The 57,671-nt window shown below is 40.5% G+C and carries 44 protein-coding genes and 6 tRNA genes (1 of these 50 running past the window's edge); 18 read left to right on the forward strand and 32 right to left on the reverse strand.

From position 1 onward, the window contains the following. Positions 1–146: 146 nt before the first annotated feature. Positions 147–617 carry a hypothetical protein gene (locus ABIB30_RS18965; protein ID WP_354304625.1) on the reverse strand — a complete coding sequence of 157 codons (471 nt, stop codon included), beginning with the start codon at positions 615–617 and terminating at the stop codon, positions 147–149. A 141-nt stretch (positions 618–758) separates the two neighbouring features. On the opposite strand from ABIB30_RS18965, the gene ABIB30_RS18970 reads away from it, so the two are divergent. Next, complete coding sequence (locus ABIB30_RS18970; protein WP_354304626.1) at positions 759–2,756, forward strand: S8 family serine peptidase; 1,998 nt, start codon at positions 759–761, stop codon at positions 2,754–2,756. Between the two features lie 11 nt (positions 2,757–2,767). Here ABIB30_RS18970 and ABIB30_RS18975 read toward each other — a convergent pair whose 3' ends face one another. The 3 genes from ABIB30_RS18975 to ABIB30_RS18985 form a co-directional block, all read right to left on the reverse strand. Further along, positions 2,768–3,271, reverse strand: a complete 504-nt coding sequence (locus tag ABIB30_RS18975) for a GAF domain-containing protein (protein WP_354304627.1) — start codon at positions 3,269–3,271, stop codon at positions 2,768–2,770. 137 nt (positions 3,272–3,408) lie between these two features. Beyond that, on the reverse strand, positions 3,409–4,569 hold the full coding sequence (locus tag ABIB30_RS18980; protein ID WP_354304628.1) for an iron-containing alcohol dehydrogenase: 1,161 nt from the start codon (positions 4,567–4,569) through the stop codon (positions 3,409–3,411). A 65-nt stretch (positions 4,570–4,634) separates the two neighbouring features. Beyond that, the gene (locus tag ABIB30_RS18985) at positions 4,635–4,823 is read right to left on the reverse strand and encodes a hypothetical protein (protein ID WP_354304629.1); all 189 of its coding nucleotides are present in this window, start codon (positions 4,821–4,823) and stop codon (positions 4,635–4,637) included. Positions 4,824–4,908: 85 nt separating this feature from the next. Here ABIB30_RS18985 and ABIB30_RS18990 point away from each other — a divergent pair, with 85 nt between their 5' ends. Further along, positions 4,909–5,277 carry a response regulator gene (locus ABIB30_RS18990; protein WP_354304630.1) on the forward strand — a complete coding sequence of 123 codons (369 nt, stop codon included), beginning with the start codon at positions 4,909–4,911 and terminating at the stop codon, positions 5,275–5,277. Between the two features lie 29 nt (positions 5,278–5,306). Here ABIB30_RS18990 and ABIB30_RS18995 read toward each other — a convergent pair whose 3' ends face one another. From ABIB30_RS18995 to ABIB30_RS19005, 3 genes are read right to left on the reverse strand one after another with little or no spacing between them, the layout of a single operon-like run. After that, on the reverse strand, positions 5,307–7,310 hold the full coding sequence (locus ABIB30_RS18995; protein WP_354304631.1) for an OmpA family protein: 2,004 nt from the start codon (positions 7,308–7,310) through the stop codon (positions 5,307–5,309). A gap of 9 nt (positions 7,311–7,319) precedes the next feature. Then, positions 7,320–8,315: a PorP/SprF family type IX secretion system membrane protein gene (locus ABIB30_RS19000; RefSeq protein WP_354304632.1), complete on the reverse strand. Its 996-nt coding sequence runs from the start codon at positions 8,313–8,315 to the stop codon at positions 7,320–7,322. A 29-nt stretch (positions 8,316–8,344) separates the two neighbouring features. Next, positions 8,345–18,271 carry an Ig-like domain-containing protein gene (locus ABIB30_RS19005; RefSeq protein ID WP_354304633.1) on the reverse strand — a complete coding sequence of 3,309 codons (9,927 nt, stop codon included), beginning with the start codon at positions 18,269–18,271 and terminating at the stop codon, positions 8,345–8,347. Between the two features lie 335 nt (positions 18,272–18,606). Here ABIB30_RS19005 and ABIB30_RS19010 point away from each other — a divergent pair, with 335 nt between their 5' ends. Continuing rightward, positions 18,607–21,117: an NACHT domain-containing protein gene (locus tag ABIB30_RS19010; RefSeq protein WP_354304635.1), complete on the forward strand. Its 2,511-nt coding sequence runs from the start codon at positions 18,607–18,609 to the stop codon at positions 21,115–21,117. A gap of 68 nt (positions 21,118–21,185) precedes the next feature. On the opposite strand, the gene ABIB30_RS19015 is transcribed toward ABIB30_RS19010, so the two are convergent. The 5 genes from ABIB30_RS19015 to ABIB30_RS19035 form a co-directional block, all read right to left on the reverse strand. After that, positions 21,186–22,793, reverse strand: coding sequence for a S8 family peptidase (locus tag ABIB30_RS19015; protein WP_354304636.1), 1,608 nt, complete (start codon positions 22,791–22,793; stop codon positions 21,186–21,188). Between the two features lie 189 nt (positions 22,794–22,982). Continuing rightward, positions 22,983–23,774 carry a uroporphyrinogen-III C-methyltransferase gene (gene cobA / locus ABIB30_RS19020; protein ID WP_354304637.1) on the reverse strand — a complete coding sequence of 264 codons (792 nt, stop codon included), beginning with the start codon at positions 23,772–23,774 and terminating at the stop codon, positions 22,983–22,985. An 87-nt stretch (positions 23,775–23,861) separates the two neighbouring features. Next, a complete protein-coding gene (locus ABIB30_RS19025) occupies positions 23,862–24,299 on the reverse strand; it encodes an RrF2 family transcriptional regulator (protein ID WP_111632967.1) in 438 nt (145 codons plus the stop codon). Positions 24,300–24,349: 50 nt separating this feature from the next. Beyond that, positions 24,350–25,576: a sterol desaturase family protein gene (locus tag ABIB30_RS19030; RefSeq protein ID WP_354304638.1), complete on the reverse strand. Its 1,227-nt coding sequence runs from the start codon at positions 25,574–25,576 to the stop codon at positions 24,350–24,352. Between the two features lie 66 nt (positions 25,577–25,642). Further along, the gene (locus ABIB30_RS19035; RefSeq protein ID WP_354304639.1) at positions 25,643–25,888 is read right to left on the reverse strand and encodes a hypothetical protein; all 246 of its coding nucleotides are present in this window, start codon (positions 25,886–25,888) and stop codon (positions 25,643–25,645) included. 235 nt (positions 25,889–26,123) lie between these two features. Between ABIB30_RS19035 and ABIB30_RS19040 the strand changes: the two genes are divergently transcribed. Both ABIB30_RS19040 and ABIB30_RS19045 read left to right on the forward strand, forming a co-directional pair. Beyond that, the gene (locus tag ABIB30_RS19040) at positions 26,124–26,582 is read left to right on the forward strand and encodes a hypothetical protein (RefSeq protein WP_354304640.1); all 459 of its coding nucleotides are present in this window, start codon (positions 26,124–26,126) and stop codon (positions 26,580–26,582) included. Between the two features lie 95 nt (positions 26,583–26,677). Beyond that, a complete protein-coding gene (locus tag ABIB30_RS19045; RefSeq protein WP_354304641.1) occupies positions 26,678–28,006 on the forward strand; it encodes a sigma-54-dependent transcriptional regulator in 1,329 nt (442 codons plus the stop codon). A gap of 2 nt (positions 28,007–28,008) precedes the next feature. Here the strand turns inward: ABIB30_RS19045 and ABIB30_RS19050 are convergent, their stop codons facing one another. From ABIB30_RS19050 to ABIB30_RS19075, 6 genes are all read right to left on the reverse strand, one after another. Further along, positions 28,009–30,555, reverse strand: coding sequence for a hybrid sensor histidine kinase/response regulator (locus ABIB30_RS19050; RefSeq protein WP_354304642.1), 2,547 nt, complete (start codon positions 30,553–30,555; stop codon positions 28,009–28,011). A 51-nt stretch (positions 30,556–30,606) separates the two neighbouring features. Continuing rightward, on the reverse strand, positions 30,607–31,206 hold the full coding sequence (locus ABIB30_RS19055) for an alpha-ketoglutarate-dependent dioxygenase AlkB family protein (protein WP_354304643.1): 600 nt from the start codon (positions 31,204–31,206) through the stop codon (positions 30,607–30,609). Further along, a complete protein-coding gene (locus ABIB30_RS19060) occupies positions 31,179–31,445 on the reverse strand; it encodes an Ada metal-binding domain-containing protein (RefSeq protein ID WP_354304644.1) in 267 nt (88 codons plus the stop codon). The genes ABIB30_RS19055 and ABIB30_RS19060 overlap by 28 nt, the downstream gene beginning before the upstream one ends. 5 nt (positions 31,446–31,450) lie before the next feature. Next, positions 31,451–32,164: a 2OG-Fe(II) oxygenase gene (locus ABIB30_RS19065; RefSeq protein ID WP_354304645.1), complete on the reverse strand. Its 714-nt coding sequence runs from the start codon at positions 32,162–32,164 to the stop codon at positions 31,451–31,453. 1 nt (position 32,165) lies between these two features. Continuing rightward, complete coding sequence (locus ABIB30_RS19070) at positions 32,166–33,014, reverse strand: bifunctional helix-turn-helix domain-containing protein/methylated-DNA--[protein]-cysteine S-methyltransferase (RefSeq protein WP_354304646.1); 849 nt, start codon at positions 33,012–33,014, stop codon at positions 32,166–32,168. Between the two features lie 83 nt (positions 33,015–33,097). Continuing rightward, the gene (locus ABIB30_RS19075) at positions 33,098–33,652 is read right to left on the reverse strand and encodes a hypothetical protein (RefSeq protein WP_354304647.1); all 555 of its coding nucleotides are present in this window, start codon (positions 33,650–33,652) and stop codon (positions 33,098–33,100) included. A gap of 334 nt (positions 33,653–33,986) precedes the next feature. On the opposite strand from ABIB30_RS19075, the gene ABIB30_RS19080 reads away from it, so the two are divergent. The 5 genes from ABIB30_RS19080 to ABIB30_RS19100 all read left to right on the forward strand — a co-directional run bounded on the left by ABIB30_RS19080 (position 33,987) and on the right by ABIB30_RS19100 (position 38,421). Then, positions 33,987–34,181, forward strand: a complete 195-nt coding sequence (locus ABIB30_RS19080; RefSeq protein WP_354304648.1) for a hypothetical protein — start codon at positions 33,987–33,989, stop codon at positions 34,179–34,181. Between the two features lie 77 nt (positions 34,182–34,258). Beyond that, positions 34,259–35,431 carry an HlyD family secretion protein gene (locus tag ABIB30_RS19085; protein WP_354304649.1) on the forward strand — a complete coding sequence of 391 codons (1,173 nt, stop codon included), beginning with the start codon at positions 34,259–34,261 and terminating at the stop codon, positions 35,429–35,431. After that, positions 35,428–37,581, forward strand: coding sequence for a peptidase domain-containing ABC transporter (locus tag ABIB30_RS19090; RefSeq protein WP_354304650.1), 2,154 nt, complete (start codon positions 35,428–35,430; stop codon positions 37,579–37,581). The genes ABIB30_RS19085 and ABIB30_RS19090 overlap by 4 nt, the downstream gene beginning before the upstream one ends. 402 nt (positions 37,582–37,983) lie before the next feature. Continuing rightward, on the forward strand, positions 37,984–38,199 hold the full coding sequence (locus ABIB30_RS19095; RefSeq protein WP_354304651.1) for a bacteriocin: 216 nt from the start codon (positions 37,984–37,986) through the stop codon (positions 38,197–38,199). Positions 38,200–38,223: 24 nt separating this feature from the next. Continuing rightward, complete coding sequence (locus ABIB30_RS19100) at positions 38,224–38,421, forward strand: hypothetical protein (RefSeq protein WP_354304652.1); 198 nt, start codon at positions 38,224–38,226, stop codon at positions 38,419–38,421. 53 nt (positions 38,422–38,474) lie between these two features. Here ABIB30_RS19100 and ABIB30_RS19105 read toward each other — a convergent pair whose 3' ends face one another. Next, complete coding sequence (locus tag ABIB30_RS19105) at positions 38,475–39,311, reverse strand: AraC family transcriptional regulator (protein WP_354304653.1); 837 nt, start codon at positions 39,309–39,311, stop codon at positions 38,475–38,477. Positions 39,312–39,401: 90 nt separating this feature from the next. Between ABIB30_RS19105 and ABIB30_RS19110 the strand changes: the two genes are divergently transcribed. The 3 genes from ABIB30_RS19110 to ABIB30_RS19120 all read left to right on the forward strand — a co-directional run bounded on the left by ABIB30_RS19110 (position 39,402) and on the right by ABIB30_RS19120 (position 43,174). Beyond that, on the forward strand, positions 39,402–40,337 hold the full coding sequence (locus tag ABIB30_RS19110) for an NADP-dependent oxidoreductase (protein ID WP_354304654.1): 936 nt from the start codon (positions 39,402–39,404) through the stop codon (positions 40,335–40,337). Positions 40,338–40,427: 90 nt separating this feature from the next. Then, complete coding sequence (locus ABIB30_RS19115) at positions 40,428–40,859, forward strand: DUF417 family protein (protein ID WP_354304655.1); 432 nt, start codon at positions 40,428–40,430, stop codon at positions 40,857–40,859. 110 nt (positions 40,860–40,969) lie between these two features. Continuing rightward, positions 40,970–43,174: an alpha-galactosidase gene (locus tag ABIB30_RS19120; protein WP_354304656.1), complete on the forward strand. Its 2,205-nt coding sequence runs from the start codon at positions 40,970–40,972 to the stop codon at positions 43,172–43,174. A 7-nt stretch (positions 43,175–43,181) separates the two neighbouring features. On the opposite strand, the gene ABIB30_RS19125 is transcribed toward ABIB30_RS19120, so the two are convergent. Next, the gene (locus ABIB30_RS19125; RefSeq protein ID WP_354304657.1) at positions 43,182–44,462 is read right to left on the reverse strand and encodes an acetyl-CoA C-acetyltransferase; all 1,281 of its coding nucleotides are present in this window, start codon (positions 44,460–44,462) and stop codon (positions 43,182–43,184) included. 344 nt (positions 44,463–44,806) lie between these two features. Here ABIB30_RS19125 and ABIB30_RS19130 point away from each other — a divergent pair, with 344 nt between their 5' ends. After that, positions 44,807–46,309 carry a glycosyl hydrolase family 18 protein gene (locus ABIB30_RS19130; protein WP_354304658.1) on the forward strand — a complete coding sequence of 501 codons (1,503 nt, stop codon included), beginning with the start codon at positions 44,807–44,809 and terminating at the stop codon, positions 46,307–46,309. An 80-nt stretch (positions 46,310–46,389) separates the two neighbouring features. On the opposite strand, the gene ABIB30_RS19135 is transcribed toward ABIB30_RS19130, so the two are convergent. Together ABIB30_RS19135 and ABIB30_RS19140 are read right to left on the reverse strand one after the other, a co-directional pair. Further along, positions 46,390–46,581 (reverse strand): hypothetical protein, encoded by a 192-nt coding sequence (locus ABIB30_RS19135; RefSeq protein ID WP_354304659.1) that lies wholly within the window; start codon positions 46,579–46,581, stop codon positions 46,390–46,392. 40 nt (positions 46,582–46,621) lie between these two features. Continuing rightward, positions 46,622–48,688: an alpha-amylase family glycosyl hydrolase gene (locus tag ABIB30_RS19140; protein ID WP_354304660.1), complete on the reverse strand. Its 2,067-nt coding sequence runs from the start codon at positions 48,686–48,688 to the stop codon at positions 46,622–46,624. 330 nt (positions 48,689–49,018) lie between these two features. Between ABIB30_RS19140 and susR the strand changes: the two genes are divergently transcribed. Beyond that, positions 49,019–50,644 carry a SusR family glycan utilization regulator gene (susR, locus tag ABIB30_RS19145; RefSeq protein WP_354304661.1) on the forward strand — a complete coding sequence of 542 codons (1,626 nt, stop codon included), beginning with the start codon at positions 49,019–49,021 and terminating at the stop codon, positions 50,642–50,644. 100 nt (positions 50,645–50,744) lie between these two features. On the opposite strand, the gene ABIB30_RS19150 is transcribed toward susR, so the two are convergent. Together ABIB30_RS19150 and ABIB30_RS19155 are read right to left on the reverse strand one after the other, a co-directional pair. Then, positions 50,745–51,326, reverse strand: coding sequence for a hypothetical protein (locus tag ABIB30_RS19150; protein WP_354304662.1), 582 nt, complete (start codon positions 51,324–51,326; stop codon positions 50,745–50,747). 286 nt (positions 51,327–51,612) lie between these two features. Beyond that, complete coding sequence (locus ABIB30_RS19155; RefSeq protein WP_354304663.1) at positions 51,613–51,804, reverse strand: hypothetical protein; 192 nt, start codon at positions 51,802–51,804, stop codon at positions 51,613–51,615. 513 nt (positions 51,805–52,317) lie between these two features. Between ABIB30_RS19155 and ABIB30_RS19160 the strand changes: the two genes are divergently transcribed. After that, positions 52,318–52,521 carry a hypothetical protein gene (locus ABIB30_RS19160; protein ID WP_354304664.1) on the forward strand — a complete coding sequence of 68 codons (204 nt, stop codon included), beginning with the start codon at positions 52,318–52,320 and terminating at the stop codon, positions 52,519–52,521. Positions 52,522–52,535: 14 nt separating this feature from the next. Here the strand turns inward: ABIB30_RS19160 and ABIB30_RS19165 are convergent. The 7 genes from ABIB30_RS19165 to ABIB30_RS19195 all read right to left on the reverse strand — a co-directional run bounded on the left by ABIB30_RS19165 (position 52,536) and on the right by ABIB30_RS19195 (position 54,244). After that, a tRNA-Glu gene (locus ABIB30_RS19165) sits at positions 52,536–52,607 on the reverse strand. A gap of 41 nt (positions 52,608–52,648) precedes the next feature. After that, positions 52,649–52,721: transfer RNA gene (locus ABIB30_RS19170), tRNA-Met, on the reverse strand. Positions 52,722–52,918: 197 nt separating this feature from the next. Then, positions 52,919–53,614: a hypothetical protein gene (locus tag ABIB30_RS19175; protein ID WP_354304665.1), complete on the reverse strand. Its 696-nt coding sequence runs from the start codon at positions 53,612–53,614 to the stop codon at positions 52,919–52,921. A gap of 207 nt (positions 53,615–53,821) precedes the next feature. Beyond that, a tRNA-Glu gene (locus ABIB30_RS19180) sits at positions 53,822–53,893 on the reverse strand. A 44-nt stretch (positions 53,894–53,937) separates the two neighbouring features. Beyond that, positions 53,938–54,010, reverse strand: a tRNA-Met gene (locus tag ABIB30_RS19185). A 48-nt stretch (positions 54,011–54,058) separates the two neighbouring features. Further along, positions 54,059–54,130, reverse strand: a tRNA-Glu gene (locus ABIB30_RS19190). Positions 54,131–54,171: 41 nt separating this feature from the next. Then, positions 54,172–54,244 (reverse strand) — tRNA-Met (locus ABIB30_RS19195). A gap of 111 nt (positions 54,245–54,355) precedes the next feature. Between ABIB30_RS19195 and era the strand changes: the two genes are divergently transcribed. Together era and der are read left to right on the forward strand one after the other, a co-directional pair. Then, entirely contained in the window at positions 54,356–55,234 is an 879-nt protein-coding gene (gene era, locus ABIB30_RS19200) for a GTPase Era (protein WP_111633120.1), read from the forward strand. Between the two features lie 46 nt (positions 55,235–55,280). Further along, the gene (gene der / locus ABIB30_RS19205) at positions 55,281–56,582 is read left to right on the forward strand and encodes a ribosome biogenesis GTPase Der (RefSeq protein WP_068405690.1); all 1,302 of its coding nucleotides are present in this window, start codon (positions 55,281–55,283) and stop codon (positions 56,580–56,582) included. An 86-nt stretch (positions 56,583–56,668) separates the two neighbouring features. On the opposite strand, the gene ABIB30_RS19210 is transcribed toward der, so the two are convergent. Further along, positions 56,669–57,671: the 3' portion of a S41 family peptidase gene (locus ABIB30_RS19210; RefSeq protein ID WP_354304666.1), read on the reverse strand. It continues 605 nt past the right edge of the window; the window shows 1,003 of its 1,608 coding nt (coding positions 606–1,608); its start codon lies beyond the right edge, outside the window; the stop codon is at positions 56,669–56,671.

The raw sequence follows: 57,671 nt of genomic DNA on the forward strand, positions 1-57,671 counted from the left end.
AAAAAATGAATATCCTAATGTGAGGACATTCATTTCTAATGTCGTCCGAACATAGGATGTTTATTTTTTTTATAGCTGGAAAAACCCTAGAGAATAGTTTATAGCTAGAGAAACCCCAGAAAACAACTTACAGCCTAAACACCCCCCTAGTAAACCGCCTTATGGTTAACCACTATATCGCAAACCGTAACCTTCTTCGCAAAAACCTCTACAGGATTCAACTCCCCCCTCCCATTAGACAAGCTTGCGAAAAACATCCCACCATCCTCACCAGTAAACAAAGAATAAACCCCCGGTGCAAGCTTACACTCAAAAAACCCCTTTTCATCCGTCTTCACCTTCGCCACTAACGGCTGATGGATCGCCTTATACAACGGCCCCCCACCCTCTGCCTGCGCCCCTGTAGTCACCGCATAAATGTAAACAGTACGACTTGTCACCTTTCCCATATTGCCCCCAGGCTTCTGCCCAGGACCCGGCATAAAATTACCCTCCTTCACTGACACAGTTCCTTTTACCCCCTCCTGAATAACACCCGGCTGACCCGGAATTCTCGAAGCACAAGAAAAATTTACCAGGATTACTGCCGAACAAAAAATAGCTAAATAAAATTTCATCTGTATAGGTATTAAAGTTAAATTTGAAGCACCCCGTAACGCAATTCAAGCAATTTACAGTGCATTATGATTAATTCTCTCAATTTACGAAAGTGTGGACTATTATCCATAATATTCTGCGCAAGCCTTACACTTTCGCCAGTGCACGCACAACAAGTCATTATGCCTGGCGTTACCAATGCCACATTTCTAAGAGCCAATAGTGCCGCCCTTGCAAATACGGCCAATAAACAAAGAGCCAGTGCATTTGCCATTGCTGCCAGAAAAGGCTGGGCCATAACCAGAAGATATCGTGATGGGTCGGTCACGAGGCTGCAACGCCTTGATGATGCCGGTTTACCCGTATATTATACAACGAATAACAATATCATTGCTGCAGCAACCACACGGACCAATAAATTATATGATGGCGGCGGCTTAGGCCTGGCACTGAGCGGGAGTACTATTCCAGCAGGAAAAGTAGCTATATGGGATGGAGATGGAGTCTTAACCACGCATGTCGAATTTGCCGGCGGGAGAATTGAGATCAGAGACAAAACCCAAACCACATCCGAACACTCTACACATGTTGCAGGAACAATGATAGCCACTGGTGTAAACCCAATTGCCAAAGGAATGGCATTCGGGCTTCCTAAACTCTACTCCTTTGACTTTGACAATGATACGCCGGAAATGTCTGAAAATGCTGCCGGACTACTCATCTCCAACCACTCCTATGGAGTTGTTGCAGGCTGGTCTTTAAACACAGATATCAATCCAGAACGCTGGGAGTTTTACGCTTCACCAGGCGCTACAGAAGATTATAAATTTGGCTACTACGATTCTCAATCCTCAGACTGGGATAAAATCTGTTATAACGCTCCGTATTACCTTCCGGTCAAATCTGTAGGAAATAACAGATCATCCAATGGGCCGCCAGCAGGAGGAAATTATTACAGATACAATGCAGATAAAGTGATGGCAGATGCTGGCAAAAGACCAGAAGGTTTGAGCAGTAATGATAAATATGATAATATAGCCACTTACGGAACCGCAAAAAATATTCTGACTGTAGGTGCTATCAATCCGCTGGGAAATGGCCCCTATACATCCGATCGCATTCAGGTAGCCACATTCAGCAGTTGGGGACCAACAGATGACGGCCGGATTAAGCCAGATTTAGTAGCAGACGGTGTTAGAGTAACTTCGACCAGCAATGCAGGTGACGACCGGTATACGACCCTGTCAGGCACCTCTATGTCCACCCCAAATGTTAGTGGCTCACTGATACTTTTGCAAGAACTCTACAGTCGCCAGAATAACTCCGCCTATATGCGTTCTGCAACACTAAAAGCCGTTGCCATTGGTACTGCAGCCGAAGCAGGAAGCACTCCGGGCCCTGACTACAGTTATGGATGGGGATTATTAAATATGGAAGCTGCTGCACAAGCAATCCTGGATAATCATATTAAAAGTAAAATAGCTGAAAACCTCCTTACCCAGGGAGAACAACAGTTTATTGACGTAGTAGCTAAAGGCGGAACTCCCCTTACAGGCACAATTTGCTGGACTGACCCCGAAGTAACTCCAATCAGTACCCTCGATGCCCTCAACAACCCAGCTCCGCGGTTAGCCAATGACCTTGACCTGCGCGCTGTTCAGGAATCTGTGACATTTTTACCATGGATACTTGATCCCGCTAAACCAGCAGCTCCGGCAACAAAAGGAGACAATACCAGGGACAATGTTGAACAAGTTAGAATCGATGAACCTGTTGCAGGAAAAACATACAGATTTAATGTATCCCACAAAGGAACACTTAAACGTGGAGCACAAGCCTATTCAATCCTGTTAACAGGAATAAATGGTGACGCCACTTTTGGTTCAAATAAAGTAACTGAAGGTGAATTAAATATGATAGTTTACCCTGTTCCGGCAAGAAACGAAGTGAATATCAATTTCACTATAGCAGACAAAAAAGATGTGAGCATCGATCTGTTCAATATATCAGGACAAAAACTTTACAGTGAAAAGAAAAATGATTTTTCAGGCGTGTATTATAGTCAGATAGATCTCACGCACTATGCCAGCGGCATGTACTTTATGGTCGTAAAAATAGGACAGAATTCTTATACCAAAAAATTCATCTGCACTAAATAATGGTGAATGGGTTAAGCTCTCTTTTCTATTTCAATCTGGATAAGCTGAGCCACCCACTCCAGCTTTTTCCTGTCTTCAGGAGTGAATTTCCTGACCTTTTTATCTACGATACAAACTGCACCAATATTAAAACCTTCTGAAGTTGTAATCGGTACCGCAGCATAAAACCTAAGACCGAATTCACCTACTACTAAAGGATTTGACATCAGACAAGGTTCTACCAGCGCATCCTCAAAAACCGTCAGCTCGTCTCTCAGGATAGCCAGCGAACAAAGACTCGTACCCCTTTCTACCTCACTGCCCGAATCACCCTGCTGATCAGCCTTTGTCCAAACATGGTCCTTATCAACAAAGTTGATCATCGCCAAAGGAACTTTTAACATGGTTGCTGTAACAGCTGCCAGCTGATCGAAGATCGGTTCTGATTTGGTATACAAAATTTTATACTTTTTTAAGTTCTCTAAACGCGCCTCTTCATTCTGTGGAATTATATTCCTTCCAAAAGTATTCTCCAATGTGTTATTTATTACTTGTATAACTTATACCTGCGAACCTATACAATTACCATACCCTTTTAAAATATTTAGTCAAAAAAATCTTACACCAAACAAGAGTATAATTATATTCCTGTTTGGTGTAAGGACGGTAATTACTAATAACTTAATGCAACAATCTGCCTGACATCACCGGGCTTAATGCTTTTATGTTCTCCTAAACCTAACCATCCCCTGCTGGTAAACCGCTCTTCGATTTTCTCTGCAGTACCCTCGTAATCATCAGTATATTGAGAAAGCCTGGTATCAATACCTAAGGAATGGAAAAACGATTCCGTTCTAATGATAGCCAGCTCTGCTTTTTCATCAACCGTACCCTCCTGAATGCCCCAGATTCGTTCTGCGTACTGTGCAAGTTTTTCCTTCTTCTGCTCAAAATTATACCGGTAATGTCTGGGTACAATAATTGCGAGCGTCCTTGCATGATCAATACCAAACAATGCCGTCAGCTCATGGCCAATTGCATGCACAGACCAGTCAGTAGGTACCCCCTTCTGAATCAATCCATTCAGAGCCATTGTACAGCACCACATAAAGTTTGCTGCAGCCTCATAATCTGATGGATCCTGCTGTATTCTGGGTGCTATTTCTATCAACGTCTGCATAATACCTTCCGCAAACCTGTCTTGCAAAAATGCCTGCGCAGGATAAGTCATATATTGCTCCAATACATGCGTAAACGCATCTGTAATCCCATTAGCCAATTGCCGTTGCGGAACAGATTTTACGACTAAAGGATCCAGTACAGAGAATTCAGGGAACAAACCAGGTCCGCCCATTCCGAATTTCTCCTGCGTGTCCGATCTTGTAATCACCGCACCAGAATTCATTTCCGAGCCCGTAGCGGGTAAAGTCAGCACTGTTCCAAAAGGCATCCCTTTATCGGTTCTGATCTTATTTTTTAAGATATCCCAAGGCTCATCCCCCAGATACAGGGCCGCAGCCGAAAGGAATTTAGTACCATCGATAACTGAACCACCGCCAACGGCAAGCAAATAAGTAATCTGTTTGGCTTTGATTATTTTCAATGCCTGCATCAGCACTTCATATTCAGGGTTTGCCGGGATACCACCGAACTCAGTTACATCAAAGCCTTTAAGCGCTGACATCACCTGGTCATAGATACCATTCGACTTGATACTTCCGCCCCCATAAAGCAATAAAACTTTTGCATTTTCCGGAATCTCCTGACTGATCTTTACAATCTGTCCCTTACCGAATATTATTTTTACCGGATTCTTAAATTCGAAATTCAACATATCTCTAAGGTTAATAAGCCTGAACTTTTTTTAAAATTGTGGATTAAACGCTTTAATCTTATCTCTTAACGCTCCGCTTCTTCATAGCGTATAAACTGCCATTTTGCCTTGGCATCTTTTTCAAAGAAAACTTTATAGCTATGATCAGGAGGTAAAGTAAAATGAAAAGATAACGTCGTTTCCTGATTATCTTTCGGTATGAAACTAGGGAGTAAGGTATTAGCAATTGCTTCTATTTGTTCTTTGGGCTGCATGTGTCTTTTATAAATAATAAAACAAAAGTATCAATTCTTTCTGCTAATCATGGCACTCTGTTTGTTCAGGATGTTTTCTAAAATTATGAATAGAATATTAGTTGTAGAAGACGATCCGGATTTACTGGAAGTCATTCAGATAGTTCTCGAAGAGAATAAATATAAGGTTTTCCCATTGATGAACGGAAGGCCGGTTTTCAGGATTATTGAAGAGTTCAGGCCGGACATTATCCTGATGGATATCAGACTCGACGGAATGGATGGAAGAGCAATTTTCAAAGAAATCCGGACCAGACCAGCTACCGCTCACTTACCGGTTATGCTAATCTCTGGTGGCTTTTCTGAAGACTATATTATGCGGGAAAATTTATTGGCAGATGCTTACCTGGAAAAACCATTTGAGATGGGAGTGCTGCTGGATAAGCTAAAGCAGTTATTAAAAGAGCCTGCCTGAATTCATTATTCAAGGCAGGCTTTGAGTATTTATTGTTTGGTAACCTTAAATTCAGTTCTTCTGTTCAGCTGACGGCCCTGCGGATTATCTTTTCCACTCGGCAGCTGATTTGGCGCAATAGGTTTACTAAAGCCATAGCCCTTGCTCGTTATTCTGCTGGCAGCAATACCCTTGCTCACCAGGTAATCTACACATGACTGTGCTCTTCTTTCTGAAAGTTTAAGATTATAAGCAGCTTTACCTACATTATCAGTATGCGCACTCAGCTCAATTTCCAAGGTCTCATTGTCAACTAGTTTCTGGTAGAGTTTATCCAGTATAGCTTCTGATGCCGGATTAAGCTTAGCGCTATTAAAGTCATATAAGATATTTTCCAGGATAACCGGTTTATTAATAATGAACCCATCCAGACAGATCCGTGGATTAAGAAGCGTATCTAATTTAGCCAGTTCATCATAACTATAATTCAGCACTTTTCTGAAATAAAGGTTCTTCTCTGCCTTTATTCTTAACTGACGATTAGAATTTACCTTAAACCTGTATTTACCATCAGCCTCAGTGATCACCTTTATGATTTGTGTAGAATCACTCAGGGTAACCACCGCACTATCCAGTGGTAAATTGGTTTTACAATCCAGGATTGTTCCCTCTACAGTCAGAAAATCTTTTTTAACATGAAAGATCTCCAGACAACAGACCGACTCTCTGTCAGAGCTGATATATCCTTCACTATCCTCACTATCAGAAGGCGTGAAATAAGCATCATCCTTTGAAGAGTTAAAAGGAAACCCTAAGTTTCTTGGCTCAGACCAGGCACCAAAATCACCCGAACTTTCATAGAAATCCAGCCCACCCATCCCGACTCTTCCATCACTACTGAACAGCAATTTTTTAGTCCGTTCATTGTAATAAGGAGCTTCATCATTCTCTGATGAATTGATCGTATTCCCCATATTAGAGGCCTCACTCAGCGTTCCATCACTGCGTAATTTACAATACCAAAGATCAAATTTACCTAGTCCACCAGGTCTGTCGGACGAGAAAATAAGATATTTTCCGTCTTTACTTACAAAAGGCTGCATCGAATTGAAACCTTCCACATTTACCTCAGTACCTAATACTTTTGGTGCTGCCCAAACCTCACCGGTACCTCTGGAAACATTAACCTGATATATCTTTTTATTGCCTGCTCCACTCCAGACCGTCACATACATGACCCTTCCGTTAGGACTGAATGCCGGAGCAGCAAATTCTTTACCTTTTTCTGGTGTGCCCATTTTTTTCACCGTTGTTGATGTTCTTAATGGACTGCCTGAAGCTGAATAAATTGCATTAATAAAAGGGTTCTCTGATTTGACAACTTTAGTCTTCATCTTACTATCCCTCACAGTCTGTGTTTTGTTACCTACCGCAACAGGTCTGGACGAAGTAAAATAGAAGTTATTGTTTAACAGTAAAGGTGCATAGTTAGAACCCTGATCATTAATTTGATTCAGCAGTTTACTGAATTTATATAAACGCGGATAACGCATTTCATACAATGCAAAATTACAGGAAGCAATCTCTAGTCTCGCTTTCTCTGCATAATTATCATTTGCCTTATATTTAGTTAAGAACTCTTTAAAAGAGATAATTGCATCATTGAATTTTTGATTCGAGCGCTGACTTTCTCCGAAATAGAATAAGCTTAAGGCGTACTTAGGGTCGCTGAAGTTTCTGGCAATGGCATACCAGGCTTCCGCTCCCCTGAAGTCCTTATAAAGGCGGAGTGAAGACGCTAACTGAAAAACACAATATTCATATTCAGGACGCTTTGGGCTCTCTTTTTTCACCTTAGCCTCAAAAGCATAGGGTACAACAAAACCGGTTGTATCATTTGAAATATTTAATGCTTTTTTATAGTATTCGGCAGCCGCATAATAATCCTTATTCTGGAAATATACATCAGCAACTCTTTTGTTATTGGTTACATATTGGGCCTGTGCTCCTGTACTTAATAAACAGATCAAAAGCAATAGTCTGAGAGGTTTCATATTTGTGGATTATAAGCGTGGACAAAAGAAGTTAGGACCTGAAATCCCCCTGCGGCTGGTAAAGGATACTGACAATTCCAATCCACCTTTACTTCCTGTTGCACGGTTAAGTCCTGAAGTATTGAAGTCATAACTTACCCCGAAAGTCATATTCTTCAGGTGCAGCCCGAAGAAGGCTATCGCGGCGTCGTCAAAACGGTAGTTAGATCCAAACATCAGATCAGCATCCGGGTTAACATAAAACTGCCCATAGGCCCCCACCGAAGTTTCATGCGCCTGACCTTGTTTCATATAAAGTCCATTCGGCGTAATATCAAATACATCATTCACTTTAACACGGGCACCACCATGTACAGTATACCGGATAGGTATTCTGACATCATTGCCAAGGAAACGATCAATTGGCCTGGTCAGGTGATTGGCTGCCACTCCACCAAATACATTCACACGTTTGTCTCCACTTCCATCAAAATACATGGCACCCACATTCACATCAGGCACCAGTGTATTACTGGAAGTAAAATTTTCATTAAAGGGTAAACTTGGATCGTATCCAGTTCCAGGATTAAACTGGTTACCCAGCGTAACTTTCGAAGGATCAAAACTCTTATTTAATATCCCTGCCTGTAAACCAAAGTTGATCATGTTTAAGCCTGCACGACCAAAACGGATCCGGTAAGCAGCTGAAGCTAATGCATTCAGGTAATTATAACTTACATCTCCTGCATTCTGATTCAGGATCATCCCTCCAAAAGCAAGGTTTTTAGTAGGCGCCATATCAAATGAAGCGCCTGCTGTGAGGTAAGAATGGGAGACCGACCCCCATTGTTGTTTGGCATTGACTGATACCCGGTAATCTCCATCGATTACACCTGTTAAGCCTGGGTTAAGCCATAATGGATTGGCATAATATTGTGAAAAGTGAGGATCGATTTGCGCACTAACCTTCGAAGCCCCCGTAATGCACAACAAGCCCAAGACGATGATTTTTGATAGTTTCTTCATGTTATTTATATTTCAGGTTAATGGGTCTCTTATCTTAAAATGGTTATTGTTCCTTTTCTCTTATCTGTAGAGCCGTCTGTGAGGGTTATTTCTACATAGTATACATATACACCATTCGGTTGTATCTGCCCTCTGAATGAGCCATCCCATCCTACTTGCTGCTGCAATGACTCGAATATGAATTGTCCCCACTGGTTATAGACACGCATTCTCAATTTAGCGATTGCATTTCCATAGACATAGAAGATATCATTTTTACCATCTCCGTTTGGCGTGAATGTATTCGGAATAAATACATCGTTAGGTACCGTTCCATCCGTTGCTGTACCAGTTACGCTGCCTGCAGCACTGGTTTGACAGGTTGTACTTCCTTTTGCTCTCACCATCAATTTAACGGTCGTGTTTGCAGGAAGTCCTGAGATCAGGTGTGTGGTGCCTGCTGCTCCCGAACTTGGATTAGTCCAGGTAGTTCCTCCATCCATTGATACTTCATAACTGGTTGCTCCGGGAACATCGTTCCAGCCAAAAGTGATACTGCTCAGTGTACTTGATTTCACTACCACTACTGGTGATGAAAGTGCTGCTGCAACAGTCACATTAACTGCAATTCTGCCACTGGTCGCTGTTCCTGAAATCGCTTCAACATAGAAGATAGTCGTTGCAGTGATTGCTGGTGTAAGGAAGGCTGGACCTGTAAATAATACGCTTCCTCCTGTTGGGGTATTGTACCAATTATAAGTTACACCGGTCAGTGCATTAGTGACAGTTAAGGTAACCGGACTTCCTCCACAACTTACTGCATCTCCTACTGCCGATGCTGGTACGGTAACATTAACGGTATAAGTATTGGTTGCTGTCAGTCCGTTTCCATCAGTAACCGTTACCACTACAGAGAAGCTTCCTCCTAGTGTTGGCGTTCCTGAGATTATCCTGGTTGCCGGATCAAAGTTTAACCCTGGAGGCAAGCCTGTAGCTAAATAGCTGTATGGTGCTGTTCCGCCAACTACTGCTGGTAAGGTTTGAGGTATGTATGGGCTGCCTACCTGTCCATCTGGTAAAGTTGCTGGTGGTAAGTTCATTTGTGTACTACTGCCTACACCCAGAACAAATGCAGCTACCGCTGTACATCCTTTACTATCAGTTGCGGTTACAGCAAAAGCATAACTTCCAGCTGTTGTTGGTGTTCCGGTCAGTAAGCCTGCCGATGACAGCGATAAACCTGCTGGAAGTGTACTTCCTGGTTCCAGACTGTAAGTATATCCAGGAGTACCGCCAGTTGCCGAACCAACCTGTGCTGAATAAGTAGTTGAGGTAGACGCACCGGCCAATGTTGCACCGTTGAAGATCAACGCTGGGTTTACAGTTAAGACAACTACTTTAGCAGTGGCCGATGAGCTTTCGCAAGTATTCGGTCCCTGTACAGTGACATAGTAAGTGGTATTGGTGGTAAGTACTGGGGTATTGTATACCGCACCTGTAAATACTGCCGTGGTTAATGCAGCGTCGGTGTACCAGGTAAATACTGGGTTACTTACAGTTGCACTGCTTGCAGTTAAGCTAGCACCGGATCCTCCGCACACTACAGATGGGATATCTGTTATCGTAATATCTGCTGAACTGGCCGGAGATTTCAAGTTCACATTTACAGCAACTCTTGTACTGGTTATTCCAGCCAGACCTTCTACATAGTAAATAGTGTTCACTGTTATAGCAGGGGTCTGGAAGCTTGTTCCAGTAAAAATCGGGATTCTTGCAGTTGCATCTGCAAACCAATTGTAGGTTATTGCAGGTACCGCATTGGTAACTACTAACGTGACGCGGCTTCCTCCACAATTCGATCCATCAGCAACAATTGGTGCCGGTACAGTCACATTCAGCGGATAGTTCGCCGAGGCGTTTCTGTTACTACCATCGGTTACTGTCATGGTCACAGTGAACATACCGCCTATAGTTGGTGTTCCTGTGATGCTCCTGGTTGCAGGATCAAAGTTTAACCCTGGAGGCACGCCGGTAGTTACGTAAGTGTAAGGAGCTGTTCCACCGATTGCAGCTGGCAAGGTTTGTACAGTATATGCAGTACCTACTTGTCCGTCTGGCAAGGTTGCTGCTGGTAGTGACAGTACAGCTGTAGTACCTATGTTCAGTGTAAATACACCTGAAGTACTACAGCCTTTACTGTCCGAGGCATTAATTGTGAATGTATAATTTCCAGCTGTTGTTGGTGTTCCGCTGATTGATCCTGCAGATGACAAGGTCAACCCTGCTGGTAAAGCACTGCCTGATGCCAGCGCATAAGTATAAGGCGCTGTACCACCGGTAGCAGGATCAATTTGTACACTGTATGGGTTGATTGTAGAACCGTCATTCAGTGCCTTACCTGTAAAATTCAATGGAGCGTTCACATTTAAAGTGATTGCCAGTGCCTGGCCAGCCAGGTTCGGACATTTATTCAGTCCCTGTACGGTTACATAATATGTTTTGCTTGCTGTCAGTGCAGGTACATTGAAAACATCACCTGTAAATACTGCATTTACTAAAGTGGCATCTGTGTACCAGGTAAATACTGGATTAACCACAGTCAGACTGCTGGCAGTTAAGGTTGTGCCTGATCCCGAGCAGAGAATTGCCGGAACACCATTTACACTGATATCTGACGCAGTTGCAGGTGGATTAACAACAAGAGTGACAACTTTTGCATCTGCTGCAGCATTTTTACATTTATTAGTTCCCTGAACGGTTACATAATATAATGTAGTCGTAGCGGAAGCTGTAGCAACAAATGTGGCTCCTGTTTGTGCCACCATAGTTAATGCAGCGTCTTTATACCAGATAAATACCGGATTGATCACTGTCGCTGAGCTGGCTGTTAAAGTAACCTGAGAACCTGCACAAGTACTTACTGGTATACCAGTCACAGTAATATCTGCAGCAGTAGCTGGTGGATTTACGGTTAAGGTGACCACTTTGGCCATGCCCGCTGCGTTAGCACATTTGGTATCTGCTTTTACAGTGACATAGTAATTTGTAGTTGCTGTTACTGAAGGCACATTAAAGGTTGCTCCTGTAAATACTGCATTAGTTAATGCAACATCTGTAAACCAGGTAAATACTGGGTTGGTCAAGGTACTTGTTGCTGTTAATATAGCACCCGTGCCCACACACACAGAATTTTCTGCACCCGTAACAGCGATATCGGCAGCTGTAGCAGCTGGGTTTATAGTAATGGCTATTGGAGTTCTTGCCAATGTGTTTCCACATGAGTTACCATTTGAGGCTTCTACATAATAAGTTGTAGTTCCTACTGGCAGACTAGTTGGCGTAATAAAGCTATTTGTGTTTGAGGCAATCAGGTTTCCTGCAGTCAATGCATCGTACCAATTGTAAGTAACACCTGTAACAGGATCTACCCTTAAGGTAACAGGCGTATTCAGACAAGTTGTTGCTGGATTTCCTGCTGCTGGTATCGCAGCCGGAGCTGCACCGGTAATAATAACTGTTACCGTAGTTCTCACTAATCCCGCACAAGTACCACGAGTTGCATTTACTGTATAAGTATAAGTTCCTGCAGTCAGCGTAGTTGGTGTACTGAAAGTCGCATCGTTACTTGCTACTGCACCTGAACTGTCATACCAGGTATAAGTTACTCCGGTAACAGGATTGCTCACTGCAAGTGTTGCAGCGCTGCCTTCGCATGCTGAAACCGCAGTAGCAACAACAGTTGGAGGCGCTATAATCCGCTGTGCGTAGTTCAGATTGATAGAGGTAAGCAGACCTGCTGCTCCAGATTTAAGTTTCAGCTCTATGGCATCGAAAGTAGTACCTGGAGTAAAAGTGATTGTCGCATCTTTATTTCCAGTGACCAGATTCAGATTCAATTGTGGATCGGTAATATTTTTTTCATCGTTATTACTTATTCCATTTTTATAAGTCGTTACGGTAATGCTGTTGGCAATACCCAAAGTAAGTAGTGCACCTGTTTGAGTGAGACTGACTTTAACCTGATCACCAGGAGTTGAAAGTCCTGCAAAACCTACACGCTGACTTACAAAGCTATTTCCTAATCCAACCGGAATAAAGAGTGAAGAACTTGTATTAGCGTCATCGTCTACTGCAAAAGCAGGATTAGCTACACCTGCGAATAAAGCAGGACCGTTAACCTCTGTAGCTTGTGCAACAGTAGCACCTTCACAAGGAACTGAGCCTGGATTTGGTGTAATCGTGTTTACAGTCACTACAACCGAAGCGGCAGCCGAAATACAAGTTCCTGCTGCACCTTCTGCAGTTACATAGAAAGTAGTAGTTGTGGTTAGCGGATCAGTTGCAAACATTCCATTTGCACCATTCGCTAAGGTTGATAATTCTGGTGTACCTGGTGTGATAGCCGGATCAGCACCATACCAATGATAAGTTAAACCAGTGGTTGATGAGTTTGCAATCAACACTGCTTTTTCTCCCGAATTGATCGTTACTGCTGCAGGAGTCAATACTGGTGGAGTTAAGCTGCCGACAGTAACTGCTACTGCTGCTTTTGCAGAAGTGGTACCGCAGGTATTAACAGCTTCTACTTCATACGTTACAGCTGCAGTAACTACATCTGTAAATATTGAGGTTGTCTGACCAGGAACCAATATACCAGCTTTATACCAGTTATAGGTTACTCCTGACTGAGGACTTTGTACTTTGATTTGTATGCTTGATCCTGCACAGGTACTCAATGAAGGCGCAAGTAATAATGGAGTTGAAGGCGCAGGACTAACTGTTACATTCACCTGAGTTCTTGAACTTCCGCAACCTCCTCTGGATGCTTCAACAAAGAATTTAGTAGCTGCCGTAATTGCAGGTGTAGTAAAGGTAGCTCCATCGTTACCTAAATAGGTTCCCGCGGCATCGTACCATTTATAGATGATACCTGGCTGCGGAGCAGGCACAGATAAAGTTGCTGGCGCATTTAAACAAGCGGTTACATCGGCCGAGGCAACTACTGGTGCTTGAGCTGTTCTTTTTGCATAGTTAAAGTTAATAGAGGTTAAAGCGCCCAGCAGACCTGAGTTCAATTTAACTTCTACACCGTCAAACTGAGCGGCCGGAACAAAGGTAAGCAGGGCCTGACTGCCACCACTTAACAATTGAAGATTTATGATCGGATTATTTATAGCAACACCGTCATTGTTGCTGGTGTTACCCTGATAAGTAGTTACAGTTACACTTGGAACAAGTGAAAGTGACAATAACTGACCTGGTGAATTTAACAGTACCCGTACAGTATCACCTACGTTGGACAATCCGGCAAAAACAGCTTTTTGATAAACATTTGAGCCTATACCTATTGGTATCGCCAATGTCGATCCTGTTTGCTGATCTCCGTCAATCGCCAATTCAGGGTTATCTACTCTGGCTAATATAGAAACCAAGCCACCAACATCATTAGTCTGACTGATTGGTCCTTCACAACCTACTGGTATAGGTGTTCCGGTTGGCACTACAGTAATGGTCTGTTGTACTCTGATCGAAGAAGCACAACCGGTCACTGTAGAAATTGCATCCAGGTAAAAAGTTGTAGTGGCAGTAAGCGGTGGCGTTAAATAGGTTGCTCCAGTAAATACAGGAGTTGTTGCGGCAGCATCAGTGTACCAGTTAAAGGTAACATTGTTTTCTGTTGAAGTCCCTGTCAGGCTTACGCGCTGACCTTGGGCAACCGTAGTCATTGCAGTAGAAATCTGTGGAGTAACCGGACGGGCATTCACAGTGACGTTTGCTGCTGTACGAGTTGCTGAAACACAACTTCCATTAGTCGCTTCTACATAATATGTTGTAGCTGTAGTCAATGCAGGAGTGGTGAAAACCGTACCTGTAAATAAGGCCGTTCCGCCTGTAGCATCTGCATACCATTTATAAGTAATTCCAGCTATCGGACTGTCTACTGATAAGGTTGCTGGTAAACCTGCGCAAACCGGAACTACTGTGCCCAGCACCGGAGCGGTAAGGCCTGTAGTAACAGTAACCGTTACAGGAAGACGAGTATCATTGGCACAACCGTTTTTACTTACTTGTACGTAATAGATCGTAGTTGCAGTTAGTGCTGGTGTAGTAAAGATATTTTCGGTCGATAAAATTGTACCACCAGTTGCAGCACTATACCAGGCAATGGTCGTACCTGCTATTGGTGCAACTTGCAGCGTGGCAGTTGAACCTGAACAAATGGTTTGATTGCCTGTAACTATTGTTGGGTTTGGGGCAACCACATCTGCACCATAAATATATACATTGATCAATGCAGAAAGAAGTGCATTGACTTTGACTTCTACTCTGTCATAAACGCCGCCCGCGACAACGCTGGCTTTAAATCTGTTTCCTCCTAATAAACTTAAATGAATCAGGGATGAGTTTAACGGATAGCTGCTCACCACAGTTGTACCATTCATCACGTTAATGGTAGTTCCACCAAGAACTGATAAATCTAACAGACCTGATGGTATTTCCAGATCAAGACGGATACTATCTGTTGCTACGCCAGGATTCTGGAAAATTAAACGTTGGTATCCTGTAGTTCCAATACCTGCAGGCAACGATATTCTGGTATAATTCGTCAGATCGGCATCGGTAGAATTAGCTGGATCAAAGATTGCACAGGCAATACATAGCAAGCCCCCTGTAATTCCACTTTCTTGTTTGGTTGCAGCATAACAGTTTGGATTGACTGTTCCATTAATCACACTCACTACAACTGGAACCCTGGTTGCGCTGGTACAGCCAAAACTATTGGATGTTCCTGCATAATAAGTAGCATTGGCTGTTAGTGCTGGTGTAGTAAATGTCCCGCCCGAAGCTAGTTCAATGCCACCTGTTGCTGCTGCATACCATTTGATAGTTGAACCAGATGTAGCGGTAGCTTGCAGGGTAGCTGTCTGGCCAGAGCTGATTGTTACGCTATTAATTACTACAGTTGGTGCATCGGGCGCAGGGTTCACGGTTACGGTAACCGGAATACGCGCGCTTACTGCTGTTCCTGAAACTGCTTCAGCAAAATATGTAGTAGTAACAGTTAATGCAAGTGTAGTAAAGGTGGTTCCGGTACCCAGTGGAGTATTCCCGGTAGAAGAATAAAAATTATAAGTTACCCCGGCAGTAACATTATCAACTGTTAAAGTTGCTGAGTTACCACTACAAACAGTCGTACCAGCTAAAATGGGTGCATCAACAGTAATATTCAGTGCATAATCCGTACTTGTCGTATTCCCTGCATTGTCAGTAGCTTTCATCGTAATGGTATAATTACCACCAGCAGTTGGAGTTCCTGAAATTACCCGGGTTGCAGCGTTGAAACTTAAACCTGCAGGTAATTGAATTGCTGCGACACTATAAGAATAAGGACTTGTACCACCTGTAACAGCTGGCAAACTTGGAGAGGTATAAACCGCACCTACTTTACCGTTTGCTAAAGTAGCAGCTGGCAGTGTAAGTGCACCGGCAACCTTTAAAGTATAAGGAACAGTGATTGTATTGTTTGCTGCATCGGTTACTTTGATTGAAAGTGTGAAAGTACCAGATTGTGCAGGTGTTCCTGAAACTGTTTTAGTTAAAGGATCAAAAGTCAGTCCCGGAGGCAGATTCAAACCTGCATAAGTATAAGGGCCGGTTCCACCAGTTGCATCAGGAATCGTCTGGGTCGGATAAATCACATTAACCGCTCCGTCAGGAAATATAACATTACCTAATGCCAGCGCATCTCTAACAGTAATAGTATAGTTCAGGGTAGCAGTATTGTTTTCATTATCGGTTACAGTGATTGGAAAAGTGAAAGTACCCGTTTGTGTTGGTGTACCTGTAATTGCCCTGGTTACCGGATCAAAACTTAATCCAGGCGGCACATTGGTCGCACTATAAGTAAAGACACCGCTTCCACCTGTTGCTGACGGTATAATCTGAGGAGTATAAGGTAATCCTTTAGCACCGTCTAATAGAGTTGAAGCTGTGAGTACCAGCGGACTTCTAACTATAATCGTATAAGTAGTAGTCACGACATTTCCATCTGCATCGGTAACAGTTACCGGAATAGCATAGGTACCCGCAGTTGTAGGAGTTCCTGTTAATAATCCGGTAGCCGGATTTAAGGTAACCCCCGGAGGCAGATTGGTTGCAGCATAAGTATAAGGTGTGCTGCCTCCTGTTGGAGTTGGCAATTGTGTATCCGGATAAACCTTATTGACTGTACCATTTGGCAAAGTTGCCGCTGGTAAAGTTAAAGTTCCTGTGATAGTTAAAGTATGAGCTGCTGTAGCGGTACATCCACCGGCATCAGTTGCGATCAAACTAAAAGTTGTTGCTGCCGCTGCCGCAGTAGGTGTTCCGCTGATCAGACCTGCTGAAGTCAGGGTTAAACCTAAAGGCAATGCACTCCCCGGAGCAATTGCATAAGTGTATGGACCTGTTCCGCTGGTTGCAGGGTTAATTTGTTTCGTATATGCTTTGCCGACTGTACCATTGCTCAATGGAGTTGCAGTGAACAACAATGTTGGTTTAACAGTTACCACAACACTGTCCAGATCAGATTCTGCAACGCAACCGGTTTTCTGCGCAGCTACATAATAAGTATAAACGCCAGCTGCCAGACCAGGTTCTGTAAGGACATTGGCCGTTACACCTGTCGCAGCAGTTCTTGGTCCGTTAGGACCAACTTTTTTGTAGAAATTATAAGTATAACCAGCATTGGGACTTTGAGGGGCTAAGATTAATGTACTACCTCCGCATAACGCTTGTGCATTACCAGTTACCCCGTCAAATAATGGCTTAGGTACTGTACGTTGCGCTTCGTGAATATTCAAACCTCCTGCCAGCAGGTTACCTCCTATGGCCAGGCCATTATCCAGTGTAACTTTGATCCTGTCAAATGGAGCGCCTGGTGTAAAGAAAACCGGAACCTGAGTATTATTTGTAAATAAACCGAGCAGATCAAGGTTAATTAAAGTACCAAGTGAATTCAGATTGCCGACCGCCGTGTTTCCATTATAGGCTTGCACGGTAATTGTTTTCAGTACGTTCACACTGAGTACGGAACCACCCTGGGAAAATACGACCTTAGCCACATCTGTTGCAGAGGAAAGTCCGTTTAAATAAATAGTTTGTGAAACTGATGATCCTAAGGTCACTACTCCTGCCTGAAGTTGTGAAAAAGTATTCAAGTTACCATCAATAGCATTTTGAGGATTAGCTACCAGGCTTGTTAAAGAAACATTTAAGCCTGTCGCTGCTACACTCGTAAATATAGAAGAGCTGCAATTATCGGTATCATAATTGAAAGCAGGATATACATTCATATTGATTGAACTTCCAAGACTGATTGAAAGAGCATTACTACGTACTCTTAACCGGATACGGAGTGAATTGTAAGCAACTGATGAAGTAACTGCAAAATAAGTTTTCCCGTTAACATCAGTCACAACTGTAGCCGAAATATTAGCAGCAGGTATTATTGTACCATCGCTACCAGCAGTCGCACCACTATAAGCATCAATTTGTACAATTCTTTTGGAGAAGAGTCCGGTAAGATCTCCTACAATTCCGAGTAAATCGAGGTTTAAGCCATTATTGGTGGGCTGGTCAAAACGAACATAAGTCGTTTTTCCGGCAATTAAAGGACTACCATATTTAAGCTGTATGTACGCTTCCCCTTCATACCCCAATCCGAGTAAGCTGAAATATCTGGCATTCAATGTAGCTGGTGCTCCCGGCGGCTGCAAGATTGCATTTCCAGGATTATCGATCGATGCCACATTACCTGGATTGGAGTTTGGATTATCCGATCCAATATTATAACTGGCAATTCCCGTTGACGGAGTTACCGTGGCGTAATTTTTTGTTTGTGCATACGATCGTGTACCAAATAGCGTTATAGCTAGTATACTAACGAGAAGACAGAGGTATTTTTTTAAAATTCGGGGAGTAGACGTATATTTCATACCGGCAGTTTTAGAGGTTAACTTTAAATACTTTCCGACAATTTTAAGTAAAGGCCGCCTCTAATCAGGTGTTCAAATCATTCATTTGAACTGACCAAAATGAACGCCTTATTCTATTCATTTTGTTCAATTTCTAATTTCTAATTCAGAAAATTTTGATCATGTGCTTTTAAACGCACTCTAAAAGCATTTATCTGCTTAAAGTATAATTTGTTTCTTTTTTTATTTAAATCCTTTCTGTTCATTTATCACGTATATGTGTATATTCGGTTACTATTGGTGTCTAACTAGCTTTTTAACTAAACTCGAATAATACAATAGAAAAAAACGGATCTATGGAATACAGTCACCGGCTGAACGAACTTAAAAGCTTGATTCTCTTAAAATGTGGTATTCGATTTATTACGCCTGCTGACTGTAAGAGAATCTCTATTGAGATTAGTAAGCACCTTAACAAGAACGTAAGTGAAACGACTATTAAAAGGTTATTTGGTTTCGCTGTTGTTAAACATAAGTTTTCTACGTTCACCCTGACCACTCTCGCTGAATACGTTGACATTGCATCGGTCGATGTAATCGATATTTCACAACCAGTCCATCCTACAGATGAATGGAAAAATCTTAAAGATAAAGCTGATAAGATCACCCAGTTCACATTAAAAACAATCAGGAACAGATCTGGCATTCCTTATGACATTACAATCAGCCGAAAATTTGCTGAGTATGATTTTGATGAGTTCTATGCTGGCGATTATATTTTTACTAGTGTAATTTCGCAACCTGGTTATGGAAAGACGATTTTACTCAGCCATTTAGCAGAAGATCTGTTTTATAAACAGGATGCAGCTTATAAAGATTCTACTGTATTATTTGTTCAGGCCTATAATTTTTTTAGTAAGGATCAGGCAGAACTTAATATGGAGGATCAGCTTAAGGCCCAACTGCAAATAGATCCCGCTGAAAATACGCTGGAATATATCAATAACATTCAGGCTGCACATGGTGGTAAGTTTATTATCATGTTAGATGGATTTGCAGAGCTGATTTTAAAGAAAGAAGATAAGAACCGCTTATTCGATAATATCATTAACCTGATCTGTTCATTGGAAGACTTCAAGAACATCAAATTAATGATGAGTCTGCGCTCTACCACCTGGATGAGATTTTATGAACGCATCCGCCATTCTTCTTTTCTAAAGTCCAAATGGTTCCCAGGTAATTACTTCAATCTTCATGAGCTGTCCAATGTTCCTCCCCTTACGGAAAAGGAAGTAGACATTATCATTTCTAAAATCAATTACCTGGACAATAAAGAAATTAATCCGAGACTCAAAGCCCAGCTGAAATTCCCATTGCATATCCAGCTCTATTATCAGCTAAAAGAAGAAGATCCTGATTTTAATTATTATACAAACATTACTTTTTATGAGCTGGTTTCCCGTTTTATTCAGGAAAAGATTTACCGCTCAAACTATTATACAGAAAAGATACTCTTCCTTAAAAAAATCATTCAGCTTACTGAATATGGAAAACAAACCAATGCGGTAGAAAAAGACAGTTTGCTCTCTGAGTTGTCTGCTTTCCGGAACGCTTATATGGAATTGCTTGCTGATGGTATCCTGATGGAAGAGAAGCGGACAGAAAATGCACACCCGAAAGAGTATGTACGCTTTCTGCATCCGCATATGTTCGAATATTTCCTTTTTGTTGAAATTCTGGAAAAATTCCATCTGCAGGTGAACATGGAATTCTTCACCTATATCAATACCGAATATGAAGCTAACCAGGTACGCTTTCAGCTTTTACAGTGGACTACACGTTTCCTGATCAAAACAGGTAATTTCCATGAGCTGAAATCTGTTTTCAAACTGAACCTGAACAGTTTCGAGACTAATTACCTGATCCTGTTTATGGCAGAAGAGATTAAATACAGATCGAAGTTTAATCCTGACATTATCAGAGTACTGGACGAAAATCAGTTCCATGAGATTATCATCTCGAAACTCATTAATTTTGATTTTATTGATTCCTGCTACAAGGAGGCTGTTGCGGCCTTAATTGACATCGCAAGCAATGATGATCATTTACTGGTCTATAATTCGATACTCGGCGTGCTTGAAGTCATTAAGCTGGATAAAGAAGCGATCAAGGCAAGAATAAAAAACATCAGTGCACTGAATGCTGCCGACTGGATGGTCAACCCGGTAGAAGCACTGCAAATTATTTATGCAAAGATTAATGCGGAGCAACCTGCTGAAAGGAATTTGCTGGGCAATATTGAGAGTTTAAGAAATGGCGACAACCCTTTTGGCGTCAGGCCTGAGAATCATATTGATCCCAGGCAAGGTATTTCCTATCTCCTGATCCTATACGTAAACCTGTTTACTGGTGATGCCACTTCCGGCCACGAAGTCATTTCTAATATTGTTAAACTTCATCCAAGAGAATTTGCAAAAAGAACTACTTTCACTATTTATATACTTGCTGTTTATGGAATGTATAGTTCCAGAAGTGCACCAGGAAAGAAAACAGATCAGATTGAGAATATCATAGTTTATCTATCAAACAGGAACTGTACTAATTTTGCCAAGTATCAGGAAGTGATTTTACTGATGTTCCAGGCTCAGCAATATTACAATAGAAAAGAATATGAAATTGCAATTCATCATACTAAGGAATGCTTGTTACTTTTCAGAAGAAATAACGTACTGCTGAACGCCATGTTCATGTTCAATCTGCTGATTAATATCTATACTGATATGAAAGAGTACGATCTGGTCAATGAATACAAATACGAGAAGCTTTGTCTGCTTGATGAACACCAGGTTTCAAGACAATTGTTTTAAGCGCCAATCAAAAACGGGTCTGCCTCTATAGAGACAGACCCGTTTTTGATGCAAAGAAATGCTGATTTCTACTTATAGTCAGCAGCTAACTTCAATGCATTATAAGCATTTACAATTCCACCTGAGATACAAATATCAGCAAAAGGCACCGATTTCGGCGTTTCTCCTTCAGCACCTTCTATATCTACATTGTGATCAACTTTCACAACTGACTTCATAATGATATCCTTAACCTGTACAGCAGTCAGTTTAGGATAATATTCTCTGATTAATGAGGCAACCCCTGCAACTACAGGAGCAGCCATACTTGTACCGTTATAGGCTTCATATTTCGATCCCGGTACTGTAGAATAGATTTTCACACCAGGTGCAAATACATCAACAGTTGTTTTTCCATAGTTTGAAAAATCTGCCTTCAAAGTTTTATCATCCGCAGATCCCGAAGCACCTACAACAATATAAGCTTCTGCTGTTCCACCACCTTCATATCTGCGGTCCGGAAAGCTTTTCTCTACATCAAGATCTTTATTGTCATTACCTGCTGCCTGAATAATCAAAACGTCTTTAGACATCGCGTATTTAACAGCCTCATCTACGGCATTCTTATCCCATGAATAAGCTTTACCAAAACTCATATTCAAAACCCTTGCCCCATTAGAAACTGCGTAACGGATTGCATTGGCAACATCTTTATCGCGTTCATCACCATCTGGTACACTACGGACACCCATAATCTGAACATTATCTGCTACTCCTTTGATACCAATATTATTGGTACGGTTTGCAGCTATAATTCCAGAAACGTGTGTTCCGTGACTTGCATCAGGACCTGTAACGTCATTGTTTCCATAATTTCTTTGTTTGCTGTCGGCATAGTTATCTCCTACAAACTCAGCTCTGGGATCAAAGTCAAGGTTTAAATTATATGCCAGTTGATCCTGATAGTGTTCCAGGCCTTTCACGATCTGTGCTTTGTAGAAATCTTCATAAGTTGAATTCTGTAATTGAGAAACCATAATGTTTTTCAAACGGCCTTCCATATCAGATGAAGCTTTATAATTTTGGAAATCAGCCAAAGTTGGATTTTCTTTACCCATGCTTTTCACCATTGCATCCAGTGCAATTTTTAAACCCCCAATATTTGCAACAGCATTTTTAGCTTCATTGGTCTGTTTGTCGAAATCAGCTTGTTCTTTTTGATATTGTTCGAATGCTGGTTTGTCGGCAGGTTTAACCGTCCCGGCAGTTATACCTTCAAATCTAGCCTTGTCTCTGCGCAATACACGCGTAAGCTCCAGTGCTTCGTGGCTTACAGATCCTTTCGCTGAGCCAATAAAGTTCCAGCCATTTACATCATCTATATATCCGTTTTTATCGTCGTCTTTTCCATTACCAGCAACTTCTTTTTTATTTACCCAGATTACACTTAGTAAATCTTCATGTTTAATATCAACCCCACCATCCAGTACGCCTACAATCACTGGTGTAGATTTTTTACCTTTTAGTAATTCCAGGTATGCTTTTTCAGTGCTTACCCCAAATACAGAATCCTTCTTAAAATCAAGATTATGCCAATTATCTTTTTGAACCTGAGCAAAAGAGCTGAATCCTAACCCAGCTATAAGTGCGGCACTGAATATTCCGCGCAATACAACTTTATTTTTTAATGTGTTCATATGTGTTAATTAAATTATACTCTAAACGCTATTATTGGTATTTAGTTATGCTGCAGCTATCAAATTTGGTTAACTGCGGGCTTTTACCCTTATATTCAAAGGTAATGGTTTGCGCCTGATTATAAATCAAAAAGCCAGGAATTTCTCCTGGCTTTTTATTATAAACTTATAAGATTTTTATTTAACTTTTTATCCTTCAGAAAGGGTATAGTAGAAATCCCTGATTCTGGCAAAGGATGGATGCAGGGAAACTACCTCACCAAAAACCAATAAGGCAGGTGAAGAAATTTTATGATCTTCCACTAACTCAGCTATAGTTTCCACAACGCCTACAATTGTTTTCTCGTCATGCGCAGAGCCGTTTTCAATAACTGCAACAGGTAATCTATCTTTTCCTTCAGCCATAAAAATAGCAGCAATCTCCCTGATTCTTTCGATTCCCATTAAAACAACTACAGTTGCTTTGGATTGTGCTGCTCCTTTCAGATCTGAAGAAATTTCCCCTTTTGAATTGACTCCGGACAATACCCAGAAGCTTTCGCTCATATTCCCATATATCATTGGGATTTTATGCAAACCAGGAACACCAATCGCACTGGAGATACCCGGTACAATTTCAGTTTGAATACTATAAGATTCTGCGAAATTTATTTCTTCGAAACCTTTGGCGAATACAAAAGGATCACCGCTTTTAAGCCTTACCACATGGCCGTAATTCAAAGCGTAATCAATCATTAATTTATTCACAGCATCTTGTGAGAAGGATTCCCCATCAGATTGACTTCCTACAAATATTTTGATAGCGTGTTCCGGGGCATGATTCAGCAAAGCACCATTCACTAAGGCATCATACAAAACAACAGCTGCAGTGTTGAGCGCTTTTACTCCTTTTAAACTTATTAAATCAGGATCTCCGGGGCCGGCTCCTACTAAAGTGATACGGGGTTCCTGAATGCTGTTTTTTATTTTATTTAAAATCATAACCGGCTATTTTAAAGGTTTATATACTTGCTGATAAACAAATATAATAAAGTCTATTTAAATAGTCGTCTTTTTTTTATAATAAATTTAAAACATCATTTCCCCGTTGCTTTCACGCGCAATCACGTCTGCCACTGAGGTTTTTGAAAGCACTTCAAGGGTTGCATCTCTGACATCAATAAATGTCTTTCTGATCCCGCATGTTTTTTCATCGTGGCATTCATCACATTTACGATAAAACTTTAAACTTGCACAAGGAACCATAGCGATGGGCCCATCTGTTATCCTTAGAATATCCACCAGATATATATCCGCAGCATTCTTGTTCAGACTGTAGCCTCCACCTGCACCTTTTTTACTGTACAGATAACCTGCATTACGCAAGTCCAGTAATATCTGTTCCAGGAATTTTCTGGGTATCATCTCCTGTTCTGCTAATCTTACGATCTGCATTGGAGGATTCTCAACGTTCTTGCCTAAAGCCACCAGTGCTTTAATGGCATATTTTGTTTTCTTAGACAACATATTAGAAACAAAGTTAAGAAAAGATTTAGGTATTGATAAATGTCACGGATTTAATATAACGTTTCATCACGCAATACGTAGCGATAGTATAATTTACTGAGCTGGAAATACTGTTCCATCAGCAGCATGGCCACTGCGGGAAGAACTACCCATTCCAATATATCAGCTTTCCATAGCAGATAACTTAACAACAGAATTATCCGGATACATTCCAGTTCATAAATATATTTACGTTGTTCCATCAGGGCTCCACAGTTGATTAGTGTCAGCACGATGATTGTTGCAATGCATAGTTTATCGGCCTTTCCGAGCACAGGAAACCAGGCTGTAAATCCAGTAAGCAGCAAAATGGAGAAGATAACCTGGGCATTGAGGTAGTTTTTGATTTTAAACTGGGGGTTCTTCTTGCGACCCTGCGCTAAGAACCTTTTTTCCAGTGCAGGGCGAATATCCTGATCTAATATTGCAGGACTCCCGAAAATAATCCGGCATTTCTGTTTAAAGCCCTTAACCCGCCGGCACGCTTCTGTAAGCTCCAGGTAATAATGGAAATGCTGCCACAGGAAACTATAGCTTTTTAATGGATGAGTAAGCCCGTAATTTGGTTTTTCTTCTTCCAATTGAAAAGTACCAAAAAGCTTATCCCAAAAGGTAAATACATCTCCATAATTTTTATCCAGATATTTTTCATCGCTGGCATGATGGACACCATGCAGAGATGGGGTAATCAGGATATGCTCCAGCCAGCCTAACTTACCCACCAATTGCGTGTGTGTGAAGAAGGAATACGCACCATGAACCAGCAGAATAGTGAAAACCATGACCGGGTGAAAACCAATCAAGGGAAGAACCGCGTAAAAGATATTACGGATCAAGGCTTGTAGTGTTGTAATCCGCGCGGAGACAGTGAGGTTGAATTCCTCACTTTGATGGTGCACGATATGCGCTGCCCATAAAAAGTTAATCTCATGTCCAAGCCGGTGGTACCAATACCAAAGGAAATCGGTTGCCAGCATTAATATAATCCAGACCCACCAGCTATTGGGAATATGAATAATTGCATAATTGGTATATATCCAATCAAAAACCTGGTAGAAACCAGCAGTGACAAACAGGTTGATCAAGCGTTCTGCTATCCCAATACTTACATTAGCTACCGAGCTTTCATGTTTAAAATAGTGTTCTTTCTTTTTACGCTTTGCCAGTTTGTATTCCAGCAGCAGGAAAATAAAGAATACAGGTATAATGAAAGCAAGGTAGTTTAAAGGTAACTTCATAGGACATTCTTGATTTATAAATTCAAAAATACCTAATATAAATAAAGACTACTAATTTTATAGTCTTTATTTAATGAAGTCTTCGTAGAAATTATCGGGAGCCTGTTCATTGATGGACTCCTCATTTTTAATCGTAGCTATCAGCGCAACGAGTTTCTTTTCCAGTCTTTCATATTCTGCTCTGTGCTGTTCAGCTTTTTCAGCAGAAAGTCCATCACCTTCAATTGCTGTTGAGATTTTAGCCTGTAAGTAAGAATTATAGGTATCAGCGGTCTTTTCTGCCAATGAATTCAGCATTTCTTTATAGGTCATAGCGTTTATAATTAAGTTTCTATAGCTTAATAACGTTTGCCAAAAGGATTTGTTCTAATGAAATTGCTGTGTTATGGGGGCAGACTGTAGAGAATGTCTACACCGTTTTTTCAGGACAAAAACCTTAAATAACTAAACTAAAGCGTATTAACTATTTTCTGGCACGCTGGCACCATTATGATACATAGCTAAACAGAATTAGTTAATTAGAATTTTAAATTTAAATAAACAGAATATGAGAAGTTTCATTTTATCAGCAGCAGTTTTAGCAATCGCAGGAGTATCAACAGTTAAAGCAAATGAAATTAAAAACCCAATTGCAATTCAAGCAGATAGCGCAGCTTATTCAGTTAAATTAGATAGCACAGCTAACACATTCAAAGCAGACAGTGCAGCTTATACAGTTGCAGCAGATAGCGCAATAAATACAATGAAAACAGATAGTGCAGCTTATACAGCTAAACTAGACAGTACAGTTAAACAAGACAGTTCAGCTAAAGTTCCTGTAAAGGTTGAAGCATTACCTGATCCGGTAAAAGCTACTTTAAAAGCTGATGCTTATAAAGAGTGGACACCAACTACAGCTTTTTTAATTACCAATGCGGATAAATCAACTTATTATCAAGTAGATGTTAAAAAAGACGATAAAGTAGCCTTCTTGAAAGTAGGTGCTGACGGTGTGGTTCAACAATAATTGCTACACACAATAAAAATATAAATAATATAAAAGCCGGAAGTTCTCCGGCTTTTGTATTTTTGCCGTATATTCAAAAAGCGAAGCGGATACTTATGGCGAAAATCCTTATTATTGAAGATGATCTGACTTTCTCACAGTTGTTAGAAGGCTTTCTTAAAAAGCATGGTCATGAACCCTATGTTGTTCATGATGTCAAAAGTACTTTCAAGATCATTTCGCAACACAATTTCGAACTTTTCCTAATAGATTACCGCCTTCCTGATGGAACTGGACTTGATGTACTCGCACATTTGCGGGAAAACGGATTAAATTATCCGGTCGTGATCATGACCAGTTTTAATGATGTAAGAACTGCGGTAAAATCTATCCAGCTTGGAGCAATAGATTATATTACCAAACCTGTGAATCCTGATGAACTGCTGATGATTATCAGAGGCTCTCTGGAGAAAAAAGAAGAAAAAGGTCAGCCTGCTTCGGTTGAACATGAGGATTTCATCAAAGGAAAGAGTACAACAGCAGATAAGCTTTATGCACATATAGACCTGGTTGCACCAACAGATATGTCTGTAATTATCCAGGGAGAAAGTGGAACAGGTAAAGAATATGCCGCCCGTACTTTGCATACACAAAGCAAAAGAAACACCAAACCTTTTGTCGCAATTGACTGCGGGGCACTTTCCAAAGACCTGGCTGCAAGTGAGTTGTTCGGTCATGTTAAAGGTGCTTTTACAGGCGCCGTAAATGACAAAAAAGGACAATTTGAGGCTGCCGAAGGTGGTACTTTATTTTTGGATGAAGTAGGGAACCTGAGTTATGAAGTCCAGGTAAAACTATTAAGGGCTTTACAGGAAAGAGTGATCCAGCCATTGGGCAGTACTAAAAAGATCCCGGTTAACGTGCGTATCATCACTGCAACTAATGACGACCTGCTAAACAGCATACAAAACGGAGAATTCCGTGAAGATCTGTATCATCGTTTAAACGAGTTTAAAATTCTTTTACCCGCACTGCGTGACCGTGGGAAGGATCTGGAATTGTTTATTAACCACTTCATCAAACTTTCCAATACTGAACTGGACAGAAATGTACAACATCTATCCGGCCCGGTTAAAGATCTGCTTTTGCAATATGACTGGCCTGGAAACTTAAGAGAGTTGAAAAACGTGATTAAAAGGATGGTTTTATTGACCCCAACTGATACTGCTGGTATTGAATCGCTGCCCGACGAAATGATACTGGCCATCAAGCAGACCCCTAAACCAGGTGGTTCAGACCTGAAAGCGATCAATGAAAGCAATGAAAAAACACTGATTCTGGAAACATTGATTAAGGTTAAGTACAATAAATCAAAAGCAGCAAAACTTCTTAATATAGACAGAAAGACGCTTTACAGTAAAATGGAGCGCTACGAGATTGAATAAGCTCAGCTAATTTTCTGATCTACCAGTTGCATAAGTAAACTCAGTCTTTTAATTAAGCGTTCCAGCTTATCCTGAAGCTGCTGATTGATGTCCTGCACCTCAGAAAGTTCAATTTCCATAGTCCTGAATTCTGCTGCAAGCTGTCCTGATCCCATCTGTGCTGTCCTTCCGGCAATACGGTGAACAATCAATCTCGCTAAAGGCTGATCATTTGTCTGGATACTTTGCTGAAGTTCCACCATATCATGCTGGCAGTCTTCCTTAAACCTGTTCAGAATACTTAATAACAATTCCTGATCACCAAAAGTCATTTTTTCTACGACTGTTGTATCCAGTGCAATCCCGGCAAATTCGTCCATCGCTTGTTTTTGAGCTACCGATTTAACTTTTCGTTTTTGCTGAACTGCATTTTCTGGCAGCGTCGTTGTACTGAAAACATCGAGCAGATCACTTTCCCGGAATGGTTTCATAATCAACCCATCAAATCCCTGTTGTAATACTGATTCCAACTCCTCTGGTAAAACCTGGGCGGTCATTGCGTATATTTTAACGTCTGAGGGGATTCTCGCTCTCATCAAACCACAAAGCTCTGCCCCGGAGATTTCGGGCATACGCATGTCCATCAAGATATATTTAACTTCAGGATCCCAGGCTGCGGCAAGCATAGCTGCCGGTGTGTTAAAGCAGAAATGAGTAATATTCTTTTTAGTAAAAATGATCTGACAAAGGTCCAGGATCAGCTGATCATCATCTACCACCCATACTTTATCCTTCACATAAGTCTTTTCGCTGAGCTGTGGCACCTGGCTCTCTCCAACCGGCACAGCCGCAATTTTGAAAGTCAGATATACGGTAAAAATGCTCCCTTCACCAGGTTTACTTTTGACATAAATACGTCCGTCCTGGTTTTCTACCAGTGATTTAATAATTGTGAGCCCAAGGCCCGCACCTGCTTTATTGATCACTTCTTTATCGGGTGAATCAATTTGCTCAAATTCATTAAAAATGCGGTTGCTTTCTTCTTCAGTTAATCCAATCCCAGTATCCTTTACCATGAAAGTAAAATGCAGATTATCTGATTGCCGCTTATAAAAGACACTCAACAGCACTTCACCTGTTTGCGTAAACTTAATCGCATTACTTAACAGGTTATATAAAATCTGTTTTAGCCTGAAAGCATCTCCAATAACGAAATCAGTATCATGAAGCTCTATTTCTGTCCGCATTTTCAAGCTTTTCTGTTCAGCTTGCGGTTCCATGATCGTAACCACATCTTCTAAAAGCTCCCTGATATTAAAGGCTTTTTGCTGAAAGGTAAATTTCCCTGAGATAATCCGGTTATAATCTAAAATTTCATTTACAATCTGGAGCAAATGCTCAGAAGAATGGTAGATCGCATCAATATCCTTTTTTTTAGGGTGTTCTTGCTCTCTGATGATTTCAGCATAGCCAATAATAGATTGCAAAGGTGTTCTGATTTCGTGGCTCATATTGGAAAGAAAACGTTGTTTTGCCATTCCATGATATTCTGCTTCATCCCTTGCAGCTTCCAATTCTTTCCTGTAAAGATTACTTTTCGTGATATCTGTTAAAATCAGGTACAACAACACGACGGTTAATAAGAAAAACCCGATCATAATGAAGCTTATTCTCGTAATCCCAGTATTCACCACAGCTTTTGCTGCTATGCCATTTTGTTCTATCTGGGCAACCACCTCTGCTTCTACTTTTCTGAGAATATCGAGCATCTGACGGATCAGTGCATCGTTCGCATTGGCAAGAATAGCTTCTCTGTCTAAAAACCGGGCACTTTTCAATTGCTGTTCTTTCGCTATGGTACGCAATGATTTTTCCAGTCCCTTTGCGATTACAGTCTCCCCTGCCAGGGCAATCGTATCTCTTTTTATCTTTTCTTCATTGGTAACCTGGTAAGATTTATCTTCTTCTTCCTTCTTTTTATTAAACAGCCGGTTGAAAAATCCTTTGCGTTGTTTGGATTCATCGATTGGTAATATGGTCACTGTAGAAGTCTTTTTTTCTGTGGTTACGATGGTACTGTCTTGTTGTTGCTGCCCCTTATTTACTAATTCGTTCAACTTCTGGACTTCCTGAGTAAATGATTTATTATTCACCAGCCCCTCTCTGACCTTAAGATAGCTGATAAACTGTTTATCCCTTTGCACCAACAGTTTTTCTATAGATTTAATCCTGCTCAGCTGAACAGAATCGGAGGCATACATGCCTCCTAAAGTATCCAGCATGAGCCTGAGCTGTCCGGATTGTTTAAAGAAATTGCTATAGTTACCCGGTGAATTAAAGGCAAGGTTTTTTTGCTGCTGATCCAGACTGGCTATTTTCCGGGAAACCATATTGACCAGGCGTAATTTAACGTTTGGTGTTGAAATGGTATCCACTGTACCCAGCATCTCATCGAAGGCAATTTTACTAACTCCCCAGGCTAAAAAAAGGGCAAAGAAGGCCAGGGTGAAACCTATTATAATTTTGCCTTTGGCATCGCTTAAAAAACTTTTCCGGGAAACATCTATCATTCGCTGGTTTTGATAATATCCAGTAAAGATAACAATGATCAAAAGAATTTGTTACACGATAGTCCTGAAGGTTAGGTTTATTCTTGGCCTGGTAACTTTGGTGGTCTTTGGTAAACGGTGCAGCCAATGCGTTTGCGTAGTTCCTTTCATGACCAGTAAACTCCCATTTTCCAGCAGCAATGAAACCACTTGTTTCGTGTCTTTATGCTTGAAGGCGAATTTACGCTCCGCACCAAAACTTAAGGAAGCAATCGTCGTATTCCTGCCCAGCGATTTTTCATCATCACTATGCCATGCCATCCCTTCATCGCCATCATGGTATAAATTAAGCAGGCAAGAATTAAACCGGGCGCCTGTTTGCTGTTCTACCAAATTCTTTAAAGCCAGCAGGTCTGCAGTCCATAACAACGCGTGTTTAGTTGTATTGGAATAAGTGTAAGCATATTCAGCATCTCCATACCAGGCAACTTTCCTTTTCGTGATGATCTGTTTGCCAAAAATGACTGCTTCATCATTTTTCCAGATAACTTCGTTCATTAACCGTTCCAGATAATAATTGAGCTTATCAGCAGGTATTAATTGACCATAATAAATCACTTCGCCATCATAAGGCAACAAATTAACTAACGCTCCGGTACTAAATAAATCCATTTCTTGTATAAGTTTCTTTTGCAATTTCCGCATGGGCGGAATCCGTTTGCTATAGCCTGCTGTTCATCTGTAAAAAACACCCTGTTCTCTGCTTTCATTCGCTTTCCGCTTTTACAACTCAACAGCCCATAGATCTTCAGTTTCTTATTTCCACCTAAGGTAATTTCACCTTTTCTGATCAGCATTATTAGCCGGGCAGCACTAATTTCTGTATGATTCAGCAAATTTACAGGATTCATCAGATTTAAGTTAATGCATCGTGAAATATGATCCCAATAGCATAACGTTCTCCACTTTGTACTTCACTGACCCCATGTTTCATCTTTATCTGATAATATCCTCTGCTACCTTTTGCAGGTCTGAAATTGGTGGTGAACAACAACATATCACCCTTGCGGGGCTTTAACACAATAGCTTTGGACTGTGCTCTGGGATTTTGCTGGGTCAGCACAAACTCACCGCCTTCATAATCAGTTCCTGGTTCATTTAAGAACAGCACCAGTTGTATCGGAAAATAAAGATCTCCGTAAAGATCCTGATGCAGCGTGTTATATCCTCCCTGCCCATATTTCAAAATAAGTACAGTCGCTTTGTTTTGCTGCTGCGCCTTACAATTGGTTAAAAATTCTTCATGAAGCATTGGATATTGATTATCCAGGCGAAGAACTTTCATCCAGGTATTCGCAATCGGAGCAAGATGGGGATAAACTGATGTTCTGATAGACTGAATCAAGGCCGGCAGCGGATAATTGAAATATTTATACTCTCCTGCACCAAAACGGTATCGCTCCATAATCACAGTTTTCCGGTAAGCGTCCGGATGATGATAATTACTGATCAATCCGGCACAATCTTCTGCCGATAATATATTTTTAAGCACAGCATAGCCCCGATCGTGCATGTTTTCTGTGAGCTGCTGCCAGTCTGCAGCTTCTATTTTTTCCTGAATTGTATCCATCCTATGCTTCGCTAGCTGTCTTTGCCGCTTCCCATCCAATTATAGCTGTTTTACGCGTACTTCCCCAATGATACTGACCAAGTGAGCCTGTGGCTTGAATAATCCGGTGACAGGGGATTATAAACGCTACAGGATTAGCACCTATTGCTGTACCTACTGCTCTGGAGGCTGAGGGCATTCCTATTTCTTTGGCAATAGCGCCATATGTTGTCAGCTGTCCAGTCGGAATTTTCAATAAAGTTTCCCACACTTTCAATTGAAAATCTGTTCCCTTTAAATGTAACTTGATCTCACTGATGCGATCCCAGTCGTGCGTAAAGATATAAAGTGCATGTTGTTGAGCGGCATCAGCAAACTGCCGGTAAATAGCTTTGGGGAATTTAATTTTCAAGTTTTCCAATGCTTCTTCTGCATGCTCAGTAAAGGCAATATGACAGATCCCTTTAGCCGTAGAGGCTACCAGAATATTACCAAAAGGCGTTTCAGCAAAACTATAATTGATCGCCAGGTTTTCCCCGCCGTTTTTATATTCACCAGGGGTCATCCCTTCGATATTGACAAACAGATCATGCAACCTGCTTGTTCCGGAAAGCCCCGTTTCAAATGCAGTTTCAAAGAGTGTCGCCTGATTTTCTTTCAATAGCTTCTTTGCATGTTCAACGGTTAGATATTGCAGAAATTTCTTCGGACTTACCCCTGCCCACTCTGTAAATAATCTTTGAAAGTGAAAGGGGCTGAGATTGATTTTTCCGGCAACTTCTTCCAGACTGGGCTGAGTTTTAAAGTTGCCATTAAGATAACTGATTGCCTGGGCAATACGGCTATAATTAGTTTCTTCCTGTGCTTTCATTTTTTTCGTATAATTTATCTGACCATACAAAAGTAAAGACAACAACAAGCTTTAACCACCCGAAACTTGCTCTGTTTCAATAATTACTTGCTTCCTGTAACTTCATTAAGTTCTTTCATGTACAGGTAGTAAGCTGAAATATAAGTCAGTTCATGATGGGCAGGTTTAGCAATAAACTGCTTGAAATCATCAATATCATTTTGGGTAAAACCCATTTTCACAAAAAACGGCTGAGCAAGATCCCACTCCTCCAGATTCACTTTTCTATTTTCCAGGCTCTTGTAAAGCTTTAAGGACGCTACAAATTGAAGGTAGTCTTGTGTATCCTTAAACTTATCCATAAATCCGATCATCGTGCGGTAAGTAGCAGGCTGTCCTTCATCCATCGCGGTCCGCAAAAACGCGGAAAGTACCGAACCTTTTAGCAGTAAACTATCCACATTCCCGTAGTTTCCGCAATGTTTCAGGATTTCGAGATCTCTTAAAAAGAGGGAGTCATTTTGCAATGTTTGATGCTTCGCAAAATAAGGCTCCTGATCAAGCACCTGGGTACAATCAATTCCTTTCTGCGCGAATGACACTAAATTTACTCCGAAAAGTAAGCTAACCAATAGGGTATAAAAAATATATTTCTTCATAAAAAAACAGGCCTGCAAAGCACACAAGGTAATAAAATCCTGCTATCAACCTGAATTGTTTTCCTGTATTTAAAACAGCGGGTTCTTCACAACCCTAAATAATGAATGAATTGAATAAGAATTCGAAGACTCCGCTTTTCTTCCGTAAAAAGACCGTTTAGCAGCCTGACAGGTCGCTTTCAACTCATTAAATTAAGGCCGTCTGGCTTTCCATTATTTATCCCCGCAATGTTTTTAACTTCTTATTATTTAATTTCGATTCAGCGTTTGACCAAAGAGGCGTACCCTGAAAAGCCTTCAATGAGTAAGGAACTATTCGTAACAAGCTATTATTATGAAAAAATTAGAGTTAAAAAATCTTGGTGTTCAGGAAATGAACACAACGGAAATGCTGAATACCGAAGGCGGAAGTCTGCTGAGTTTCCTTGACGGCTTAATGGGAGGGGTAAATACCTTGCTAAGTAATGTGGTGAATACTTTAAATAAAATATTATCTCCACTGATCAATATTGGCATCGGTCCTCTTTAAAAGATTAGAATTTAAAATTCTTACTGATAACCGTTATGCCCTATTGAAGCATAACGGTTATTTTATATGCTGCCCATATGTCCCTGTCTAACTACACTATTGAAACCATATCGAGTAATTCTATCGTTTACCGGTCAAAGATTGGTAAGCCAAGCCAATTTATCTATATCGCTACCGTACTGGCCATCTTAGCTGCTTTTGTCGCATTACCCTTTATTAAAACTCCTATCAGTGTAAAAAGCAGTGGTCTTTTACAATCTTCAATGGAAAAAACAGAGCTTACTGTTCCCGTAAATGGCAGAATTATTCAGCTCGGATTAAAAGATAATAAGAAGGTAAAACAAGGCGATATTTTATTAGTCATAGATGCGTCTGCACCAAAAAAACAAGATGCACTTGTACAAACACGCCAGGGACAGATCAGTGAATTTTTACAAGACCTGAACAAATTATTAGTTTACATCCAATGGAATGGATATAGTTATCCGAATCCAAAAACCGGCCAGTATACCGCAGCCTGGCAAGAATTTGCACAGGAATCTGAAAATGCCAGGATTGCTAAAGAACAGACAGAAACCACCTTCAACAGGTATAATAAATTGTACCAAAGTAAGGTGGTGACTGAATCTGAATATGAAAAATACAAGTTTGAAAAAGAACAAGCCGCCTCTGCCTATCTGATGGTGACTACCAAATATAAAACCAGGTGGCAAACAGAAGCCAATCAATTCAAAAATGAACTGCGACAGCTTTCCAGCCAGCAAGTAGACCTGAACGAACAGAAAAAACAGTATACTTTAAGAGCCCCGATCAGTGGCTCTGTCCAGAATCTCTCTGGTATCCAGGAAGGAGCTTATGTATTTGCGAATCAAAAGATCGGCGAAATATCCCCCGACACCAATATTACTGCATTCTGCTATATCAAACCAGCTGATATCGGGCTGATCAGAAAAGGACAGGAAGTCAGGTTTCAGGTAGATGCCTTTAATTATAATCAATGGGGATTAGCAACCGGACAAGTACTCGATATATCAGATGATATTATCATTATCAACAACAATCAACCTGTATTTAAAGTCAGATGTAACCTGACTAAAAATTATTTAGTGTTGAAGAACGGCTATAAAGGATTTTTAAAAAAGGGAATGAACTTCACTGCACGTTTTACTGTAACCGAGCGCAGCTTATATCAGTTACTATACGACAAAGTTGATGACTGGGTAAATCCAAATGTAAGCGACAAAATATGAGTACCAAAGTAAAACAAAGAGATATTACCGACTGCGGTGCAGCATGTTTAGCGTCAATTGCCTCTCATTTTAAGCTGGATCTTTCTGTTGCCCGCATCAGGCAGCTGGCTGGTACAGACAAAAAAGGGACGACAGTTCTGGGACTGGTAGAAGCTGGGCGGAAATTAGGTTTTGAGGCCGCCGGTGTAAAAGGCCCCTTCGAGAGTCTGTTTAAAATTCCTAAACCTGCCGTTGCACATTTAATTGTAGATCAGATTTTACAACACTACGTGGTGATCTATAAGGTGACCAGTAAGTTCATTGAGGTGATGGATCCCGCCGATGGACAAATGCATCGTAAATCCCATGAAGAATTTAAAAAGGAATGGACGGGGGCGCTTGTTTTATTATTACCTGCAGAAGAATTTCAGACTGGGAATGAAAAAATATCCATACAAAGCCGTTTCTGGAGTTTGATTAAACCACATCAAAGTATCCTGGTTCAGGCACTACTAGGTGCTATTGTGTATACGATATTAGGTCTGTCTACTTCCATTTTTGTACAGAAATTAATAGATTTTGTATTGGTAGACGGTAACCGGAACCTGCTCAACCTGATGAGCATAGCGATGGTAATTATTCTGGCTGTTCAGCTTTTCATTGGTACTGCCAAAACGATATTTACCTTAAAAACGGGTCAAATGATCGATAGCCAGTTGATCTTAGGCTACTACAAACACCTATTGAAGTTACCACAAACGTTTTTTGATACGATGCGTGTTGGGGAAATCATCTCAAGGATCAATGATGCTGTAAAAATCAGGACCTTTTTAAACGATGTTAGCATTAACTTTCTGGTGAATATCTTCATCGTTTTCTTCTCATTTATCATGATGTTCACCTATTACTGGAAGCTGGCACTGATCATGCTGACAGTCATCCCTTTATATCTCATTATTTATTTCATTACCGATAAATTAAATAAGAAAGTACAAAGGAAACTCATGGAAGATTCTGCAGAATTGGAATCACAATTGGTAGAAAGCTTAAATTCAGTGGGCACCATCAAACGTTTCGGATTGGAATCCCATGCCAATGAAAAAACAGAAATCCGCTTTATTAACCTTTTGCAGACGGGTTTTAAATCCAACATCAACTCTGTATTTTCAGGAACTTCAACCGAATTGATATCCAGAATTTTAACGATAGTTTTACTTTGGGTAGGCGCTGGATATGTACTGGACGGTAATATCACCCCTGGTGAATTGTTATCCTTTTATACACTTATCGGTTATTTTACCGGTCCGGTTACCTCACTGATCGGCATGAATAAAACGGTACAGGATGCTGTTATTGCAGCAGACAGATTGTTTGAAATTATGGATCTGGAACGTGAAAGTGATGAAAACCAAATTGACCTTACCCCCGATAAGATCGGTGACATCCACTTTGAAAAGGTATCTTTCCGTTATGGAACCAGACTCAACGTTTTTGAAAACCTGAACCTGATGATCCCCAAAGGTAAATTTACTGCCATTGTGGGCGAAAGTGGTTCAGGAAAGTCGACTTTAATGTCCATTCTGCAAAATATTTATCCCATACAGGAAGGGAACGTGCGCATAGGCAGTTATGATTTAAAGTATATCCGCAATTCTTCTTTGCGCCGTGCAGTAGCAGTTGTACCACAGAAAATTGACTTATTTGCTGGCAATGTCATTGACAATATAGCGGTAGGTGATTATGAACCTGACATGCAAAAAATCATTGAAATAGCTACACAGCTTGGGATTATTGATTTCATAGAAACCTTACCCAGGGGATTTCAAACTTACCTTGGAGAAAATGGCACCACGCTCTCTGGTGGACAGCGACAACGCATTGCGATTGCCAGAGCCTTATACCGGAATCCGGAAATTCTTATTCTGGATGAAGCTACTTCTTCACTCGACTCTGCTTCAGAAAAGTATGTTCAGAAAATGATTGAACTCTTAAAAGCAAATCAAAAGACAGTTATTGTGATCGCACATCGCTTAAGCACATTAAATCATGCAGATAAAATCATTGTATTGGATAAAGGAGTCGTTGTTGAACAAGGCACACACCATGAACTGATCTATAGCAAGGAGTCTGCTTATGCTAATTTATGGAAACTTCAATTACCACAGCTATAATTCAATTTTCGACTGAGGTTTTCTTTCCCTTCGAATGAAGACAATCCTTTTCCTCACCAAGAAAAACATGCTTACGTTCAACCAGTTAGAAACAAAATCAAAAATCACACCCCCTCACCCCCCCCTTTAATTAACTATTCTAACTTCAAAACAGGCTATGCACTAAATGAATGAATTGAATAACATCCAAACACAATCACCGCAACAGGTTAAAAAGCGTGTTTTAATACTTAAAAACCACATATTCAGCATACTGCAAAATAAAAATCGCGAGTTAAGGCCTTTTTCACTTTTCCACGTTTAAGTCAAATATCATTACTTTCGTTATAGTGTTTGGCCAACCTAGGCGTATCCTGAAAAGCCTTTAACGAGTAAGGAGTTTATTTATAATAATCCCCCATTATGAAAAATTTAGAATTAAAAAACCTTGGTGTTGAAGAATTGAACACAAAAGAAATGTCAACAATCGAAGGCGGTGGTTTACTAGGTAATATTTTTGGTGTAGTTGGCGCAGTGGCTACTACTGTAGGTGGAGTTGTTAATACTGTAAGTACTGTAGTTGGTAATACCGTTAAATTTGGTCTTACTCAATTATTTACAATTTTAGGTTCATTATAAAACCTAAGTTAACCGACCCCCATTATGAAAAATCTAGCATTAAAAAACTTTGGTGTTCAAGAAATGAACACGGCAGAAATGTCAAAAATTGAAGGCGGTGGTATCATTAACGACCTCGTAACCGGTCTGTTTAATGAAGTTGTATCTATCACAACTAACTTTGTCAAAAGCACTGTTAGCTTCATTGGCAGTACTTTAGGTACCATTTTCGGCTCTCTATAAAAACCCATAATAAATTAACGCTTGCCGTTATGCTGATAGTATCAGCATAACGGTCATTTAAAAGTTTTTCTATACTGCCCAGGGCTTTGCCCCTTCTGCTTCCGGAAGAATTTATTCAGATGGCTCTCATCGGTAAAACCAAGCTCATCAGCTATTTCATTAATTCGCATATCACTGTGCTGCAACCTGTTCATAATGAACTTTGTTCTGTAATTGATTGTATACTGCTGCATCGTCTCATTCATATGCTTTTTAAAATAACGCCCCAGGTAAGTCTCTGAAATTCCAAAATGTTTACTCACTATTTCTGTCCGGATTTTTTCAGGATGATAAATATTGTTCTGGATGTATTCCAGAATACCCAAAGCCTTTTCTTCTGTACATTCATTAACTTCTTCAGGCAGATATTTTGCGATGTTCCGGGCAACGACTACAATCAATGTATTCACCAATTGCTGCACCAATTCTTTATGGTATAAATCCCGGTTCAGACCTTCGCGAATAACCGCCTCTACCATCGGGCGCACCAGGTTTTTATCAGATTGATTCTTTAAAATACAGCCCGGCTGATGATTCGCATTCTGCAGAATAAATTCCAGGCGCTGAAGATCAGCACTGCTGATCCCTTTTGAACGAATATAAATATCATTAAAACGCAGAAAGAAAAATTGTGACGTGGTTTCAATATCAAAAGAATGACAATCATCGGGTGTGATCAGGAACATATGATCAGGATGATAGTTAAACTTATGTTGATTAATGCACTGTTTTCCCGTACCTGACAAGACATAGATTAACTCGAAAAAGCTATTTTTATGTGCCCAGACCGAACTTTCTTCCAGTGTTTCAAAACTCACTGAAAATGGTTCGTAGAGATTTTCTTTCTTCATGTTACAAATATACCGAAATAGAGAAAATATATACCGTAAAACCATCAATTAATAAGTACAATTTTGCGTTACAAATTTAAACAAAGAGAAATGAAAGCAATAGTTCTAACAGAAGCCGGTAATGTAGATAAACTGGTACCGACCACATTACCTGCACCAATACTCATTGAAGATGAAGTTCTGATCCAAGTTAAAGCAATTGGTATTAATCCTGTCGATGCCAAAACAAGAAGCGGAAAAGGATTATACGGAAAACTCAAAGAACAACCTCCGATTATACTGGGATGGGACGTTTCCGGCATTGTTACCGCATCAAAATCCAGGTTATTTAAAGTGGGTGATGAAGTATTCGGGATGGTAAATTTTCCTGGCCATGGTAAAGCTTACGCCGAGTATGTGGCCGCTCCGGCAGTACAACTTGCGCTAAAGCCAGCCAATATATCACATGAGGAAGCTGCCGCCGCAACATTGGCAGCACTTACAGCCTGGCAAGCCCTGGTTAGCCATGCAAAGATCAAAGCAACAGATAAAGTGCTGATCCATGCAGCAGCCGGAGGTGTAGGACATTATGCCGTACAAATTGCCAAACATATCGGAGCCTATGTGGTTGGAACGTCCTCTGCAAAAAACAAAGACTTTGTAATGGAACTGGGTGCAGATGAACATATTGACTATACCAGCCAGCGCTTCGAAGACGTTGTTAAAGACCTTGATTTTGTTTTGGACACCATAGGCGGCGATAATATCGATCGTTCACTGGAGGCCATTAAAACAGGTGGTACGATCATTAGCATTCCTTCAGGTCTGAATGAAGAAGTAACTGCTAAAGCATCAGCCAAAGGAATTAATGGTTACTTCATCCTGGTATCCTCGAATGGGGATGATATGAAACAACTGGCGATTTTACTGGAAAAAGGGATTGTTAAATCTCATGTAAGCCAAACCTATCCGTTTGAGCAATTGCCAGCAGCTCATTCTGCTATAGAGTCTGGAAGAACAGTTGGAAAAATAGTCATTACTATTTAAGTTAAAACCAGATAAGAGCCCAATTTAAAAAGGCTCTTATCTTTTTAAAATTTCCTGTAAGGTTTCTTTATGACGACCGACAAAGGGGGTATGAAAACAAGTAAAACAGGTTACACAGCAGGCGTTATCGCCACCATAGTGGTATTAGTATGGATAGGCATATTAAAATTTACTCCTTCAGAAGCAAAAGCGATTAAACCTCTAGTGGAGAACAGCTGGATAATGAGCTGGCTTTATCAATTGGTTTCTATTCAGACAGGATCGATAATCATAGGAATTTTTGAAATTATTACTGCGCTGTTCCTGGCTGTTTCTTTCTGGAGCAAAAAAGCAGGGATAATTGCCGGAATATTAACACTTATTATTTTCGCCTCCACCTTAAGCTTTTTACTCAGCACGCCCGGTATATGGAAACAATTGGACGGAGTTCCGGTCACTGATTTCTTCATTCTAAAAGATCTGGCATTTTTGGCTATAGGGATACAAGTTTTAGAACGATCTGCAAATGATTCTGTCGATTAAAAAATTAATTATCAAACAGATATAACTAAATCATTTTACTTTATTAAGTCCGAAACTTCCTGTTTATTTCCATATTTATCTCTTTATATTCGTGAAAAAGGAGATTAAAAATGAAAAGAATATTAGCTGCTTTACTCTTATTTCAAGCCAGTCACCTTCTGGCACAAGATAAAATAACTTCACTGCCGATATGGAAAAAAACAGAAGAAACGGCTAAAAGTCACGATTGGCTGATCAATAGTAATGGCAAAACAGCACAAGTATATCGCGACTTCACAAATAAAGACATTATCTTATCTAATGGACTGATTAAAAGATCATTCCGTTTACAGCCGAATCTTGCCTGTACAGATTTCAGTAACTTAAGCAATGGACAGCAGCTTTTAAGAGCAGTTAGTCCGGAAGCAAAATTAACAATCAACGGTAAGTCTTATAACGTAGGCGGGCTATATGGACAAAAGCAAAACGCTTACCTTTTAAATCAATGGCTGGACGGACTAACGGCAAATAGTTCAGATTTCCTTTTTAAATCTTATCAAATCAGTCCCATTGTACCTTATATAAACTGGAAGCCTGCTGCCAATGAGTGGGCCTCCAACAGACAACAACCTACAGGAAAGATGGTGACATTCTCTTTTGAATCCACCTTGCCTGCTTTGAAAGGAATCCGGGTCAATATAAACTATGAATTATATGATGGTATACCATTAATCTGTAAATGGCTTGGCGTTGAAAATAAAGGAAAGCAAACCATTAAGTTAGGTCAGGTGATTAACGAGCTTATTGCAGCACATGAAGAGGAATCTACAGTAGACGGAAATCCAAAAGACATCAAAACTCCGCACGGAATTTATGTGGAAAGCAACTATGCCTTTAATAATTCTATGAATGCCCGTTTATCAGATCAAACTACCCACTGGAATACAGATTCAACCTACACTTCACAGGTTAACTATAGCCGTAAAACACCATGTTTACTGGAAGTTTATCCGCCGATAGGTCCGGGTGTAGAAATTGCTCCCGGGAATACCTTTAAATCTATCAGAACTAATGAATTGCTGCTGGATAGCTATGACAGAGATAGAAATGGATTGGCCCAGCGTATGATGTACCGTAAAATAGCTCCCTGGTCAACAGAAAACCCAATCTTCATGCACCTGATCTCTATTGATCCAAAAGTGGTAAAAACTGCTGTCGATCAATGTGCAGAAACCGGCTATGAGGCTATTATCCTCAGTTTTGGCAGCGGTGTGGATATGGAAGACCAAAGCGAAGGAAATATAGCAAAAATGCGGGAATTAGTAGATTACGCACATAGTAAAGGTATCCTGATGGGCGGCTATTCATTATTTTCCAGCCGCCGGATTAATGACGAGGAAGATGTGATCGATCCAAAAACCGGAAAAGCAGATGTTCATGCTCAGTTTGCCCATGCACCTTGTTTAGGGTCAAACTGGGGCTTAGCCTATATTGATAAAATCAAAGGGTTTATAAAAAAAACAGGGCTGGATATCTTTGAGAATGATGGCCCATATCCGGGAGATGTCTGTGCATCAACAAAACACCCGGGCCATAAAGGGTTGGAAGATTCGCAGTGGGCACAAATCGAACTGCAAAAAGGACTATATCGTTGGTGTAATGAAAATGGTGTTTATGTGAATGCGCCTGATTGGTATTTCCTGGATGGAACCCATAAAATAGCATTAGGATATAAAGAAGCAAACTTCAAACTACCCCGGGAGGAACAAGCAATTTTAAACCGTCAGAATATCTATGACGGAACCTGGGAGAAGAGCCCTTCTATGAGTTGGGGTTTCGTTCCATTAACTGAATATGGAGGTGGCAATGCTGCATCCACATTAGAACCACTGGCAGAACATCGCGACTCCTATGAACTACTGATGATGCAATATTATGGAGCAGGAATACAAGCCTGTTACCGCGGCCCAAGGTTATACGATACACCCGAAACAAAGAAGCTGGTGACTGATGTGATTAGCTGGTACAAGAAATACAGGTCTATTTTAAATTCAGATATTATACACCTGCGCAGGGCAGACGGAAGAGAGTGGGATGGAATTCTACATATAAATCCAAATCAAAAAGAAAAGGGATTGGCCATGCTATACAATCCTTCGGCAGAGAAAATTACCCGCAAAATCAAATTACCTCTTTATTATACAGGCCTTACGGGAAAAGCTAATATCAGAGAGAAAGAAGGCAAAACCGTTTCCTATACTTTAGACCACAACGATACTGTGACTTATGAGGTCACAATACCTGCCAATGGATATACCTGGCTAGTTATTGAATAACATCCCTTTATCTTTCCAGAATTACGGTGGCCCCCATACCACCCGCTGCACAAACAGAAACAAAACCCCTGCCACTGCCCTTTTCATACAGGAGCCTGGCCAGGGTTGCTAAAACACGACCACCGGTAGCAGCAAATGGATGTCCGGTCGCTATGCTGCTTCCGTTCACATTTAACTTACTGGTGTCAATTTTACCAAAAGCCTCTTTAAACCCAAACTCTTTCAACAATTCAGGACTTTCCCATATTTTAAGAATTGCCAGTACCTGCGCCGCAAATGCTTCATGAACCTCATAGAAATCGAAGTCCTGCAAAGTTAATTCTGCCTTTTTAAGCATCTTAGCTGCCGCATAAACAGGTGCGAGTAACAGATTTTGTTGTTCTTTAATATATTCAATACCCGCCACCTCTGCAAAGGTTATATAAGCCAGAACTGGTAAGCCTTGCTGTGCAGCCCATTCTTCGCTCGCCAATAAAATACAGGACGCCCCATCAGTTAAGGGAGAAGAATTACCTGCAGTAAGCGAGCCATTTTCTTTATCAAAAGCGGGTTTCAACCTGGATAATTTTTCCAGGCTGGTATCCCTGCGCATGTTATTATCAATGTCCAGTCCCAAATACGGACTTAACATATCCTTGAAAAATCCACGGTCGTAGGCCGCAGCCAGTTTCTGGTGACTTTTCAAAGAAAAGCTATCTTGCGCTTCTCTTGAAATCTGGTAGTATTTAGCTGTGATCTCTGTATGTTCTCCCATTGATAACCCAGTACCAGGCTCCATATTCATTGGTGCAACGGGTGTCAGATCTTTAATTCTGAGCTTAGAGAATTCAGTAAATTTCTGTCCGAATGTCTTCGCTCTTCGTGCAGCCAAAAGGATTTTCCGCAACTTTTCGCCCAAGACCAATGGCGCGTCACTGGCCGAATCAACTCCTCCGGCAATCCCTGAATCAATTTGCCCCAGTGCAATCTTATTCGCGATATAAATTGCAGTTTCAATACCTGTATTACAAGCCTGCTGAAGATCACAAGCAGGAGTCTTCTGATCCAGTGCAGAAGCCATCACACATTCTCTTGTTAAATTCAATGGTGTGCTGTGTTTGATTACTGCCCCGCCAGCTACTTCTCCTATCAACTGACCTTGCAAATTATACCGGTCAATTAACCCATTGAGAGCTGCACTGAACATATCTTTATTACTTGCCTGAACGTAAAAGGTATTGTGACGTGCAAATGGGATCCGATTGTATCCAACAATCGCCACTTTTCTTGATTTATGGTTATTCAGCATGATCTGACCTCCTTGATGAGGACTAAAATTACTGATTATCAGCCATTAAAATTTAAAATTAAAAACACACAATAAAACAACCTAAATATTTCCACATCAAACCTTACACTTTCATAAAATGAAAACGAAAAATAAATAATTAAATCGTAATGATGTGACAATGAGACACATCAATCAGTTAAAGCTGATTTCAAAACCAACAAAAAAATGCACAAATATTATCATTAAAAGAAAATAAATACCAAACCAATAACATTCGATAATTTATATCGAAAATGTTACAATTAAAGTTGCGAATGTAATTTGCTGTGCTATTTTTGAGGTTAACTTAAAAACCTAATCCTATGAAACAACATTTATCAGTTGATGACAAAATCTTGTCATCGAAAAAGAAAGTGTACAATTTCTTAAAAAACAGCACAGCAGCAGGACTTTTTATCTTAACCACATTTTCTTCCTGTAAGAAATCAGAACCTGGAAATTCGCAATCAGACAACCAGTCATTAAGTAATTCGAAAACGCAAGTCAATTTCGAACGCAATGCTAACGCAAGCTTAACCAAGCCAATCACTATTGGCTACTATCCAAGCTGGACTGAAGGCTGGTTAAATGAAGATGGAAAAAGTGCGTTCACAACCTTACCAACTGCTGTAACACACGTATTCTTTGCATTTGCCAAACCTAACTTAACGTATGTAAAAGGCTCCTACAATATTTCTACAGCAAATACCGGACTAGAGTGCTACCAGGCAACCGAAGGCGGTTTGATGTTGAAACGTGCCGTTGGAATTTTGAAACAACGCGGTATTACAGTAATTTTATCATTAGGTGGCGAGACCTATTGGAGAGCTCCGGAAAACTTCAATAATATCAACTATCAGCAGATCAAAGATTTCGTAGACGATATCGGCTTTGGAGGGATTGACTGGGATTTTGAACCTGCTGGTAGCTTTAGCGAATCAGGAAATGCAGCTAACGTAGCTTACCTGACAAGGTTTATTACCGAATCCAGGAAATTAATGCCAAAGTCGGCAGGCTATATTATCGCGACCGCACCGGTAGGATCAGGAGCATTAGGCGGATTAAACAATGATGACGCTGCATCTCCATTTGCTTATAGCAAAAGAAACACGATAACCGGCGAATCTGACAGCTACTTGTACAGCGCAACCGATGGAACGAAAAGCATCAGCTTATTTGGTTTTAGCTCGACTGGCGCAATGATCCCTGTAATCAAAGCAGCAGGAGATAAACTAGATATTATTGCCTACCAAGCCTATAATATCGGGGCAGCACCAAACCGCAAGTTAATGTATGACTCCTATGCTTATTATGCCAACATTTACGGTTTTCAGTTAGCGCACGGTACGCACGTACCAAACGAACCATGGGGCCCTTATTTTGAACATACCCCTCAATTTGAAGCTGATTTAGCCAAATACATCCATGATGGCGGTACACAAAGCAGAGCAGGTAAAAATGATGGTATTATGATCTGGAACCTGGCTTTGTTATCAGCAAAGGGAACAAACTATACTGGCGTAACTTACCTGAATGTGGCTAAGAAAGTTTTAAATGGACAAACTACATCAGCAGCACTTGCAAATGCATTTGACTACAAGAATGAGACACCAGTTATACCTACTGATCCAACTAACCCAACCAATCCAGGCACAGGGAATTGTGGTGTAGCACCTTATAATGCAGGAATTGCTTATCCGGCACCTGGTACAAAAGTATATTACAATGGCAAAATATACAAAAACAAATGGTATGTAAATCCTAATGAATTACCTGAAGCCAGCCAATGGGGGCCTTGGGAGTTTGTAGAGAACTGCCCTAAATAGTATTTTTAAATTAAACTGTTCAGGATATCGCAATTATATCCTGAACAGTGTTAACATTTCGCTTAAAGATCAAATTGGAGTTAGTGGCTTAAGCCAGGGTTCAATGTACGTTTAACTACAATAGCTTTCTGATAGTCATAAGCTGCCGCCGGGCTGACTACCGCTACTTCACCTTTCGGTTTTAGTGTTGCTTTTTTATCAATGGCATCTTTTTTACAAGCCACCAGACAGGTCACGGAAACGACCAGAAATAAGAATAATAATTTTTTCATGGTAATTGGATTTAATTGATTTTAGTTTATTAATAGCAGATTATTGAGTGACAGGATTAACAAACTGCCACATGGCACTATACCATCCAGCTTGCGCACCTGCATATTGCGCCGAACCCGACTGGTTTTCCACATGTATCCACTCAGTAGTTTGCCATCTGTTTTGAATGTAACTCCATCCATCGCCTGCCGAGGTAATAGTCCACATGGCGCTATACCATGTAGCATCTGCCGTAGTTGCCTCCACTGTTCCATTCTGGTTCTCTACATTCATAAATTTACCAGTTGCCCGGTTCCTGAGTAACACGAAGCCTCCTCCTGCATTAACTCTTGACCATTGATAGGCCGCTCCAGAAGCATTGCTACCATAGGACACTTTTCCATTACCTGAATCGTACAAGTAAGCACCAGGCACGAACCGATTAACGATCTGGTAATAGGTCGTAGCTGCGCTGCCATTTACCGTTACCGTTGTAATGGCTGTTTTGTTGCCATCTTGTGTAGTCGCAGTAATAGTAGCTGTACCAGTTGCCAGCGCAGTAATAAGCCCTGCAGTATTTACCGTTGCTACACTCGTATTACTGGATGTATAACTTACTGTTTTATTGGTCGCATTGGATGGCGCTATGGTGGTTGTAATTTGCTGAGTTCCATTTACGGTAAGCCCAATTGAAGCAGGTGAAATAGTTATCCCCGTAACACCAATGGAAACAGCATTTGTATTGGTGAGCACTATATACTGAAATGGTGTAAGCGACTGCGATGCTCCAGAAACGAGGACTCTGTCTGCCCCCGTGTAAGCATCCTTATAGGTACCAGACATTCCTGCCGGAATAATGTAATTAGCCGCAGCATTGCGCAAATTCACTATTACAACGACCTTTTCACCACCTGAAGTTTTGGTAAAAGCACAAACATTTGCGTCGGCATAACTGGTCATTGTACCCCTGCGGACAGCAGTACTGGCATTGCGATATTGCAGCACTTTAGTAAATTCAGTACTAACTCCAGCGTTTTGCGACCAGTTTATTTTAACGCCAGTATATGGCCAGAATATTTGCTGATTAAAAGCGACTTCTTGTCCACCATACAAAAATGGAACACCACGCATATAGGCACAAACCAAAAAATTTGCCATCACACCGGCAGACCCTTTAAAAACAGCCAGGGCATTACCTTCAGATGAGCCATTTACATCGTGATTATCGATATATCTGATCACTTGCTGAGTCCCTGTTGCCAGTGCATATTCATAATTGGTTGAATTAGTAATTGCTTCTGATACGTTTTCACCGTTCAACGCGATCTTCTTCAAAGCATTGTAGTAAAACTGGTCACCGAAGTTAAAATCGAAACCACTTTGCATATTCTCCCTTCGGTCTCCTTCAGCAAACATTAAAAGTTTATGCGTAGAAATGCTGCGCAGGCTGCTAATGGCCTGTGTCCAAAAATCAAGCGGTGCATTGTTGGCGTAATCACAACGGAACCCATCTACATTTGCTGCAAATACCCAGTAGCGCATTGCATTGATGATAGCTGTCCGCAAGCTAGTATTGGCGAAGTTGAAGCCAGCAATATCCGCAAATGGCCCTAGCTGCTGAATATTGCCACTTCCATCCCTGTTATACCAGTCAGGATGCTGAGTTATCCATGGATGATCCCAGGATGATCCGTTGACCACAAAGTCAAAAATAACCGCCATGCCCCGGCTATGCGCACCATCTACAAGCGAACGAAGATCAGCCAGACTACCATATTCAGCAGCCACCGCATTAAAATCTTTAATGCAATAAGGCGAGTTGGTACTTTTAGCATCTGTGCCATGCGGATACACAGGCATCAGATATATCACATTAGTCCCCAGTGCTTTGATGTTATCCAGGCGGGAAATTACACCTGCCAGATTGCCGGCAGCACTAAAAGGACGAATATTGACCTGATAGAGATTAACATCCAGCGGGTTAGGCACATTAGCATATGGAGTACCATACTGAGCAGGATCTTGCGCATTCACCTTGATAGCAAAAAAGATGAATAAGAGGAACAGGGCCGTTTTAAAACAGATTTGTTTCAATCGGCCCGGCGTTTTTAACAGGCTTGTTTTCATAGGTTGTTTAGTTTTTAATTGATGTTCAGAACAATGATCAGGATCATTAATAAAAAGCATGACCGGTTTATTTTCATGCCTGTCAAATGTAGAGGAAGAATCAGCCCAAAGGCTTGTTCTAAAAAGACGATATAAAAAATATAAATCAAATAAAACACACAACCAACTGACAATAAGTGTTTTGATTTAAAACTCAGTCGGTCCAAATATTAATTTTTAAGTTTACCGACAATCCATTATATGGTTTTTTTGATAGATATTTGTGTTGAGCAGATCCTCTGTTAAACCAAATAAACCTGTTAAATAACTTTTATTGTTATGCTGCATCAAATGACAAGACGTCTTATTTGCATTTTTGCAATAGGCTGTGCCAACCCATGCTTTGCTGCTGCGGGATCTGCCAATGATAGCTTATTTCATAAGCTGAACCTTGTACTCGCAAACAAGGAATTTTATGTAGCCCTTAAAGAAGCCAGGATAAAAAAAATTGAAACACAGCTCCGGACTACAAAGATACCGGTTATGCAGTTTTCCAGTTTAAAAAAGCTGTATGATGAGTATAAGTCTTTTAGATATGATTCAGCCTATGCCTTCAGTAAACGCCTTGAACATGTCGCTAGCTTACTTAAAGATCCTCAAAAGCTAATTACAGCTAAAATGAGCATCAGCTTTACCTTGCTGTCAGCTGGAATGTTCAAAGAAGCGATAGAAAAGCTGGATCAAATAGACACAAATGCACTTGCTCCTGCTGACAGGATAGACTATTATTTTTTAAAAAGCCGTTGTTATTTTGACTGGGGTGACTTTAACCATAATAGTGACTATAACAGGATTTATTATCCTAAAGCCCTGGCCTATATGGATTCTGCAATAGAATTAACACATCCGGGTACTTATTATTACCTCTCCCTGCTTGGCTTAAAGAATATGCGGATACAGAATTATAAAGCAAGTGAAAATAACTACGTTGCTTTATTAAAACTCCCCGGCCTTACTGCAAGTCAGTTTGCCGTGTCCGCGAGTTCGCTGAGTTATGTCTATAGTATGGAAGGTAAGCAAGAAAAGGCAGATTCACTACTTGCAGCAGCAGCAATTGCAGACCTGCAATCGGCTACAAAAGAAACCGTAGCCATTTATGAGCTTGCCAACAGACTCTACCGTAAGGCCGATGGAAACAATGCCTTTAACTATATTAACGAAGCCATGGAAGAGGCTATCTTTTACGGAGCCCGCCATCGCCAGGTGGCCATTAGCAGTATAATGCCTATTATACAGGCGCAGCGCATAGAAACAATGGAAACACAGCGGCGCTCTTTATTCATTTATGCAGCGATCATTACCTTGTTGATCTTCTTTGTGATCGGGTTTGCTGTGATTATTTTCATCCAGTTAAAAAAACTTAGCATTGCCGGTGATGTTGTCAAAAAGGCAAATCTATCATTACAGGCATCGAACCAAACCTTAGAACAAGTAAACCATAACCTAAGCACTGCAAACAAGATAAAGAATGAATACATCACCTTTTACTTTAACATGAATTCTGTTTACCTGGAAAAACTCGAGAAGATCCAGAAATCACTTGAAAAAAAGCTCATCAATCAGAGATTTGAGGACGCGCTTTATGCAGTAAGGAATTTGCACCTTCAGGAAGAACGTATTCAATTATTCAACACCTTCGACAAAGTATTTCTAAAATTGTTCCCCGATTTCATCACAAAATTCAATCAGTTATTTAATGCTTCCGAAGCACCTTGCATCCCAGAAGGCCAGCTGCTGAGCACGGAACACCGGATATTTGCACTCATACGCATGGGTATCAGTGACAATGATCGTATAGCTAAATTGCTGGGATACTCTGTCAATACCATCTATGCTTATAAAAACCGTTTACGCAGCCGTTCCTATATCCCTAATGACGAATTTGTTCATTGTATCATGCAGATAGAGGCACAATAACAGGAAAGACCGCCCCCCCCCGTAGTCGAAATTTAACTGATCAGGATATAGGCAATACCCCGACCAATATGAACAACAGCAGCATGTTAATTTAAAATAATCAGCTATTATGATTCTCTTTTTTCCCTAAACGGAAAGCCGCCAGCAAGTAGTAGAACGCACCAAATGCAGCATAACCCGCCAGATTGGTAATACCCATTGTTGGATCATGCGCTAACAGGATAAAAGAAGTACCGCCGATAATTGACTGCCCGCCACTGATCATCATAGGCCATTGTCCACCCAACAACTTTCTGCGGCGTAAGCCAAGGATCAACTGGATCAAACCAGTAAGGATTGCCCATACACCGAAAACCATCAATGCTTCAGGAACTCCCGCTTGCAAAGCAAAACCTACAGCTATAGTCGTGATTATACTGATCGCAGCGTTAATATATTGAGGTGTTTTGGAAACACTGCCATTGTTAGTACGGATATCAAGAAAAGTACCCATCACATCCCAGGCCGGGTAGATAACCAGCAGCACACAAGCAATCCCGAATGAAGATTTAGCAAGCAATGCTACAAGGATCACCCATGTGACTGAAAATGCAGCCCTTATAAAATAAAGTTTACGCAGCGATTTCGCAGTTTCAGCAGCCTGACCAGCTGTTTCTATATTTTTTTGATCGATTGAAGTCATGATTTTGATTTTTAGTAATTTCTTAATCAAAGCTCTGCACTTATTGACTGGTGTTTTTTAACTTAAGTTAAAATGGACCGTAATAACTGAATATTTTTGGGTCAAGTCATAAACTTGTGGATCAGGGATTAAATTTCAAGTTTTGGGTTTGATATTTTCTGAGTTCAAAGCAGCTGGTTACGATTTTTTAACAAGCTAATTACTTCCTGATTTTATAGTTCAATTTATCCTTATTAAACACCCTGATTACTTTGATAAGAGATCGGCCAACCCTTCAGCGGAATTCTTAGGGGGAGGAAAGATCCTGATTTTCCAGGCTTGCTACTTTTACGAAAGTTCTCGGATGCCTTTCAGTTTCCATTGATTGTTTCATTGTGCCCTTTACAGAACTTTTGAAACAACCTGTACTCCAAACTGCTGCTTTAAAAATGAAATCGTCCAGGATTCCCTTTAAAAATTTACCCGTTAAACTTCCCATAATAAATAAATGCCTTTCCACCAATGTAGGCTATTCGCGTTAAAGATTATCCTGATGCGTAAAAAATGTCCGTAATTGTCCGCAGCTGTCTGCAATTGTCCGCAGTTGTCCGTGCGTTAGTCAAAGGAAAATTATAATTCCATTAATCTTCATCCGGTTATGATCTAGTTGTGCCTGAATAGAGATCGGGATGACACCAGGTTGTAAACAGGCTTTAAGCATGGCAGGTCTATGTTGTTTCAACTAGTTGTTTTGACCTGGACTTGCCATGCTCTCGCGTTACTTTAGCACTGCTCTTACCCTAACGAGTACTCAGGCAGTACTCAGGCAGTACCCGGGCAGTATCCGGCCGACATAGATTTATTATTTAGCTATTTTGAATTTATTTACTAACAGCCCGGTCTTGTTTCGCCTGAGTCATTCCCACGCAAATTGAAAGCTTTCAGCGCAACTTCCACAGGCATAAGCGCATCCGTGAGCGCAAAGACTTTCTGTTTAGCGCATCAAAAATTTATGCTTAAAAAAGAGCCTGCTCCACAAGTTTATGACTTGATCTATATTTTTTTTGAACCCTGCTCCAGCGACCATATTTACAAAAAAGATGCTCATTTTGAACAACTCACTTACCCGGATCAGGAAGCGCTTGCAGGAAAAAACGCGTTAATTCCCTATTACCTTAAAATCCGGCACAAAAAAAAGGTCTTCCTAAATGAATAGAAAGACCTTTTAAGTAGCCCGTAGGGGAATCGAACCCCTATTTCCAGAATGAAAATCTGGCGTCCTAACCGGTAGACGAACGGGCCATTTCAAAGCGACCAACCTTTGCAGGTTATGCTTCTCCAGGTAGCGGGGACCAGACTCGAACTGATGACCTTCGGGTTATGAGCCCGACGAGCTACCAACTGCTCCACCCCGCACTATATCCTTATCAAACAGGCCTTCAGAGGCTAATACTACTGTTTTTTAAAGTGATGCAAACATAGGGTTATTTTTCAAAAACCGCAAGTATTAGTAGTAAATACTTGTATTATTTTAAAAAACAAAGCCTATTCATCTAATTTACAGACACATCTAATCTTTATTTTTATGTCAAAAAAAAGAAATTAGGTAATTCTTAATACAGAATTAACCTCAGATATCCATTTTCGACGTTCTTTTTCACCTTTTCTTCCCTATCAAAAACAACAGCATTGAATTTCGCTTCAAGCAAATAGGTGTTATTTGATAATTTAACACAACGAATAATTTCGAATTTTGACTGTTGCTGACTTTCTGAAGTGATAACAGTTGGACGTCCTATCGAAACTTTGCTATACGAAGAAAAATCTTCGCTTGTATACAGGTTAATAGCTATACCATTTTGTGTGTGCTCTCTTTCATAATCAATGGGATACTTATAATTTCCAGGCTGAAACAGATCCAATCCGTTTTTAGGCACAAACAAGCCAAGCATACTTTGTCCCATTTCTTTCTTATTGTATTTTTTAGCAAATGAAATATTAATCCCCGCATTATACTCTTTTGCATTGAAATCATAACTTCTGCTGAACATCACAGAATCTTTGTCGCCAGAATAATACCTCACGCTCTTGACCACTGAATCGAGCTTGAGATTGGTTTGAGCATTTCCCATCTGGAACCCGTTCTGATATGTAAAAGAATAAGACTTACCATCCATCTGATAGGAACAAGAATCTCCAAGTGCTAATAAAGGGTCAGGCCTCAATTCTGCAGGCACCGTATTGTCCTTTTTACAGGCTGCAAATAAACATAAGGCAAAAACGCCAAACCAAAATAGAGAAATCTTCATAAACTGAGTTTATATTTTTTATATGATTAATAATTATTCTTTAAAAGAATCAAATATATAACTATAAAATAAATAAAATCTCAAATAAAACAAAAAATAGATTTCAAGAGAAACAAACTAAAAACCAGTCAGTTAAAGAAAGAATGAATTGTAAACCAGAAAAGCATTAAAGATTTTTTCACCAAAGAAATAAGATGAAAATTTGAGTAGCCCGTAGGGGAATCGAACCCCTGTTACCAGAATGAAAATCTGGCGTCCTCACCCCTAGACGAACGGGCCATAAATTAAAGCGCTTAACTTTTAAGGGTTAAACGCTTTCCAGGTAGCGGGGACCAGACTCGAACTGATGACCTTCGGGTTATGAGCCCGACGAGCTACCAACTGCTCCACCCCGCACTATGTTTTAATCAAAAAAGGCTAGTGTGCAACCAGCCTTTTCTTTTGTAGCCCGTAGGGGAATCGAACCCCTATTTCCAGAATGAAAATCTGGCGTCCTAACCGGTAGACGAACGGGCCATTTCAAAGCGACCAACCTTTGCAGGTTATGCTTCTCCAGGTAGCGGGGACCAGACTCGAACTGATGACCTTCGGGTTATGAGCCCGACGAGCTACCAACTGCTCCACCCCGCACTATATTTACAATTGAAAACTATAAAAGATTAAATCTTCCTTTGTTTTAAATTGGTCTGCAAAGATATATTTCGTTTCTTTGCAATGCAAATTTATTTTAAAAAAAATTCAATGTCGCATAAAGCAGGTTTTGTAAGCATAATAGGAAAGCCAAATGTTGGTAAATCCACGTTAATGAATGCCCTGGTGGGGGAGAAGCTATCGATCATCACTCCGAAGGCCCAAACTACCCGTCACCGTATTCTTGGAATTGTCAATGAAGAAGATTCACAAATTGTTTTTTCAGACACACCCGGCATCATAAAACCCCGTTATGGACTACAGGATTCAATGATGAATTTTGTCAAAGGCGCATTAAGTGATGCAGATTTAATTTTATTCGTTACAGACATCAATGAACAACATGATGAAAATGATGTACTGGAAAAAATAATCAATACCACTATCCCTATGATTGTACTGATCAACAAAATTGACGGTGCAACCCAGGAGCAGGTAGAAGAGAAACAAGCCTACTGGCAGGAACTGTTAAAACCTAAACATATTTATGCAATCTCCGCCTTACATAAATATAACCTGGATGGAATTATGGAAAGAATCTTAGAATACCTTCCCGTACACCCACCCTACTATGATAAAGGTGACCTGACAGACAAGACACAACGTTTCTTTGTTTCTGAGATTATCAGAGAGAAAATCTTCAACAATTACCAGAAAGAAATCCCTTACAGTACAGAAGTAGTGATCACTTCTTTCAAAGAAGAAGAGAAAATTACCAGGATCAGTGCAGAGATCATTGTAGAACGCGATTCTCAGAAAAACATTCTGATTGGTAAAGGTGGCGCTATGCTGAAAAAGGTTGGTACTGAAGCACGCAAGGATATTGAGAAATTTTTAGATCAGAAAGTCTTCCTTGAAACCTTCGTAAAGGTACTTCCGGACTGGCGTAGTAAAAAGAACTATTTAAAAAGTTTCGGGTACGAAAATTAAACCTACCTTTGCAACCCCTTAATAATTAATACAATTCACAAAACACATGAGTAACATTATCGCAATCGTCGGAAGACCAAACGTAGGCAAATCTACCCTTTTTAATCGCTTAACTGAAAGTCGTAAAGCAATTGTTGATGATTTCAGTGGTGTAACACGCGATCGCCATTATGGCGTTGCTGAATGGACACACAAACAATTTACTGTAATTGACACAGGAGGTTATGTAGCAAATTCTGAAGACCTATTTGAAGCGGCAATCCGTGAACAAGTAGTTATCGCGATCGAAGAAGCTTCCGTTATCCTGTTTATGGTTGACGTAATCACTGGAATTACAGATTTAGATGATGAAATAGCACAGCTATTACGCCGTAGTAAAAAACCGGTTTTCATTGTCGTAAATAAAGTAGACAATACTTCATTAGAAAATGATGCAGCTGTATTCTACGGATTTGGCCTTGGAGATATTTATTCAATCTCTTCGATGACAGGTTCAGGTACAGGTGACTTACTGGATGACGTGATCTCACATTTTGAAGATGACGTAGTCGAAGAAAATGCTTTACCAAAACTGACTATAGTCGGCAGACCAAATGTGGGTAAATCTTCCCTGATCAACGCCTTAATGGGCCAGGATAGAAACATCGTTACCCCAATTGCAGGTACAACACGTGATTCCATCCATATTCACTACAATCAGTTCGGACATGAATTTATGTTCATCGACACCGCAGGGCTTCGTAAAAAAACAAAAGTAAAAGAGAACATCGAGTTTTATTCTGTTATGCGTACCATTAAGGCTCTTGAAGAGGCTGATGTAGTATTGCTGATGATTGACGCTGTTGATGGGCTGGAGTCTCAGGATGTTAATATTTTCCACTTAGCAGAGAAGAACAAAAAAGGTATCGTAATTCTGGTTAACAAATGGGATTTGGTAGAGAAAGATCATAAAACTATGAAAGCTTTCGAAGAACAAATCCGTGTTAAATTACAACCATTCACAGATATTCCGATCGTATTTACTTCAGTATTGAGTAAACAACGTATTTTCAAAGCAGTTGAAACAGCATTAGAAGTGTTCAAAAACAGGGGAAAGAAAATTCCTACCTCAAAACTGAACGACGTGATGCTGCCAATCATTGAAAAATATCCGCCACCAGCATTAAAAGGAAAATACATTAAAGTAAAATATGTGACGCAAATCAATGCAACCTCACCAATGTTTGCTTTCTTCTGTAACCTTCCTCAATACATCAAAGAACCGTATAAACGTTTCATTGAGAATAAATTACGTGAAAACTTCGACTTTAGCGGAGCACCAATCCAGATCTACTTCAGACAGAAATAGAAACTGAAAATCATCAACAAGCGGTATTAGATTTAATACCGCTTTTTTTATGCCTGAATAAGTAAGTTTTGAATGCCGGACAAGCCTTATTGCATGCTCGATATCGCCTGCTTTACCATACTGTCATTTAAGTTTAAAGCCTTATAATAACCCGCTTCCCCCAAATGATACTTACACAGTAAAGCCTTCAGGTCACTATAAATAACCGGCTTTGCAGCAGCCAGCTGCCTGGGATCAATCACAATATTTTTGCTCTGTATAAACTTCACAAAGTCTTTATAATCCATATCACTGATACTGAAAGCTGCTAAATTCTGCTCCAGGTAAGCCGCACTATAACGATTCGCCAAAACATCGAATACATAATCAAAAAGAACCTTTTTAGTTAAAAGCGTTCCATAAAACTTATTCATTCCGGTTGTATCCATTTTCACATAGATATCCGGTTCAATGCCGCCACCTGCAAAAACTTTTTTACCAGAACCCGTTGTAAAAGCAAGATTTCTTCTCAAACTATCTTTTGCAGCTACAGGTTTATCCGTCAATTCGCCATCATTATAACGGTCATCGATTTCATTCTGATAGGCTGTGTATCCTTTTTTATAAGACTTTTGAATACTACGGCCCAAAGGTGTATAATACCTTGCAATGGTTAGATTCAATGCAGAACCATCCCCAAAAGGAAATTGCTCCTGTACCAGCCCCTTTCCAAATGAACGGCGTCCAATAATAATCCCCCTATCCAGATCCTGAACAGCACCTGCCAGTATTTCACTCGCAGAAGCCGTATTCTCATTGATCAGCACAGCAAGTTTACCATTTTCAAACTCCCCTCCTCCTGTTGCAATATAATCTGTACGCGGTTCGTGTTTTCCCTCTGTATAGACAATCAGCTTATTTTCTGCAAGAAGCTGATTAGCCAGTCCGGTAGCTGCAGTCAAATAACCTCCGCCATTATCACGCAGATCAAGTACCAGTTTTTTCATTCCCGCAGCCTTCAGTGTTTTCACAGATTCTATAAAATCCTTATCCGTATTTGCCCCGAATTCACTGATACGGATATACCCCGCATCCGCATTGATCATATAA

The organism is Pedobacter sp. UYP1, assembly GCF_040547305.1.
GTDB lineage: Bacteria > Bacteroidota > Bacteroidia > Sphingobacteriales > Sphingobacteriaceae > Pedobacter.

Coding starts and splice junctions, on each gene's coding strand:
- cobA (WP_354304637.1), bottom strand. CDS start 23,774: ATGATTTTAAATAAAATAAAAAACAGCATTCAGGAACCCCGTATCACT.
- ABIB30_RS19160 (WP_354304664.1), top strand. CDS start 52,318: ATGCTTAAAAAAGAGCCTGCTCCACAAGTTTATGACTTGATCTATATT.
- ABIB30_RS19125 (WP_354304657.1), bottom strand. CDS start 44,462: ATGCTGAATAACCATAAATCAAGAAAAGTGGCGATTGTTGGATACAAT.
- ABIB30_RS19025 (WP_111632967.1), bottom strand. CDS start 24,299: ATGTTGTCTAAGAAAACAAAATATGCCATTAAAGCACTGGTGGCTTTA.
- der (WP_068405690.1), top strand. CDS start 55,281: ATGAGTAACATTATCGCAATCGTCGGAAGACCAAACGTAGGCAAATCT.
- ABIB30_RS19140 (WP_354304660.1), bottom strand. CDS start 48,688: ATGAAAACAAGCCTGTTAAAAACGCCGGGCCGATTGAAACAAATCTGT.
- ABIB30_RS19135 (WP_354304659.1), bottom strand. CDS start 46,581: ATGAAAAAATTATTATTCTTATTTCTGGTCGTTTCCGTGACCTGTCTG.
- ABIB30_RS18980 (WP_354304628.1), bottom strand. CDS start 4,569: ATGTTGAATTTCGAATTTAAGAATCCGGTAAAAATAATATTCGGTAAG.
- ABIB30_RS19065 (WP_354304645.1), bottom strand. CDS start 32,164: ATGGATACAATTCAGGAAAAAATAGAAGCTGCAGACTGGCAGCAGCTC.
- ABIB30_RS19015 (WP_354304636.1), bottom strand. CDS start 22,793: ATGAACACATTAAAAAATAAAGTTGTATTGCGCGGAATATTCAGTGCC.
- ABIB30_RS19080 (WP_354304648.1), top strand. CDS start 33,987: ATGAAAAAATTAGAGTTAAAAAATCTTGGTGTTCAGGAAATGAACACA.
- ABIB30_RS18990 (WP_354304630.1), top strand. CDS start 4,909: ATGAATAGAATATTAGTTGTAGAAGACGATCCGGATTTACTGGAAGTC.
- ABIB30_RS18995 (WP_354304631.1), bottom strand. CDS start 7,310: ATGAAACCTCTCAGACTATTGCTTTTGATCTGTTTATTAAGTACAGGA.
- ABIB30_RS19115 (WP_354304655.1), top strand. CDS start 40,428: ATGAAAACAAGTAAAACAGGTTACACAGCAGGCGTTATCGCCACCATA.
- ABIB30_RS19050 (WP_354304642.1), bottom strand. CDS start 30,555: ATGATAGATGTTTCCCGGAAAAGTTTTTTAAGCGATGCCAAAGGCAAA.
- ABIB30_RS19095 (WP_354304651.1), top strand. CDS start 37,984: ATGAAAAATTTAGAATTAAAAAACCTTGGTGTTGAAGAATTGAACACA.
- era (WP_111633120.1), top strand. CDS start 54,356: ATGTCGCATAAAGCAGGTTTTGTAAGCATAATAGGAAAGCCAAATGTT.
- ABIB30_RS19005 (WP_354304633.1), bottom strand. CDS start 18,271: ATGAAATATACGTCTACTCCCCGAATTTTAAAAAAATACCTCTGTCTT.
- ABIB30_RS18985 (WP_354304629.1), bottom strand. CDS start 4,823: ATGCAGCCCAAAGAACAAATAGAAGCAATTGCTAATACCTTACTCCCT.
- ABIB30_RS19045 (WP_354304641.1), top strand. CDS start 26,678: ATGGCGAAAATCCTTATTATTGAAGATGATCTGACTTTCTCACAGTTG.
- ABIB30_RS19110 (WP_354304654.1), top strand. CDS start 39,402: ATGAAAGCAATAGTTCTAACAGAAGCCGGTAATGTAGATAAACTGGTA.
- ABIB30_RS18965 (WP_354304625.1), bottom strand. CDS start 617: ATGAAATTTTATTTAGCTATTTTTTGTTCGGCAGTAATCCTGGTAAAT.
- ABIB30_RS19030 (WP_354304638.1), bottom strand. CDS start 25,576: ATGAAGTTACCTTTAAACTACCTTGCTTTCATTATACCTGTATTCTTT.
- ABIB30_RS19090 (WP_354304650.1), top strand. CDS start 35,428: ATGAGTACCAAAGTAAAACAAAGAGATATTACCGACTGCGGTGCAGCA.
- ABIB30_RS19175 (WP_354304665.1), bottom strand. CDS start 53,614: ATGAAGATTTCTCTATTTTGGTTTGGCGTTTTTGCCTTATGTTTATTT.
- ABIB30_RS19070 (WP_354304646.1), bottom strand. CDS start 33,014: ATGAAAGCACAGGAAGAAACTAATTATAGCCGTATTGCCCAGGCAATC.
- ABIB30_RS19075 (WP_354304647.1), bottom strand. CDS start 33,652: ATGAAGAAATATATTTTTTATACCCTATTGGTTAGCTTACTTTTCGGA.
- ABIB30_RS19120 (WP_354304656.1), top strand. CDS start 40,970: ATGAAAAGAATATTAGCTGCTTTACTCTTATTTCAAGCCAGTCACCTT.
- ABIB30_RS19150 (WP_354304662.1), bottom strand. CDS start 51,326: ATGACTTCAATCGATCAAAAAAATATAGAAACAGCTGGTCAGGCTGCT.
- ABIB30_RS19100 (WP_354304652.1), top strand. CDS start 38,224: ATGAAAAATCTAGCATTAAAAAACTTTGGTGTTCAAGAAATGAACACG.
- ABIB30_RS19035 (WP_354304639.1), bottom strand. CDS start 25,888: ATGACCTATAAAGAAATGCTGAATTCATTGGCAGAAAAGACCGCTGAT.
- ABIB30_RS19130 (WP_354304658.1), top strand. CDS start 44,807: ATGAAACAACATTTATCAGTTGATGACAAAATCTTGTCATCGAAAAAG.
- ABIB30_RS19155 (WP_354304663.1), bottom strand. CDS start 51,804: ATGGGAAGTTTAACGGGTAAATTTTTAAAGGGAATCCTGGACGATTTC.
- ABIB30_RS19000 (WP_354304632.1), bottom strand. CDS start 8,315: ATGAAGAAACTATCAAAAATCATCGTCTTGGGCTTGTTGTGCATTACG.
- ABIB30_RS19010 (WP_354304635.1), top strand. CDS start 18,607: ATGGAATACAGTCACCGGCTGAACGAACTTAAAAGCTTGATTCTCTTA.
- susR (WP_354304661.1), top strand. CDS start 49,019: ATGACAAGACGTCTTATTTGCATTTTTGCAATAGGCTGTGCCAACCCA.
- ABIB30_RS19105 (WP_354304653.1), bottom strand. CDS start 39,311: ATGAAGAAAGAAAATCTCTACGAACCATTTTCAGTGAGTTTTGAAACA.
- ABIB30_RS19040 (WP_354304640.1), top strand. CDS start 26,124: ATGAGAAGTTTCATTTTATCAGCAGCAGTTTTAGCAATCGCAGGAGTA.
- ABIB30_RS19060 (WP_354304644.1), bottom strand. CDS start 31,445: ATGAATCCTGTAAATTTGCTGAATCATACAGAAATTAGTGCTGCCCGG.
- ABIB30_RS19085 (WP_354304649.1), top strand. CDS start 34,259: ATGTCCCTGTCTAACTACACTATTGAAACCATATCGAGTAATTCTATC.
- ABIB30_RS19055 (WP_354304643.1), bottom strand. CDS start 31,206: ATGGATTTATTTAGTACCGGAGCGTTAGTTAATTTGTTGCCTTATGAT.